The sequence below is a fragment of the Streptomyces sp. PT12 genome (genome assembly GCF_003311645.1).
Taxonomy (GTDB): domain Bacteria; phylum Actinomycetota; class Actinomycetes; order Streptomycetales; family Streptomycetaceae; genus Streptomyces.
The window spans coordinates 57672-113693 of sequence record NZ_QEST01000023.1; the positions used below are offsets into that span (position 1 = coordinate 57672).

The window sequence follows — 56022 nt, forward strand, 5'->3', positions numbered from 1 at the left end:
GCGAGACGTTGGCGATCAGCTCCTTGCGGTGCTGGTCGGCCGCCTGGAGGTCGGCGGCCATGCGGTTGAACGCCAGCGCGAGGTCGCCCAGCTCGTCGCGGCGGGCCACCCTGACCCGGCGGCCGTAGTCGCCCCTGGCCATCGCCCGCGCCGCCGAGGTCATCTCCAGCACGGGCGTGGCGAGGCTGTGCGCGACGAACTGGGTGACGAGCAGCGAGGCGATGATCGCGATGATCGCGATGACCTGGAGCCCGATGTCGGAGCGATAGGCCATCAGGATCAGCAGGGTCGTGATCGCCACCGAGATGATCACGAGCCAGCCGAGCGCGGCCTTGACCGAGCGGTAGGGATCGAGCGGGCGCAGCACGCGCCACATCATGGGCCACATGCCGCGCACGAGGGAATGGCTGGTCTGCTCCTGCACCTCAGACCTCGTTGGGCGCCTGACTCCGCGCTGCCGTCTCGCCGGCGAAGCCGGGCGGTGTCTCCAGGGCGTAGCCGACTCCGTGGACGGTGCGGATGCGCTCCGCGCCGATCTTCCGCCGCAGCGCCTTGACGTGGCTGTCCACGGTCCTGGTGCCCGATGCGTCGGCCCAGTCCCACACCTCGGCGAGCAGCTGCTCGCGCGTGAGCACCGCGCGGGGCGAGCGGGCCAGGCACATGAGCAGGTCGAACTCGGTGGGCGTCAGGTGGATGTCCTTGCCCGCGGCCCTCACCCGCCGCTGGGTGCGGTCGATCTCCAGGTCGCCCAGGCGGACGCTGCCGGGGCGCGGCGTGGTCGCCGCGACCGCGGCGCGCTCGATGCGGCGGAGCAGCACATGGGAGCGGGCGACCAGCTCGCGCATCGAGAACGGCTTGGTCATGTAGTCGTCGGCGCCGACGCCGAGGCCGACCAGCATGTCCGTCTCGTCGTCACGGGCGGTGAGCATCAGCACGGGCACCGGGCGCTGGGCCTGGACGCGGCGGCACACCTCGAGCCCGTCGAAGCCCGGCAGCATCACGTCCAGGATGAGCAGGTCGGGGTGCCAGGCGGCGGCGGTCTCCACGGCGGCCGGGCCGTCGGCGGCGGTCTGCACGAGGAAGCCCTCGGCGCGCAGCCTGGCGGCGATCGCCTCGACGATGGTCGGATCGTCCTCGACGACCAGGACGCGGCGCTGGGCGCCCGGTGTGGTCACCGTGGCGTTGTGGTGTCCGGCCCGTTCCTGCGCTGTGGGGTCGGCGTGGCCATGCGGTGACGGTGCCTTGTCCTGATGGGTCCGATCCATCGGTGCTGTCCTGGTCTCTGCTTGATTCATGTATCCCGCCCCCGGGATTCGTCCTGGTGCCAGTCGGCTGGTCTCTGGCTCTTGTTGTGCTGATCCTGTGCTGATGAGCACTTCCAAGAGCGTAGAGCGACGGATCAACCGTCGGCTACGCGGACCGGCTGGCGAGATGATGGCTGGCGAGAAACAGCACGTCGGGAACGCCCCGGACGACCGGCACTTCTCTGGTGCGAACAGTTGCGAACCCGGCATCCCTCAGTTTTCGGGGGAAAACCTGTGAAGGCCGGGCGGACCAGACGGCCAGCACGCCACCGGGGTTGAGCGCGTCGGCGCACGCGGCGAGCCCGGCGGGCGCGTACAGGCTCTCGTTGTCCGGCGTCACGGTCCAGTCAGGGCCGTTGTCGATGTCGAGGCACAGCGCGTCATAACGCGCCTCGCCGCCTTCGCCGCCGCGCCTCGCCACGTCGCGCAGGTGGTCGACGAGGTCGGCGACGACCAGCTCGGTGCGCGGATCGGCGAGCGCCGCGGTGGTCACGTCCGACAGCGGCCCTTCCCTGTGCCAGTCGACGACGGCGGGCTCGCGCTCCACGACGGTGATCGCGCCCCAGCGCGGCTCGGCCGCGGCCTCGGCCAGCGAGAAGCCGACGCCCAGGCCCCCGATCAGCACGCGCGGCGCGGGGCGTTCGCCGTCAGGAGCCTCAAGAGCCTCAAGTGCCGCGCTCACCAGCAGGCGTTCCGAGCGGCCGTCCGATGTGTCCATCAGGAAGCAGCCGTTGGCGATGATCTGGAACAACTCCCCGTGCCTGCGCAGCACGACCTCGCCGTGCGGGCCCTCCCTGCGGTCCAGGACCACGGGGAGGGCGTCGTCGGCGGGCTGGCCCGTGCGGTGGTGCGCTGCCATGGGCCCATCCTCCTACAGGTCGCCCTACAGGATCGCTACAGCTCGACGACCACGGCGCTGGCGTCGTCGTGGGCCTTGCCGCGGGGGAACGCCGCCCCGTCGGGGTCGGCCGCCTCCGCGGCGCGCACCTCGGCGATCGCGCGTTCGGGACCGCGCGTAAGGAGCGCGGCGAACAGCTCGGGCCAGCCGCCGAGCCTGAACGTCTCCACCCAGCGCCCGAGCCCGTCCGTCACCGCCGCGAGGGCGCGCACCCGCTCGCGGGTCACCGCGCCCGTCACCGCCAGCTCGGCCACGGCCGGGTCGGCCGCCGCGGTGAAGAAGCCGCCCGGCGCGTTCCGCAGCGACTCGACGAACGCGCCCCTGCTCTCCCTCGGCAGCCCGCGGGCCGCCGGGCCCAGGTCGTCCAGGCGCGTGTCGAGCACGGGGCGGACCGTGCCATCGGGCTCGCCGAGCAGCAACACCGAGTCGGAGAGCACCAGATACTCCACCGCGGCCTCGTCCCAGCGCGCGCACACGACGGTGGACTGCGGCGTTCGTGGGTGAGAAAGGTCACATGTCCCCCGGTGGGCGTCCGCCGTGCGGGAGATGGCCGACGCGAGACAGTCGGTGAGGGACAAGTCCCGCCGCGAGCCGGAGAGTTCGAGCAACGCCCCGCCCAGGCGCGCGACGTACCAGGAGACCTCGTGGGAGCAGCCCTGGTCGGGGAAACGGGCCGTCACCCCGTCGAGCAGGACCAGCGCGCCGCCGGATCCCTCGGCGGGGACGGCGGTGGCGGCGTAATCCTCGTTCGGCCGCCCTGGGGTCCCTGGCACGGTCGTGGACTGGGTGCGCATGGTGATCACTCTGCCGTAAGCTGGCATTTGTCAGCGAATGTGGGGCCAGCTCCGGTTGCGGGATCCTGCATCCCCTGCGAGGCCAGGGGAGGGCGTTCCACTCCGGCGCTCCGCGCGGTCTGGCAGGCAAGGAGGAGGGATCTTGCCAGGAGCCGATGGGGAATTCCAGTCGGCTCCCCGGGCCCCGACGTGCCCGGCGAGGTCACCTGCTTGTCCGTCAACTCCCGGTGTTGTTCACTCCTTCGGGTAAGGCCGGAGGGAGTCGGCCCCAGGGTGCCGCCGTCGCTGGCAAGGTCGGTGCCCACGTGACGAGAATGCGAGCACAGGTGCGGAAGACGACACTGCACGACCCCGCCGACCCGTCTCCCTCCGCACCGGCAGGCTCCCGGGCCCGAGCGGCTCGCAGGCGGCGCGTGCGGGTGCGCAGCAGGCTGCTCGTGGGCGTCCTGCTGACGGGTCTTGCCGTGGCCGCGGCGGGCGCGCCCGCCGTGCACGGCGCCTACGCGCGGCTGACCGACTCCCAGCGGCTCGTGGACGACGCCGAGTTGGGCCGCCGCGCGCTCGCCCTCTCGCACCTGCTCGCCGACGAGCGCGAGGTGATCGTGGTGGCCGTGGCCGACGGCGACCCCGGCGTGGCCGGAGGCGCGCTCTCCGGCGAGGCCAGGGAGCGCACCGACCGCGCCATCGATCAACTGCCCGACGACGCGGGGCAGTCGGTCCACGACCGGCTCGCCGCCCTGCCCGCCGTCAGGGACGGCGCCCTGGCGGGCGAGAGCACCGCGGTCGAGACCTACGAGGCGTACACCGCCGCCGTCGACGAGCTCGACGCCGTCTTCAGGGAGGTCAGCCGCACGCGCCCCGACCGGGCCGCCGACCCCACGGGCGACGCGCTGCCCGACCTCGTGCGCGCCGTGCACGCCTCCTCCGCGACCCGCGGGCTCGTGCTCGCCGGGCTGCGCTCGGGCGGCGAGGCACCCGAGCTGGCCGCGCTCGCCCATGTCGAGGCGGCGCGCGAGCGCGCCGCGGTCGCCGACTTCACCACCGTCGCCGGACCCGCGGGGCGCGACGCCTACGAGCGGGCCATGGCGGGCGAAGAGACCGCGGCGGCCGAGGAGTTGCTCGCCTCGCTCACCGACACCGCCTTCCTGTCGGCCGACGACAGGGCCGCCGACGAGGCCGCGGTGCACGAGGCGCTCAGCGGGCGCACCGCGCGCCAGCAGGAGGTGCTGACCTCGCTCGCCGCCGAGCGGGCCGCGGCGCTCCAGGCCCTCAACGACGACGACATGACGTCGCTTCAGCTCGCGGGTGGCGTCGTGCTCGTGGCGCTGCTCGTCGCGCTGGCCGTGAGCGTCCAGACCGCCCGCTCGCTCACCCGCCCGCTGGCCGCCGTCCGGCTCGGCACGCGCCGCGTCGCCCTCGACCCCGCGGGCCAGGAGCCCGTCAAGTACACCGGGAGGAACGACGAGTTCGCCGAGGTCGTCGCGTCGGTCAACGCCCTGCGCGCCCGCACCGTCGCCCTCCAGGAGCAGGCGACGAGCGCCGTGCGGGAGGCCGAGGAGGCCGCGCGGGACAGCGGCGGGCTGCGCATGGAGCGCGACCGGCTGCTCGCCGAGCAGAGCGATCTGACGGCACGCCTCGCGGCGTTGCACGGCGCGGTGCACGGCATGTTCGCCCACCACGCCCAGCGGTTGCTCGCCCTCGCCGGCGAACAGCTCGCGGTCATCGAGGGGTTGGAGGAGCACGAGGCCGACCCCGACCGCCTGGCCGTGCTGTTCAGCGTGGACCACCTCGCGGCCCGCATGCGCCGCCACGGTGAGAACCTTCTGCTGCTCGCCGGTGCTCCGCCCGTCGCCGAGCTTGGCGAGCCCCAGACCCTCATCGACGTGGCGCGCGCCGCCGTCAGCGAGATAGAGCGTTACGAGCTGGTGGAGACCACGCCCCCGCCGCCTCCTGGGCGGGTCGTGGGCGTGGCCGCCCGCGACGTCAGCCACCTGCTGGCCGAGCTGCTTGACAACGCCACGGCGTTCTCGCCGACCGGCGCCCGGGTGCGGCTGACCGCGCGCTGGGTGGAGAGCGACCTGCTGTTCTCCGTCGAGGACGAGGGCGTCGGCCTGTCCCCCGCGCGGCTCGCCGAGCTGAACGCCCGCCTCGTCGACCCCGTGACCCCGCCGCCTGGGGCCGACCAGGCGGGGACAGGCGTGGGCATCGGCATGGGCCTCTACACCGTGGCGCGCCTGGCCGCCAGACACGGCCTGCGCTGCTGGCTCGACACCCGGCCGACCGGGGGAACGATCGCCCAGGTCGTGGTGCCGGGCGCGCTCATCGAGGCGCTGCCTGACGCGTACCAGGCCGACCCCTACACCTCGACCGGCGCGGTCCCCACCGTCGCCCGGCCCGCGCCCCGCCACACGGGCGCCGTCCCGACCGTCGGGCACGCGCCCGTCGACCACCACACGGGCGCGCACCCGACCCTTCCGCACCCGTCGGTCGAGCTGCCGCCCGAGCACGGGCGGGCCACCGACACCATCCCAGGATCACACCCGGTCACCGAGAGCGGCCTGCCGCTGCGCAGCCGGGCCACCGCCACCCCCGCCACCCCGCCCACCGCCGCACGGGAGCGCGCCTCCGTGGACGCCGAGGAGCTGCGCCGCCGCCTTGGCGGCTTCCAGCGCGGCGCCAGGGAAGGCCACCGCGACGCGGCAGGTGCGGCGGGTGGCCCGTACCCCGGCGAGTCCGGAGAGGGGATGCCGTCATGAGTTCACGTACCCGTATGGCCCCCGGCACCAACAGCGGCCGAGGGGGCGCCGACCTGCGCTGGCTGCTGACCCGGCTGGTCGAGGAGGTGCCAGGCGTGCTTTCGGTCGCCGTCGTCTCGGCCGACGGCCTGCCGCTGCTCTCCTCGCAGCCGTCGGACGAGGCTCCGGGGCTCGCGCACCCGGGCGGCGGCCCTTCGGGCGCGGTGGCCGACCTGGCCACGGTCGTCTCGGGCCTCGGCAGCCTCACCGGTGGCGCGGCGACGCTGATGGAGGGCGGCCGCGTCCGCCAGACGCTTGTCGCGATGGACACGGGGAACCTCCTGGTGATGACCATCAGCGACGGCTCGCTCCTTGGCGTCTACACGACGCCGGACGCGGACATGAGCTCGGTGACCTACCAGATGGCCCTGTTCGTGGGCCGCGCGGGCCACCTCCTGACCCCCGAGCTGCGAGCGGAGCTGCGCCAGGCGGCACCGGCGACCCGGTAGGCGCCGGGGGCGCAGCCCTCGCCGCGCGGCGGCGGCCGCGGCGCAGCCGCGGGCGGTCCGGTGGGCGACGCCGCTCGCCGTGCGGCGGCAGCCGCGAACGGTCCGGTGGTGGGCCCCTCGCCGTGCGGCGGCAGCCGCGCCCCGGCCGCGAGCCACCCGGCCGCGCGGCTTCTCGCCCGGGCAGCGCCCGGCAGCTCACGGCCGCGTCGTGGGCGTCGTTTCCCGGCGAGGGCCAAGCTCGGCGGGCGAGAGCCCCGCCAGCAGGGCCGCGGCCTCGTCCAGACGGCGGTGCACCTCGTCGCGCTGCTCGCGCCGTTCCTCGGCGAGCGAGCGTTCCTCGTCGAGCGCGGCGCGGGCCGCCGTGGCCAGCTTGTCGGCGTGCCGCTCCCCGGCCGTCAGGCGCCGCACGGCCTCCGCGGCCCGGGCCTCGGCGCGGGCGACGGCCGTTCCGGCGTGGAGCGAACGCGCCGGGTCCTCGCCGAGGAGCACGAGCAGCGCGGGCGGCAGGCGGAGGCCGCCCCCGGCGCGGTACTCCTCGCGCGCGATGGCCCCCGCGAGCCGCTTCGCCTCCGCGAGCTCGCCGCGGACATCCGCCAGCTCGTCGGTCAACTCCTCGGTCTCTTCCTGCTGTTGACGCAGCCGGGTCTCGGTCTCGCGGTATGCCTCCGCCGCCTCGCCGGTCGCGCGGTACGCGGTCCGCAGCTCGTCGAGCAGCGCGGCGGTGTCGTTCGCGCCGGGCCCGGCGTTTCCCTGCCCGGCGTTCCCCTGCCCGGCGTTTCCCTGCTCGGCGTTCCCCTGCTCCGGCGCGCCAGGCTCGGCGGCCGCGGGGGGCGCGACCGGTGATGCGGTGGCCAGGGCCAGGGCGGCGAGGGCCGCGCTCAGCGTCGTTCGGTACATCGGGGCGCACCTCTCCCATCCGCCGCGGCGCTCGCCGCGGCGGACCGATGGTGCGCACACCCGCGCGCCGGGCGCGCGCCGGGAGGCGCGAACGGGTGGTCAGCCCTTGCGGCGGTGGGCCCGGCTCGGCGTGGCGTCGGGGGCGTAGACATAACGCCAGCCGCGCGGCACCCGCAGCAGGCGGGTGTGGCCCGCGGCCTGGAGGTGGTAGACGTGCACGGTGTCGGGCTCGTCGCCCTCGCCCGGCACCGGCACCTCGTACACGCGCGGTGGCTTGCCGGTCGGCCCCGTCAGCACCGGCAGCACCCGGCCGTCGAGCGGCCCCCCGACGAACGGCGTCTCCTCGCTTCTCACGACTCGAGTGTGGCAGGCGCCATCCTGGAGAGCGTGCGCTCCACCAGGGCGTCGACGCGCCCACCGGGCGCCTCGACGGCCGCCGCGGCGCGCAGCACGCGCGCGGTCTCCTTGTCACGCCCCGCCGTGACGACCAGCTGCGCGACGAACTGGTCGACAAGCCAGTCGCGCAGCTCGCCCAGCGGCATCCGCCGCTCCTCGTCGAGCCAGATCAACGACGCCGCCTCGACCGATGTGATCCAGGTGCGCACCGTCAAGTCGAGCCGTGGCCCCGGCCGTTCGACCCCCAAGTGGTCGAGCACCTGCCGGGCCGCGGCGCGTCGTACACCGTCGACGATGGCCGAAGTGCGCGACGTCTCCACCACGCTGCCGCCCGCGAGCAGCGCCGAGAAGCCCTCCCCGTGCTCCACGGCGAACGTCAGATAGCGGTCGAGCACCGCGGCAAGCCGCTCGCTCAGCGGCCCCGAGGCGGCCACGGTGAAGCACCGCTCCAGATCGGCCGCGGCGCCGCGCAGCACCGCCTCGTACAACTGCTGCTTGCCGCCGGGGAAATAGCGGTACACCAGCGGCCTTGAGACCCCCGCGGCGCGCGCCACCCGGTCGAGCGACACGGCGTCGGGCGCGTACCGCGCGAACAGCCGCCGCGCGGCGGCAAGCAGGTCGTCCTTGCGCTGCTCCACGCTGAGCCTGCGGTATGCCCGAGGGGGTGCTGCGGGACGGCTGGTCATGCCCCGAAGCGTAACCGCCGCCACCGACAGGACGGCCTAACCCGGCCATCCACAGGTTCACCCACAGGTTCACTCCCCCCGTTCACTTGACGGACACGGGCCCCCGGGGCGCAGGTAACCGCGCTCGGCTGTGCTGGGTGACATGAAGCGACGACGGACGGGCCGCCTTCCCTACTGGGGCACCATCCGAGGCCGGGTGGCGATCGTGCTCGCCGTGCCCACGGCCCTGCTCCTCGTCCTCACCGGCATCGGGGTCGCGGATCGCGCGGAGGACTGGTCGGCGGCGAGGGAGAGCGGCGAGCGGGTCCAACTGGCCCTCGACGTCCAGGACTTGGTGCGCGAGTTGCAGCGCGAGCACGGGCTCACCAGCGGGCTGATGGTGGGCGCGGGGCGCTACCGGCCCGAGTTGGCCGACACGCGCCGCCGCGTGGACGCGATCCGCGGCGAGCTGGTCAGGCGCGTCGACGGGGGCGCGGCGCCCGCGTTCGACGACGCGCTCGCCTCGCTGGGCGAGCTCGACGACACGCGCGCCCGCGTGGACGACGAGAACATCGCCCCCGAGGAGGCCCTGGCCTACTTCTCCGACGCCATCGCCCGGCTCAACGAGGCGCAGCTGGCCGAGGATCCGGCCCATGGCGACCAGCGGCTGAGCGACGGCATGGCCGCGCTCCAGGCCCTGTCCGCCGCCACCGAGGCGCTGGCCCAGGAACGCGGCCTGATGAACGGGGTGTTCGTCGCGGGCCGCTTCGAGGACGGCCAGTACCTGGAGTTCGCCGCGACGCGCGCCGCACGCGACGCCGCGCTCGCCAGCTATGGCCGACTGGCCACGGACACCCAACAGGCCGCGCTCGACGGGGCGTTCGACTCGCCGGAGGCCGAGCGGGTCGCCGCGTTCGAGGAGCGGGCGGACGCGGGCGCCGACGGCTCGCCGCTGGAGACCGACGCGGCCCAGTGGTGGGAGTCCGCCACCGCGCTGACCGACGCGCTGCACGAGGTGCAGCAGCGGATCGGGCCCGACGCGACGAGCCGCGCCGACCAGCTGCGCAGGGCGGCCACGGCGCAGCTCGTGGGCTTTGTGGCGCTCGGCGTGCTGATCGTGGCCGTCGCGATCGCCTTGGCCGTGCTGGCCGCGCGCTCGATCACCCGCCCGCTCGACGAGCTGACGCGGCAGGCGGAGAACGTCGCGGGCGAACGGCTCCCCGAGACCGTCCGCACCATCCAGGAGGCCGAGCCCGAGGAGGCCGAACACCTCGAACCACCAGTGCCCGACCCCGAGTTGGGCGGCGGCGCGGAGGAAGTCACGCGCCTGGCGGCCGCGTTGCACGATGTCGAGCGCACCGCCGTCGACCTGGCCGCCCAGCAGACGGTGCTGCGGCGCAACGGCACCGAGTCGCTGGCCAACCTCGGCCACCGCAACCAGGCCCTGGTCCGCCGCCAACTCCGGCTGATCACCGCGCTGGAGAGCAAGGAGCTCGACCCGGACGCGCTGGCGGAGCTGTTCGAGCTCGACCACCTGGCCACCCGCATGCGCCGCAACGCCGACTCGCTGCTCATCCTCACAGGCCAGCAGCTCCCGCCGCGCGTGTGGACCGGCACGGCCGAGGTGGCCGAGGTGGTGCGTTCGGCCGTCTCGGAGGTCGAGGAGTACCGGCGGGTGACGCTCGTGGAGTCCGAGCCCTGCCAGATCCATGGCTCGGTGGTCTACGAACTGTCGCACCTGCTCGCGGAGTTGATCGAGAACGCGCTGACCGCCTCGCCCCCGGCTCGCCCCGTCGAGGTCTATGGCTGGTGGGACGGCGCGGAGTACTGCCTGGCCATCGTGGACCGCGGCACGGGCATGACCGAGGAGGAGCTGAGCCGCGCCAACGCCAGGCTCGCGGGCAAGGACAACTTCCTTGTCGCGCCGACCCGTTTCCTCGGCCACTACGTGGTGGGCACGATCGCGGCCCGCCTCGGCGTGCAGGTGGAGGTCAGGCACACGCAGAGCGCGCCGACCAACGCCTCCGCACGGGGCGCCGGGGTGTCCGCGTATGTCGCCCTGCCGCCACGGCTGTTGAGCCCCGGGCTGCCACAGGAGCGGCACGGCAGCGGCGTTCCTGCCTGAGGTCCCGGGCCGAAGTCCCGTCCCTTCGCGGCCCGTTCAGCCGGGCAGGAACCAACCGGGGCCATCCACGGGGGTGTCGAGCCACAGCCGGTGCCGCCCGTCCGCGGAGACGCCGAGCCCGTACCGTTCGGGGCGCGGCCGCCCGGCGTCCGCCCACGCCGCCAGCACCGGCGCGCGCTCGCCCCACAGGTCGCGGGAGCCGTCGTACTGGATGCGCGCGGTCCCGTCGTCGCGCGGCGCCACCCGCGCCCATGACCCGCTGCCGGGGTGCACCAGCCCGTAGATCCGCCGCCCGTCCGCGTCGATGAGCGACAGCTCGTGCACGTCGGGCTGCACCAACCCCCCGAGGAAACGCGGCACTTCGGCCGACAGCTCCACCGGCAGCGGAACGTCGGCCGCCGTGCCGAGCGGCACGAGCAGCGCCGGGATGTAGCTGCGCACCGAGGGCGCCGCTCCCGCTCCTGGGCGCGCAAGCACCGGCAGGAAGCGACCCGAAGCCGTCGCGTCCACCCCCGCGGTCAGCACCGCGATGCCCGAGCTGAGCGCCACGGCCAACGCACCACCCGGCGCCACCTGCGCCAGCAGCGCCGCGGGCACCCGCCCGTTGACCGGCCGCCCGACCACCGCCCCATAGGGGGCGTACTCCAGGCAGCCGCGAGCCCCGTCACCCGCTGCGAGCGCTGGCGCGTACCCGGCGCCCGCCAGCCGGGCGCGCGCCTTGCCCAGCACCTCGGGGTCGGGGTCGAGGGACACGACGCGTTCGCCGCCGAAGCGCTGGCACAGCAGCGCGGCGCCGTACCCCGTGCCGGTGCCCAGCTCGAGCACCCGCCCGCCGTCCGGCACGTCGAGCGCTTCGAACATGGCCCGCAGCATCCCGTGCGGCTCATCGCCCCCACCCGGCTCGGGAAGGAACGCGTCACGCGGCACGGCGTCGAACACCGCACGCCACGCGGAGCCGCGTGGACTGCCGTCGGCCGGGCGGGTGGCGATGGTCATGGGGGATCCCTCCGAAGCGAGTCACGGCGGTTCACCGTGCACAACGAGCGGACCCCGCCCGACGTATCGCACCGAACGTTTCCGCGCCGCGTGGCCTGGTGGCGGGCGGCTACGGAGGGTCCGGCGGTGTTCGCCGCCCGCCGCGGTGGCTCGTTTCGTGGTGGGTGCGGGTCACCGACGCCCCCCTCCCGTAGGTGCCGGTCTCTGACCCGCACCGCCACAACACCGGACACCGCGGGCGACGGCGACAACCACCGGACCCTCGGCAGCCGCCCCAAGCTCAACACCGCTCAGCCCCCCGCACCCCCACAACCTCGACATCCGTCGCCGGAACCCACGCGTAGTCGTCGCCCCGCACGAGGTACCACCGCGAGTGCCGCTCGCCCTCGGCCGCGCACAGCACGCGCAGCCGTTCCCCCTCGGGGGCCGCCGCCAGGACGGCGGACGCGGCGTGCGGGGCTTCGCGGAGGCGCGTGCCGGAGGCGTTCGCGACCTCGCCCGCCACGGACCCGGCCTCGGCCGCCGCCTCGGGCGGCTGCGCGCCGCCGCCGAGCGCCGCCGCCACGGCCATCGCGCCACCCGACGCGCACAGCGAAAGCCGCAACCGAGGCGACGGCCGCCGCCCGCCGAGCCGGGATCGGGACATGCCGCACGCCTCCTCGCCCTCACGCCCCCCTTCTCACTCTCCGCAACCGTTCCCAGCCTAGGTGCACCCGAATGGGGGTGCAAATCATGGCGAAGAGTAACGAACGGCGCGGATTACATCCCTCCGCTTGAAGTGGTCGCGTCCCGTCTCTTGACAGGGCCGGGGCGGGTGGATGAGATGGGAGTCGCCCATGGGAGCGCTCCCATTCGCTGGCGCTCCCATGCCGGTCTCCTTTCCCCACCCGCTCGGAGTCCTACGGGACGGAACTCCTTGAGGAGAAGACCTTGAACGCCAAGACCCGCATCGGCGGCATCGTAGCCGCCGGTCTGCTCGGTGCCTCGCTCGCGGCACCCCCCGCGCTCGCGGAAGGCCCCGTTGTTCCCGCTGCCACCGGATTGACCGTGCAGGATGGGCGGTTGGTGGAGTCGACGGGGAGTGATCTGGTGCTGCGTGGGGTGAATCTTCCGCATGCGTGGTTTCCGGGGGAGACGTCGGAGTCGTTGGCGGCGATCAAGGCGGAGGGGGCGAACTCCGTGCGGGTGGTGCTCTCCAGTGGTGATCAGTGGGAGGAGACGTCGGCGGCGGAGTTGTCGGGGATCGTGGAGGAGTGCAAGGCGAACCGTTTGATCTGTGTGCTTGAGGTGCATGACACGACGGGGTATCCGGAGGCGTCCGCGGCGGTGTCGCTTGAGCGTGCGGCGGAGTACTGGCTGAGCGTGCGGAGCGCGGTGGTGGGCCAGGAGGACTACGTCGTGGTGAACATCGGCAACGAGCCGTATGGGAACACGGGTTACGAGGAGTGGACGCGGGCGACGATCGATGCGGTGGGGACGTTGCGGGGTGCGGGTTTTGAGCACACGTTGCTGGTGGACGCGCCGAACTGGGGTCAGGACTGGTCGTTCACGATGCGGGACACGGCGCGGGAGGTGTATGACGCGGATCCGACGGGGAATCTGGTGTTCTCGATTCACATGTATGGGGTGTTCACCGGGGAGTCCGTGGTGCGTTCGTATCTGACGGGCTTTGTCGGTGCCGGACTGCCGATTGTGGTGGGGGAGTTCGGGCACGATCATTCCGACGGGAATCCGGATGAGGACGCGATCATGTCGGTGACGCGGGAGTTGGGGCTTGGTTACCTTGGCTGGTCCTGGAGCGGGAACAGCGGTGGTGTGGAGTACCTTGACATGGTCAACGGCTTTGATCCCGCCTCGTTGACGCCCTGGGGCGAGCGGTTCCTCAACGGGCCCGACGGCATAGGCGAAACGTCCGAGGAAGCCACCATCTACTCGGGCGCATAGACCCGTTCGGCCGCTCGCGGTCGTTCGGAACACGGGTCACCCGGGGCGTCGGCGTCGCCCCGGGCGGCCCGTGGCTCTTTCTCCCCGGCTTCGCCCCCGGTCGCGCGCCTTCGCGTGCGCTGCGAGACTGGCCGCATGGCCCGGCCGAACGACGAGGTGGGCGCGCTGCTGCGGGAGTACGCCGACCTCATCGCCATCACCGGTGGAGACGCGTTCAAGCAGCGCGCCTACGAGAAGGCGGCGCGCGCCATTCGCGGCCACCCGCGCGACATCGGGGGGCTCGACGCGGACGGGCTGCGGGACATTCCCGGGGTGGGCGCGTCCATCGCGGACAAGGTCGAGGAGTATCTGCGCACCGGGCGCGTCCAGGCGTTCGAGGCGACGCGCGCGGCCGTGCCGCCCGGCGTGCGGCGGCTGATGTCGATCCCGTCGCTCGGGCCCAAGAAGGCCATGGCGCTGTATCGCGAACGCGGCATCACGGGCGTGGACGAGCTGGTCGAGGCGATCGACGCGGGCAAGCTCGCGGGCCTCTCCGGCTTCGGCCCCAGGACGCGCGAGAACATCCTGCGCGGGGTGGCGGTGGCCAGGGAGACGGGCGGCCGGATGCTGCTCGACGCCGCGCACGACCTCGCGGAGGAGGCCGTGAACGGGCTGGTGGGCGCCGCGGGGTGTGAACGCGCCGCATGGGCAGGGGCGCTGCGCCGGATGCGTGAGACGGTCGGCTCGGTGGACGTGGTGGCCGCCGCGCGCGACCCGGGTCCGGTGCTCGAGGCGTTCACCGCGCTGCCGTTCGCGGCGAGGACGGTGGAGGCGGGCCGGGTGCGGGCGGCCGTGGCCACGGCGGGTGGGCAGCGCGTGACGGTGCGCGTGGTGGCGCCCGAGGCGTGGGGCGCGGGCCTGGCGCACGCGACCGGCGCGCGGGCGCATGTCGCCGCGCTGCGGGAGCGGGCCGCGCGCCGGGGGCTGAGGTTCGCGCCCGACGGGCTGGTGGACGCGGACGCGGGGGAGCGGGTCGCGACCGCGACGGAGGAGGACTTCTACGCCGCGCTCGGCCTCGACTGGGTGCCTCCTACGCTGCGCGAGAACCGGGGCGAGATCGACGCGGCGGCCGAGGGGGCGCTGCCCGCGCTGGTGACCGAGGACGCGCTGCGCGGCGACCTGCACACGCACACGGACCTCACGGACGGCCTCGCGCCGCTGGCCGCGATGGTCGAGGCGGCGGCCGCGCGCGGCTACGCGTATCTGGCGGTGACCGATCACGCGCCCCGGCTGCGGATGCAGCGGATGACGGAGGAGAAGATCCTGGCGCAGCGCGAGGAGCTGCGGGCCCTTGAACGCGGCACGGGCGGGCGCGGCACGGGCGGGCGCGGCACGGGCGGGATGCGGCTGCTGCACGGCGCCGAGCTGAACATCGCCCCCGACGGCAGCGTCGACTGGCCGGACGCGTTCCTGGCGGAGTTCGACCTGTGCGTGGCGTCGATCCACTCGCACTTCGGCCTGGACAGGGCGGCCCAGACGCGCCGCCTGATCCGGGCGTGCGAGAACCCCCACGTCCATGTCATCGGTCACCCGACGACCCGCAAGATCGGCCTGCGCGGCCGGATCGACGCCGACCTCGACGCGGTCTTCGCGGCCTGCGCGCGCACGGGCACGGTGTTGGAGATCAACGGCCACCCCAACCGCCTCGACCTCCACGACGAGCACGTCACGAGGGCCCGCCGCCACGGCGTTCGGTTCGCCCTGGACAGCGACGCGCACAGCACGCGCGAGCTGGCGAACGTCCGCTGGTCGGCGGCCACGGCCCAGCGGGCGTGGCTGCCCGCCGCCGAGGTGGTCAACACATGGCCGCTCGCCCGCCTCCGCCGCTTCCTGCGGGGGAGCGGATGAAGGCGCCCCGTCGTGAGGCGCGCCGCATCCCACGTGCGTGGATCAACGCCGAGCGGCGAGGCGTTCTCCGAACGCCTTTAAGAGGATGGGCGGTAGCGGTTCGCCTCCGGTGAGCCGGGGCCTCGGAAAGGGAAGTGGCGCGCCGATGGATCAGTCGGTCGAAGCGATGGGTGCGATCTGCGCGCGGATGGTGGACGCGTGGAACCGAGGATGCCACGGCCTACGCCTGCGGCTGCTCGCCGTCAGGTGGCGGGACGAGGGCTGGCGGGCCGTGGCGTTGCAGAACGCGCGCGTGGTCTCACTGGAACGCCAACTGGCCCTGGACGCCATCGAGTCGGCGCCCGAGGAGTAGGGCGGTCCCTGGGCCTCCTTATCTCGCCGACGGGCTTGTCCGCAGCCGGTCGATGAACCAGTCGCGGGCCAGCTCGGCGACCTGGGACAGGGCGCCGGGCTCCTCGAAGAGATGGGTGGCGCCCTGGACCGTCGACAGGCGGGTGGGGGCCTGGAGGGTCCGCTGGGCCTCGCGGTTCATCGTCAGGACCTCGGGGTCGTTCTCGCCGACGATCAGCAGGGTCGGGGCCTGCACCTCGGGGAGGCGGTCGCCCGCGAGGTCGGGTCGGCCGCCGCGGGAGACCACCGCGCCGACCCGCGGGTCGCCGTCCGCCGCCGCCCACAGCGCCGCCGCCGCGCCCGTGCTCGCGCCGAAGTAGCCGAGCGGGAGCGAGGAGTCGAGCCAGCGGGTGGCGGCGGCGAGGCGGTCGGCGAGCAGCGGAACGTCGAACACCTTCGACCGGTCGCCCTCCTCCTCGTCGGTGAGCAGGTCGAACAGCAGCGTGCCGAGGCCCGCGGTGTTCAGTGCGTCGGCCACGAACCGGTTGCGCGGGCTGTGCCGCCCGCTGCCGCCGCCGTGCGCGAACACCACCATCGCCGACGCGCCCTCGGGCACCGTCAGCTCGCCCGCGAGCCGCACGGGCCCGGCCTGCACGGTGACCTCGCGCGAGCTGCCGCGGGCGAGGAAGGCCACCACCTGCTCGTTCGTGGTGGGGGCGAAGTCGCGGTAGAACTGGCCGACCGCCATGAAGTCCGACACGGTCTTTGGGCACACGCACGCGTCGGCGTCCCCGCCCACGCGCTCCCGCCAGTCGTCGGGCGCCACCGGCACCGCAAGGATCACCCGGCTGGCGCCGCGCGTGCGCGCCGCCCGGCACGCCGCGCGCGCCGTCGCGGCGGTGGCGATCCCGTCGTCCACGATCACCACCGTGCGGCCGCTCACCGAGACGGGGGGCCGCCCGCCCCGGTACTGGCGGGCGCGACGGGCCAGCTCGGCGCGTTCGTTGCGCTCGACCTCGGCCAGCTGGTCGTCGCTGACACGCGCGGTGTTCATCACCTGCTGGTTGATCACGCGCGCGCCGTCCTCGGCGATGGCGCCCATGGCCAGCTCGGGCTGCATCGGCAGGCCGAGCTTTCTGACCACGCCCACGTCGAGCGGGGCCCGCAGCGCGGAGGCGACCTCGGCGGCCACCGGCACCCCGCCCCTCGGCAGGCCGAGGACCACCACGTCCTGGCCCCGCAGATACGTCAGCTCCCGGGCGAGCCGCCGCCCCGCGTCCACGCGGTCGGCGAAGATCGTGCCGCTGCCTCCCATGCCGCTACCTCCCTGCTCCTCGCCGTGTGCCTGCCCCTCCATCGAACCCCCTCGGCGCCGGGACCGCGCGGCGAGAGCCCTGGCGCCACGGCGCTGGCCGCGCCGGCCTACCGCGCCGAGACCTGGACGGCCAGGTCGTTGTCCAGCGTGTAGTAGGGGCGGATGGTCACCCGGCCCAGCTCCGTCGTGGGGTAGACAAACACCGTCTTCTTGTCCGCCACGTCGTCGAGCAGCCGCGCCACCCTCACCCGTGCGGCCTTGCCGCCCGGCTTGAGGTAGACGTCCCAGTACGCCGGGTCGGGGCCCTGCACGTCATGCGGGATGTCGGCGTAGTCGGCGCGGAAGGTGAACGCGCCCTCCCCCTCGTCGGCAAGGCGCGTCTCGACCTGGGGGCCGCCCTTGCCGCGCCGCTTGAGCAGCGCCCGCGCGCCCCGGCCGATGCGCGCGCCCAGCAGCCGCCCCGTGACGGTCAACGCCCCGTCCCGCACGGTGAGATCGCCCGCCTCGGCGTGGGTGGGCCGCCGCCACGCGCGGATCGAGAAGTATCCGTCCTTGGTGGCGTAGGGGACGCGCGCCTCAAGCGGGAGCACCGGCTCGGGGAAGCCGCCCGAGGCGAGGATCCGCAGGTCGCGGGCCCCCGGCACCACGCGAAGCTCGCCGCCCGTGGTGCTGCCGCCCGGGGCGACCCAGACGTCCCAGCGGCCCTCGTCGAGGACGGGCCCCGTGCCGTTCAGCTCGGCGCGCCAGCGGCCCGGCTCGTCGGGGGAGGGGGCGAGGCCCACCTCGTGCGTGGGCCGGTCCGCGACGGCGACCTGCTCGGTGCCGCGCTTGGGGCGCAGCCGCAGCAGCAGCCGAGGCCGGTCGGCGCCGCGCAGCCCGCCCACCTCGAGCGTGAGGGTGCCGGTGGCGTCCACCGCGCAGTCGGCGCGCGGCAGCTTGTCCTTGGGGAGGTCCGTGGCGTTCACCGACGTGGCGTTCACCGACGCGTCGTTCACCGATGAGGGATTCACCGAAGAGGGATTCACCGAAGAGGAATTCACCGCTTGACCTTTCGTAGGGTCCGCAGGGGGGCGAAGGCGAGGGTGAGGGCCGCGTCCTTGAGGGCGTGGACGCTGGCCCTCCGGCGGAACGCGCCGGTGATCCGGCCGCGCGTGGTCTTGCTCCGCAGCAGGTCGTCGAACAGCTCCTCGGCCTGCTCGACGATCGGCCCCGGGCCGTAGCGGCGGGAGCGGGCGAGCGCCGCGGCGCCCATGCGGTGGCGCAGGGCGTCGTCGCGGATCAGGTCGAGCAGCGCGCCCGCCAGGGTCTCCTCGTCGCCGACGGGCACGAGCCTGCCGTCCACGCCGTCCTCGATGATCTCCGCGGGCCCGTAGGGGCAGTTGGTGGAGACGACGGGCAACCCGCAGCGCATCGCCTCGACGATCGTCATGCCGAACGGCTCGAAGCTGGAGGTCACCGCCGCGATCGAGCCCTTGACCCACTCGGCCTCGATGGGGGAGTAGGCGCCCATGAGGTGGACGTGGTTGTAGAGGCCGAGCTCGTTGATCAGCGCCCGCAGCCTGTCGTGCTCGTCGCCCTTGCCGTAGATCCGCAGCCGCCAGTCGGGCCGCTCGGCCACGACGCGCGCGAACGCCCGGATCAGCAGGTCGTGCCGCTTCGAACGGACCAGGCGGCCCGCCGCGATGACGATGCGGCCCTCGCCGTCGGCCGGGGCGAGGCGCGGCTCGGGAACGCTGTTGGGCAGCGCGGTCACGCGCACGCCCGGCATCCGCATCTTGCGCCGGTAGGCGTCGGCGTCGGCCCGTGTGACCGTGGTGATCGCGTCAAGGCGCGGATAGACGGCGCGCAACGCGTTCCGCAGGGCCGGGGGGTGGCCGTCGAGCGTCAGGTGCTCCTGGCCCACCAGCGCGGCGCGGCGCGGGCCCTGGAGGGCGAGATGAACGTTTAGCCCGGGCCGCGTGCCGATGATCACATCGGACGTGAGCCCGCTCAGGCACTCCTCGATCCGCTGGTCGGTCAGCTCGCTGTACTGGTCGTAGCGGTACTCGGAGGCGGGGAACACCTTGGCGGGGCGCTGCCGCAGCGGGTGGTCCTTCTCCACCCGCTGGTCGGTCAGGGCGCGCAGTCGCACCTTTGTGTCGAGGGTGAAGTTCGGCTCCTCCCGGTGCCGGTGCACGGAGATGATCTCCACCTCGTGCCGCTCGGCGAGCGCGCCCGCCAGGTTGAACGTGGTCTTGATGGTCCCTCCGATCCCGTAGGCATTGTGGAGGAGGAAGGAGATTCGCATGTGGACATAGACCCTTGGAGGCAAGCGCACGGTTGCCCGGCGTTCGGCTTGAGTTCACACATCCGTTCACCTGACGGATGGTCACTTGAAGGTAGCGCAGAGTCAGGCGCGCGCTCGCCAGGTCCAGTCGGCCACTTCGGGCAGGTCGACGCCGTGTTCGGTGATCCACAGGCCGTGCCGGTAGCGGACGTCGGCCATGTGCTGGCGGACGTGGGCGGCGCGCACCGCGAGCCCGGGCACCCGGTCGATGACGTCCATCACGAGCCGGTAGCGGTCCATGTCGTTGCGCACGACCATGTCGAACGGCGTGGTGGTGGTGCCCTCTTCGTGGTAGCCCCGCACATGCAGGTCCGCGTGGTTGGCGCGCTTGTAGGTGAGCCGGTGGATCAGCCAGGGGTAGCCGTGGTAGGCGAAGATCACGGGCCGGTCCGTCGTGAACAGCGCGTCGTAGTCGTGCTCCGACAGCCCGTGCGGGTGGTCGTCCGACGGCAGCAGCCGCGCGATGTCCACCACGTTGACCACGCGCACGGCCAGTTCGGGCAGGTGGCGGCGGAGCAGGTCGGACGCGGCGAGCACCTCCTGGGTGGGAACGTCGCCCGCGCAGGCGAGCACCACGTCGGGCTCGCGGTTGTCCGCCTCGGAGCCCGCCCACTCCCAGATCCCGGCGCCGCGCGCGCAGTGCGCCCTGGCGTCGGGCAGGCTCAGCCAGTCGAAGCACGCCTCCTTGCCCGCCACCACGACGTTGACGTAGTCGCGGCTGCGCAGCACGTGATCGGCGCACGCCAGCAGGGTGTTGGTGTCGGGCGGCAGGTAGACGCGGACGACCTCGGGGCTCTTGTTGAGCACATGGTCGACGAATCCCGGGTCCTGGTGCGAGAAGCCGTTGTGGTCCTGGCGCCACACGTGCGACGTCAGCAGGTAGTTCAACGACGCGACCGGGCGCCGCCAGGGCAGCTCGCGCGACGAGTGCAGCCACTTGATGTGCTGGTTGGCCATTGAGTCGACGATGTGCACGAACGCCTCGTAGCTGGAGAACAGCCCGTGCCGCCCGGTCAGCAGATAGCCCTCGAGCCAGCCCTGGCACAGGTGCTCGGACAGGATCTCCATCACCCTGCCGTCGCGCGCCAGGTGCTCGTCCACCGGCAGCGTCTTAGCCTCCCACGCCTTGCCCGTCGCCTCGTAGACGGCCTGGAGCCGGTTGGACGCGGTCTCGTCGGGGCCGACCAGGCGGAAGTCGCGGCGTTCGCGCGTGGCCTCCATCAGCCGGGCCAGCAGCGTGCCGAGCACGGCCGTCGGCTCGTGCTGGCCCGAGCCAGGCGTGGTCACCGGCACCGCGCACGACTCGAGCGGCGGCACGGGCAGCTCGCGCAGCAGCAGGCCGCCGTTGGCGTGCGGACTGGTGCCAAGGCGCCGCTCTCCGGCCGGGCACGCGGAGCGCACGAGGCCGACGGGCCCACCGCGCTCGTCGAACAGCTCGCGCGGCCGGTAGGAGCGCAACCAGCGCTCCAACTGGCGCAGGTGCTCCGGGTTTTCGCGCGCCGCCGCGAGCGGGATCTGATGGGCGCGCCACGTGCCCTCGACCGGAAGGCCGTCCACCTCGGCCGGGCCCGTCCAGCCCTTGGGCGTGCGCAGCACGATCGCGGGCCAGCGCGGGCGGCGCGTGGCGCCCTCGTCGCGCGCGGCGCGCTGGAACGCCGCGATCCGGTCGAGCGCGGTGTCGAACGCGGCGGCGAGCTCCCTGTGCACCGCCTCGGGGTCATCGCCCGCGACCATCAGCGGGTCATGGCCGTAGCCGCGCAGCAGCTCGGCCAGCTCGGACTCGGGCAGCCTGGCGAGCACGGTGGGGTTGGCGATCTTGTAGCCGTTGAGGTGCAGGATCGGCAGCACCGCGCCGTCGTGCACCGGGTCGAGGAACTTGTTGGCGTGCCACGAGCCCGCGAGCGGGCCCGTCTCCGCCTCGCCGTCGCCGACCACGCACGCCGCGAGCAGCCCGGGGTTGTCGCACGCCGCGCCGTACGCGTGGGCCAGCGAGTAGCCCAGCTCGCCGCCCTCGTGGATCGACCCCGGGGTCTCGGGCGCGGCGTGGCTGGGCACGCCGCCGGGGAACGAGAACTGCTTGAACAGCCGCCCCATCCCCGCCGCGTCCCGCGTCACATCGGGGTAGGTGGCCGTGTAGCTGCCGTCGAGCCACGCGTTGGCGAGCACGGCTGGCGCGCCGTGGCCCGGGCCCCAGACGCAGATCGCGTCCAGGTCACGGGCGTTGATCACCCGGTTGAGGTGCGTGTGGATCAGGTTGAGCCCGGGCGATGTGCCCCAGTGGCCGAGCAGCCGCGGCTTGATGTGCTCGGGGCGCAGCGGCTCGGTCAGCAGGGGGTTGGCGAGCAGGTAGATCTGCCCGGCGGCCAGGTAGTTGGCCGCGCGCCAGTGGGCGTCGAGGGCGGACAGCTCGTCGTGGCTCAGCTGGGTCTCCGGCATCGACGTGGCCCCTTCCGTGCGGGCGTCCCTGGGTCCCGGACCGTCCCTCAAGGACCGTCGCGTGAGGACCGTCCCGTTCCCTGGCGCGTTCCTAGCGCGCCTTCCTGGTGCGCGAGCGGTTGGCCTTGCGGACCGCGTCGAGCAGCTCCGACTTGGCCATCCGGGAGCGGCCCGCGATGTCGAGACGCCTGGCCACCTCGTACAGGTGCTCCTTGCTCGCGCCCTCGTCCACGCCCTCGCCGCTGCGCCCGCCGCGCTGGCGGGGGCGTGCGGATCGGGGGTCGGACGGGCCCTTGCGGCCGCCCTCCTTGCGCTCCCAGTGGTCGCCGACCTTCTCGTAGGAGTGCTTGAGCGCCCCATAGGCGACGCGCTGGGCGCGCTGGCCACGCCCGTACTCCTTGAGCGCGGAGTCATGGGCCTTGATCCAGGTGCGCTGGGCTCCGGCTGGTGAGCGTTCCAGGGGCGAGGGGAGATCCTTGCGTCCCGGCACGGTCATCACCTCCATGCGAGTTCCGTGCGTGTCGTGTCTGACCGCCGCGAGTACCCCGTGCGGGGGCGGCGAAACGGGAGAACGGCGGGTGGAGGCCCGTCCCCGGCGTCGGAGGCCGCCCGCCCCCGCGTTCAACGGGCCCCGCGCCGGTGGTAGGGGGTCCAGCGGGCGGCCCCGAGTTCACTGGAGTGCCCGGAACCGTTCTTCCAGGTCCGTGACGCGCTCGGCTCGGCGGCCCATGAGGTACCCCGTGGTGTGCGTGCGCCGCACTTGGCGCAGGAGAGCGTGCGTCACTGTCTTGGCCACGGCGGCGCGGAGGCGCGCGACAGAACGCACCGGGCCGTCGTCTGGGGCGTCCGCCCAGAGATGCCCCCACGGGCCGCGCCTCAGGTGGGCCGTCAACAGGCCCATCTCACGTGCGGGGAACACGTCGTTGACGGGGTGATCGCCCATGTACAGTCCACAGGCAGGTCCAGCGCCCGCAGCAGCTCCCCGGCCCGGACCGTCTGGTTCCCGGCCACGATCACCCGCACCCCGAGATCGCGCAGCGTCGTCAACGCCGACCGCACGTCCGGGTAGAGGTCGCTCTCCTCCAGACGTTCCCCGCGCCCGGCGGCCTCCCTCGCGGCGTACTCAGCCTCCAGATCGATGCCTCGCCTGAGCAACCGAAGCGCCTCGGCATTGTCCCCGGCCCCGCGCGACCACCGACCCGACCAGCGCCGAGAGCGTATGGCGGGACACCCCCAACCGGTCTGCCCACGCGGCCCAGTACCGGTCGTCGCGGGTGAGAGTCTCGCCGATGTCGAGCGCCACGCATCTGATCACGAAGCAAGCCTAGGGACACGACGAAGCGGCCCCGCCCGCGGCGGGCGCACTTCGCCGGTGTCCCGCCGCGAGGCGACGGCTCACGCCGGGGGGCCGTCCCACACATATGTGCCGACGGCGCCCGCGGGGAGGGCCGTGGACAGGGAGAGGCCCGACTCGGTGATCGAGAAGCGCTGCTCGGAGTCCGTCGCGTTCACGACATAGGCGACCCGCTGGCCGTCCGGGTTCTCGAACACGACGTTCTGCACGCCGCCAGGGCCCTGGCTGGTGGAGCCGATGCGGACCGCGCCGGGGTCGACGAACTTCGACAGGTGGCCGAGCACGTAGTACTCCGCGCCCCGGGTGACCCGCGCGCCGTCGACCTCGACCACGCCGTTGCAGCGGCTGTCGCAGTGGCCCTGGTGGGGGCCGCCGTTCGCGTCGAGGGCGAGGTTCCAGGTGATCACGGTCTCGCCGCCGTTGCGCATGTTGCGGACCACCAGGTTCTCGGCCTGCCAGCGCAGGCTGTCGCTGAACGTCTGGGCCGGGGTCGCGCTGTCCGTGCCCGAGCACTCGGTGAGGAAGACCCGCGCGCCCGTCGCGGCGATCCCGGACTGCGACTCGGGCTCGCCCCCGTAGCAGTGGAACGCCGCCCCGATCACGCGGTCGATGTCCCCGGTGGCGGCCAGGACGTCGAGGGGGTACTGCGGGGTGTCCCAATTGTGGTCGTACGCCAGCAGGTTGGTGGGCAGCCCGGCCGCGTCAAGCGCGCCGTCCAACACCCGCAGGAACTCCGCCTGTTCGGCCGCGGTCATCGACATCGAGGGGTAACTCGTCGCGAACTGCGGCTCGTTCTGCACGGTGAGGTCGGTCAGCTCGATGCCCTCGGCGCCGTACTCCTGGATCGCGCGCACCAGGTAGTCCGCGTAGGTCTGGTGGTGCTCGGGGCGCAGACTGCCGCCGTTGAGCGAGTCGTTGGTCTTCATCCACGCGGGCGGCGACCATGGGCTGCCCATGAACCGCAGGTCGGGGTTGACGCCGGTGGCCTGTTGGAGCAGCGGGATGATCTGCTGCCGGTCGCGGTCGATCGAGAATTGCCCCGGGGTGTCCTCGAAGGTGTAGAACGGGCCCGAGTTGAAGTCCGTGCTGCCCAACGGCTGCCGCAGATAGCTCAGTCCGATGCCGTCGCCCGCGTCGGAGAACAGCGACGCCATGAGCGAGTCCCGTTCGCCCTGGGGGAGTTGGTCGATCAGGCTGGCCGAGGACTCGGTGATCGAGGCGCCCGCGCCGGTGAACGGCTGGTGGCGCACGCGGGAGTCCACGCCGATGTCGATGGCCTCGGGGGCGCCGGTGAACGACGCCTCGCCCCGCTGGGCGAGGCGCGTTCCGCCGTCGGACGTGGTCAGCCAGACGTCGGCGGTGGTGTCGGCGGCGCGCGCGGGCTCGGCGAGTCCCGCCGCGGCGAGCGCGAGACCGGCCGCGAGCACGGCGAGGCGGCGCGCGTGGACGCGGGTGCGCGCGCGGACGCGGACAGGGGTGCGGGTCATGGGGCGGCTCCTTCGGTGTGGGGGGTCCTCAGGGAAGGAAGTGGGGAGGCGAGCGCCCTTGCGGCCGCCCCGGTGGGGCGGGGACGGCCGCCGGTTCGGGAAGGGCTACACCTCCACGTCGGTGACCAGGCGCAGGTCGCGGCTCGAACGCCCGATGTGCAGGCGGTAGCGCCCGCGCGGCGTGCGCCAGGCCGCCGCGTCCGGGTCCCAGACGCGGAACGCCTGGCCCGGCACGGTCACGGTGACCGGCGCCGACTCGCCCGCGGGGACGCGCGCGCCCGCGAACCCGGCGAACGTCAGCACCGGGCGTTCCGGCCCCTCGTCGGGCGACTCGACATAGACCTGCACGACCTCGCGGCCCTCGCGCGGCCCGGTGTTGGCGATCCTGACGGTCAGCCGCAGGTCGTCGCCCGCGGCCGGGTGGCCAGCGGCGGCCGCGACCGAGTCATAGCGCCACGTCGTCCAGCCGAGGCCGTGGCCGAACGGGAACGCCGGGGTCAGCCCGGCGCGGTCCCAGCCGCGGTGGCCGATGTCAAGGCCCTCGGCATAGGTGACAACGCCGTCGACCGGGCGGGCGTGCGGCACCGGGACGTCGTCGGCGCGCGCGGGCAGGGTGCAGGGCAGGCGGCCCGCGGGCTCGGCGCGGCCGAGCAGCACATCGGCGAGCGCGTGGCCCGCCTCCTGTCCCGGCAGCCACGCCCACAGCAGGGTGGGCACCTCGTCCTCGGTCCAGGGCAGCACGACGGGGGCGCCCGCGTTGACCACCACGACCGTGCGGGGGTTGGCCGCGGCGACGCGGGTGACAAGATCCACCTGGTGGCCGGGCAGGTCGAGCGAGGTGCGGTCCCAACCCTCGGACTCCACCTCCTCGTTGGTGCCGATGACCACCACGGCGACATCGGCGCGCGCGGCCTCGGCGACCGCATCGGCGATCTCGTCCGCCACGCTTGGCCCCGGTGGCCTGTGGCGCAGATGGAGCGTGATCAGTCGGCCATAGCCCTCGGCGTCCACGACGGTCAGGTCGAACTCCAGCCGGACGCGCCGCGGTTGGTCGCCGACGGTCACCTCGACACGGGTGCCGGGCGGGTGGTGGTGGGTGGAGTCGAGGACGACCTCGACGCCGCGGTCCTCGTCGCCCGACGCCACGACCTCGCCGTCGACGCGCGCCGTGAAGCGGCCGACCGCGCCGATCTCGATGTCGTGCAGACCCGGCTCGCTCAGCGTCAACTCCCCGCGCAGCACCACACGTTGGGTCTCGGCGGGGTAGTCGTGGAAGCCGCCCCAGTCGCCCGTGCGGCGCGTGACGCCGCCGATCCGCTCGCCGTTCGCGTCGACGAAGTCGGCCGTGATGCCGTCGCCGAGCAGCCCCGGGTCGGCGAACGGCGCGTGCGCGCGGTCGTCGCCGCCGCGCAGCACCGTCAGCGCCACGCCCGCGGGCAGCGCGTTCCGCAGCCCCTCTTCGAAGCCCACGGTGCGCACCGCGGGGACGAAGGCGCTGCCGCCGCCCTGGTAGTAGGGCGCGACCGCGTTGGGCCCGATGAGCGCCACGCGGCGCAACGCGCCCGCGTCCAGCGGGAGAAGCCCTTCGCGGTCGCGCAGCAGCACGGTGGAACGCGTCGCCACCTCGCGAAGCAGCGCGAACTCCTCGTCGGTGGGCCCTGCGGGGGGCGCGGGGCGCTCCAGTGGGGCGCCGGGCTCGGACAGCCGCCCCACGTGGCGCGCCAGGCGCAGCAGCCTCAGCACCTTGTCGTCCACGACGGACTCGGGCACCTCGCCCGCGCGCACCGCGGCGACCAGGGCGTCGCCCCACGGCCCTTCGGGGCCCGGCATCACCAGGTCGAGGCCGCCCATGGCCGAGGCCGCGGTGGTGCGGGTCGCGGCCCAGTCGCTGACGACAGGCCCGCTGAAGTGCCACTCGCCCTTGAGCACCCCGCGCAGCAGGCCCAGGTGCTCGGTCATGGGCGCCGCCTCGGAGCCGTCGTCCACGCCCGAGTAGGCGGCCATCACGGTCCACGCGTCGGCGTCGGCGACCAGCGCCTCGAACGGCGCCAGATACACCTCGCGCAGCGTTCGTTCGTCCAGCTCGACGCGGTAGCGCGTGCGGTCGGTCTCGGAGTCGTTGGCCACATAGTGCTTGGGGCACCCGGCGACGCCGTTGCGCTGGAGCCCGCGGACCAGGCCGCCCGCGATGGCGGCCGTGAGCAGCGGGTCCTCGGCGACATACTCGAAGTGCCGCCCGGCCACGGGGGTGCGCTGGAGGTTGACCGCGGGGGCGAGCAGCACGTCGACGCGCTTGCGGCGGGCCTCGGTGGCGAACAACGCGCCGAGCCGTTCGGCCAGTTCGACGTCCCACGCGGCGCCGACCGCGCTGGGGGCGGGGGCGAGCAGCCCGGTGGCGCCGGGGATCTCGCCCGTGCCGCGCACCCCCTGGGGTCCGTCGGACATCACCACGGGGTGCAGGCCGATGCGCGGCTCGGCGGGCAGGGCCCACAGCGTCGCCCCGGTCAGCAGCCGCACCTTGGCCGCGACGTCGAGGCCGCGCACCCGGCGCGCCAGCTCGGCGTCGTCAGGGGCGGCCGCCGAGGCGGCGGCCGGGGTGGAGAGCGAGGTCATGGGCGGTCCCGTCCTTGTGCGATGGGGTGGTCGGCTGGGTCGTAGATGGGTTGCTCCAATACTCGATGAAAGCAGACCTACCAAGTGCTTAGTAAGGTGCGTCCGGTTCCGGAACCGATCCGGCACGCCGAAGGACACACCGATGGGGGTGTGTCCGCAGAGCAGGGAAAGCGGGACTCGTATGCCTCCTTCGCGCCCACCGATGAGCTCGGCCGACGACGGCGACGACAGCGACGACAGCAAGGACAGCGACGACAGCAACGGCGGCAACGGCGGTGCCCGGGGCGCGCCGAGGGCGCGGGGCGACCGGCAGCGCCGCCGCGACGAGATTCTTCGCATCGCCATGGAGACCTTCGCGACCCGCGGCTACCACAACGCCTCGCTCGCCGAGATCGCCGACCGCGCGGGCCTGACGCAGGCGGGCGTGCTGCACCACTTCCGCTCGAAGGCCGGGCTGCTGACGGGCGTTCTCGATCTGCGGGACCAGTCGGACATCGGGACCCTGGGCGAGGAGCGGCCACGAGGTCTGGCGTTCCTGCGGCACCTGGTGGAAACTGCCGCGCGCAACGAGGAGCGCGAGGGGATCGTGCGGCTCTACGCCGTCCTCTCCGCGGAGAGCGTGACGGAGGGCCACCCGGCGCAGGACTACTTCAGGTCACGCTACGCGGGCCTGCGCGGGCTGCTCGTCGACGCGCTCACCGAGGCCGGTGAGCTGGGCGAGGTCGACGAAGGGCTCGATCCCGTGGCGGCGGCGAGCGCCGTGATCGCGGTGATGGACGGCCTCCAGGTGCAGTGGCTGCTCGCGCCCGACGCCGTGGACATGGCGGCGGTGACCGAGGTGGCGATCAGCGCGCTGCTCGGTCGGCCGCTGCCCGACGCCGACTGAGAACGCCGAAGGGAAGGCCGACGGGACCCCGGAGGAACGCCAAGGAACGCTGCTTTTCGGACAGTTCGGCCGCTCACTTTGTCCGCGTGGTGGATGAAGTTCGCGCTTCTCGTTTCAAAGGGGTTTCCACTGAGGGAGAAAGTCGTTACCGTCCATGTTGTGTACCGGTCACCACCCGACCGCGTGGTCCGACCCCTCCTCTGACGGCCGCGCGGTTCCTTCGGCGCGGCGGCGCGCGCCCAGCGAGAGAGCTCGACCCCCACCCCGTGCGCTCAACGGAGGATGCGCGTGCACCGGAAACTTCACCAGGCCACAGCCGCGCTCGCGGGTTCGCCGCTCGCGGCGACCGGCGTGCTGGCCTTCGACACCGCGACCACGTCGGCCCAAGAGCCGCCGCCCGACGTGGCCCAGACGCAGTTCCAGCAGGTGACGCTCGTCAAGGGCGAAGCCGAGATGGGCGAGCCCATGACGCTCGCCGTGCTCCCCGACCGCTCCGTGCCGCACATCTCGCGCGACGGCACGCTGCGGCGCACCGACGCGAACGGCAGCACCAGCGTCGCGGGCCAGCTCCCCGTCTACGGCCACGACGAGGAGGGCCTGCGAGGCATCGGCGTCGACCCCGGCTTCGAGAGCAATCGTTTCATCTGCCTCTACTACGCGCCCCCGCTCGACACCCCAGGCGGCGACGCGCCCGCCGATGGCTCGGCCGCCGACTTCGCGCCGTTCGACGGCGTCAACCGGCTCTCCCGCTTCACGCTGAGCGACGACAACACCCTGGACCTCGACAGCGAGACGGAGATCCTGGATGTCGCCGCCAGCAGGGGCCAGTGCCGCCACGTCGGCGGCGACATCGACTTCGACGCCGAGGGCAACCTCTACCTGTCCACCGGCGACGACCCCAACCCGTTCGCCTCCGACGGCTTCACCCCGATCGACGAACGCCCCGACCGCAACTCCGCGTTCGACGGCGGGCCCGCGCTCGGCGCGGTCGACGTGCCCGCCACCGGCGGCTGGGACCAGTACGTGGACGTGAGCACCACACTTTCCGGGCAGCCGGATGGTACGACCACCCTCTACCTCACCTTCAGCGGCAGGGCGGGCGGCCTCCTGGACATCGACGACTTCACCTTCTCCACAGGGGAGTAGCGCATGACCGACCGGACGAAACGCACACGGCGGCTCGCCTCCTGGGCCGCACTCGGACTGCTCGGCACGGCCGTCCTGCCCTCGGCGTCGGCCTCGGCCGACCCCACGGCCGCGCCCCAGGAACCCGCCTACGACGTGCTCGTCTTCTCCAAGACGGCGGGCTTCCGGCACGACTCCATCGAGGAGGGCATCGCGGCGATCACCCAGCTCGGTGCCGAGAACGACTTCACGGTCACCGCCACCGAGGACGCGACGGCGTTCGACGAGGCGAGCCTGGAGCAGTTCGAGGCCGTCGTCTTCCTCTCCACCACGGGCGACATCCTCGACGACGCCCAACAGGCCGCGTTCCAGGGCTACATCCAGGGCGGCGGCGGCTACGTCGGCATCCACGCCGCGGCGGACACCGAGTACGACTGGGAGTGGTACAACGGCCTCGCCGGTGCCCTCTTCCACTCGCACCCGCACATCCAGCCCGCCGACGTGGTCGTCGAGAACCGGGCGCACGACGCGACCGCCCACCTCGGCGAGACGTGGCAGCGCACCGACGAGTGGTACAACTACCGCACCAACCCCCGGGCCGACTCCCACGTCCTGGCCTCGCTCGACGAGTCAAGCTACGAGGGCGGGAACATGAACGGCGACCACCCGATCGCCTGGTGCAAGGAGTACGACGGGGGCCGCGCGTTCTACACGGGCGGCGGCCACACCGAAGAGTCCTACAGCGAGCCGGAGTTCGTGCGCCACCTGCTCGGTGGCATCCGCTGGGCCGCGGGGGCCGCCCAGGCCGACTGCCGCCCCGAGAGCGGCTACACGCCGCTCTTCGACGGCTCGGGCGCCGAGGGCTGGGCACAGGCCGGGCCAGGCTCGTTCTCCCTCGACGAGGACGGCAGCCTCACCAGCGTCGGCGGCATGGGCCTGCTGTGGTACGAGACGGCCGAGTTCGCCTCGTACTCGCTCAAGCTCGACTGGCGCGTGGAGGGCGACGACAACTCGGGGATCTTCGTGGGCTTCCCGCCATCCGACGACCCCTGGTCGGCCGTCGACAACGGCTACGAGATCCAGATCGACGCCACCGACGCCGACGACCGCACCACGGGATCCGTCTACGGCTTCCAGTCCGCCGACATCGAGGCGCGCGACGCCAGCCTCAACCCGCCGGGGGAGTGGAACACTTATGAAATACGCGTCGAGGGGGAGCGGCTCCAGATCTTCCTCAACGGGACCCTGATCAACGACTTCACCAACACCGACCCGGCGCGTAGCCTCCAAGGCCACATAGGCATTCAGAACCACGGTGACGGCGACACCGTGTCCTTCCGTGACATCCGCATCCAGGGGGACATCCGCATCCAGGGGGACATCGGCATCCAAGAGCTGACCCCCTAGCACGTACCCAGCACATCCCCCATGCCCGTCGACGCCGCGAGGGGCGGCGGCGACGGCCCGGCCCGTACAGCCGGGAAACGGCGGCGCGGGTGGTGACGCCGAACCCACCCCGCCGTCGGCACTCCGGTGCCCGGCCGCGTACCCGTACGCGGCCGGGCACCCCTCCGCACCACCCGCCTTCCGCACCACCCGAGAAAAGGGAGGGCCCCCCGTGTCCACCGCATCCACCGAACGCACCGGCCTCTGGCTCATCGGGGCCAGGGGCTCCGTGGCCACCACCACCATCGCGGGCCGGGCGGCCCTCGCAGCCGGGCTCTGGCCGCCGACCGGTCTCGTCACGGCGCTCCCGCCGTTCGCCGCCTCGGGGCTGCCCGACCTCGACCACCTGGTCATCGGGGGCCACGACATCGCCGACACGCCCCTCGCCAAGCGCGCCGATGAGCTGGTCGCGGGCGGCGTCCTCCCCCATGGCCTCCCCTCCGCCATCGCCTCCGAACTCGCCGCCGCCGACACCGAGATCCGCTACCCGCACGGCGATCCCGCCCTGGACATCGCCGACTTCACCCGCCGCCACGGCCTCGCCCGCACGGTCGTCGTCAACGTCGCCACCGTGGAGACCGACCCCTCCGTCTCCACCGGCTACGCCAACGCCGCGATCGACGCGGGCTGTTCATATGTGAACTTCACCCCCGCCACCGGCATGCGCGGCGAGGGCCTGGCCGAACGCGCCACCGCCGCGGGCCTGCCGTTCGCCGGGCGCGACGGCAAGACCGGGCAGACGCTGCTGCGCGCCGCGCTGGCCCCGATGTTCGCCCAGCGCGCCCTCCACGTCCGCTCCTGGTCGGGCACCAACCTGCTGGGCGGCGGCGACGGCGCGGCCCTGGCCGACCCCGCGGCGGCCGCGGCCAAGAACGCGGGCAAGGAGCGGGTCCTCGACGACAACCTCGGCGCCCTGCCCGAGGGCACCGTCCACATCGACAACGTCCCGGCACTCGGCGACTGGAAGACCGCCTGGGACCATGTCGCGTTCGACGGCTTCCTCGGCACCCGCATGGTGCTCCAGACCATCTGGGAGGGCTGCGACTCCTCGCTCGCCGCGCCCCTCGTGCTCGACCTGGCCCGGCTCGTCTCCCGCGCCCACGCGGTGGGCCTCGCGGGCCCCGTGCCAGGGCTCGGCTTCTTCTTCAAGGACCCCGACTCGGGATCCGCCGCCCTCGGCGACCAGTGGCGCGAGCTTGTCGCGCTGGCCGAGACGCTGCGGACCGGATCGTGAGCCCCACCGCCAGGGCCTGGGCCGAACTGCTCCGCGGGCCGGCGGCGTTGACGGTGCCGGGCGACATCATCGCGGGCGCCGTCACGGCGGGCGGTGCGCCCCCTCGGCGCATCGCCATGGCCGCGGGGGCCTCGGTGTGCCTGTACTGGTCGGGGATGGCGCTCAACGACTGGGCCGACCGGGAGCTCGACGCCGTCGAACGCCCCGAGCGCCCGCTGCCGTCGGGGCGCATCGCGCCGCGCGCGGCGTTCGGCGCGGCGGCGGCGCTGACGGCGGCGGGCCTCGGCCTGGCCGCCGCGTGCGGCAGGACGGCCGCGACGACGGCCACGGCGGTCGCGGCCACGGCGTGGGCCTACAACCTCGGCCTGAAGAACACCCCCGCTGGCCCCGCCGCGATGGCCACCGCCCGCTCGCTCAACGTCCTGCTGGGCGCGGCCACTTCGGGCGGCACCCCGCCCACGGCCCTGCGGCGTTCCGCCCTCGCCGCCGCCCACACGTTCACGCTGACGGCGGTCTCACGCCACGAGGTCGGCGGCGCCCCCCGCGCGGTCCCGCTCGCCGCGGCGGCGGCGACAACGGCGATCACGGCGGCCCTGATGCCCCGCCGCGAGGCGGCGGTCAACCCGCGGAAGGGGGGCTGGCCTCCCCGAGCCCCGCGCCTCGGCGGCGCGACCGCCGAGTCACGAACGCTGCCGCGCGCGTGGCCCGCGCTTGCCCCCGGCGGCAGCCGGAGCGCCGTCGCGGCGCCCGGCCGCGCAGCGGCCGTCGCCTCCGCCCGTCGGGTCTCCCGCCCGGAGGGCATGTCGCTCACCTGGCCGGAGGCCGTGTGCGCTGCCGCCTATGCCGCCACCGCGCTGCCGCCGCTCGTGCGGGCCGTGCGGGAGCCGACCGGGGGGCGCATGCGGCAGGGGGTGGTGGGCGGGCTCAACGCCATGCTGCCGCTCCAGGCCGCCCTCGTGGCCCGCGCCGGAGGCGGCCTCGCCGCGCCCGCCCTGCTCGCCGCCCTGCTCGCCGCCAAGCGGCTGTCCAGGAAGGTCACCCCGACATGACCGAACTCCGCTTCGCCTACGGCACCAACGGCCTCGCCGACCTGCGCCTGACCGACGCCGTCGCCCTGCTCGCCGACCTTGGCTACCGTGGCGTCGCGCTCACGCTCGACCACATGCACCTCGACCCGTGCGCCCCCGACCTGGCACGGCGCACCGCCGACGTCGCCCGCGACCTGGAGCGGCACGGGCTCGCCGTCGCGATCGAGACCGGCGCCCGCTACGTCCTCAGCCCCACCGCCAAACACGGCCCCAGCCTCCTCGACCCCGACCCCGAGGCCCGCGCCCGCCGCACCGCGCTGCTCGTGGACGCCGTGCGGGTCGGCGCCGACCTCGGGGCCACCGCCGTGCACTGCTTCAGCGGCCACCTCCCGCCCGGCACCACGGAGGACGCCGCCTGGCCGCGCCTCGCCGACGCCCTCACCCCCGTCGTCGAGGCCGCGACCGCCACGGGGACGCCGCTCGCCGTCGAGCCCGAGCCCGGCATGCTGCTCGACACGCTGGCCGCGTTCCACCGGCTGCGGGCCGAGCTCGGCGACCCCGAGGCGCTGCGCCTGACCCTGGACATCGGGCACTGCCACTGCCTCGAACCCGACCCCGTCCCCGAGTGCGTCACCGCCGCCGCGCCCTGGCTCGCGCACGTCCAGATCGAGGACATGCGGCGCGGCGTGCACGAGCATCTGCCGTTCGGCGACGGCGAGATGGACTTTCCGCCCGCGCTGGCCGCGCTCGCCGCCACCGGCTACGACGGGCTCGTATCCGTCGAGCTGCCCCGCCACTCCCACGCGGGACCCGACCTCGCCCGCCGCTCGATCGCGTTCCTCACCCGGGCACTCGGGACACTCGGGACACTCGGGACCCGCGCACCCGGGACCCGCGCACCCGATCAACTCCCCACCGCCAGCCGGGAGGCACCCGCACCATGCTGACCGACCCCGACCTCACCCCTGAGGGCCGCGCCTGGCTCGACGGCGTCCTGGGCACCGAAGGCTGGGAGACCGCCTTCACCGCCGCGGGACGCCACGTCGGCCGCGGCCACGCCACAGCCGCCCGCGTCGAGCTGCTGCGCGTCGCCCGCCCCGACGCCGCGATCCTGACCCGCATCTACCAGCGCGGCGACGCGGCCGAGCGCCTCGCCGTGCTGCTCGCGCTCCCCGAACTCCCCCTGGGGCCCGAGGCGTTGCCCCTGGTCGAGGACGCCCTGCGGGCCAACGACGCCCGCCTGATCGCCGCCGCGCTCGGCCCGTACGCCGCCCGCCACCTCGACCAGCACCTGTGGCGGCACGCCGTCCTCAAGTGCGTCTTCATCGGCGTCCCCGTCCACCAGGTGGCCGGGCTCGCCGACCGCGCGGACGCCGAACTCGCCCGCATGGCCCGCGACGTCGCCGCCGAACGCGCCGCCGCTGGCCGCCCCGTGCCCGACGACGTGCCGCACATCCTCAGCCTCGTCCCCGACGCCCCCGGCACCCTCGACGTTCCCTCGTCAACCTCCCCTTCGTCCCCTGGCAACCCGCCCGTGCAGGAGGCGTGATGCGCATCTTCGATCCCCATATCCATATGACCTCCCGCACCACCGACGACTACGAGCGGATGCGTGCGTCCGGCGTGACCGCGCTGGTCGAGCCGTCGTTCTGGCTCGGCCAACCCCGCACGTCCGCCGCCTCGTTCGTCGACTACTTCGACGCCCTTCTCGGCTGGGAGCCCTACCGCGCCGCCCAGTACGGCATCTCCCACCACTGCGCGCTCGCCCTCAACCCCAAGGAGGCCAACGACCCGCGCTGCACGCCGATCCTGAAGGAGCTGCCGCGCTACCTGGAGAAGGACAGCGTGGTCGCCGTGGGCGAGATCGGCTACGACTCGATCACTCCCGCCGAGGACGAGGCCCTTGCCGCCCAGCTCGAACTCGCCGCCCGCCATGGCCTGCCCGCCCTGGTCCACACCCCGCACCGCGACAAGCTCGCCGGTCTGACACGCACCATCGCCGTCGTGGCCGAGTCCGAACTTCCGCCCGAACGCGTGGTGTTGGACCACCTCAACGAGACCACCGTGGACCGCGCGGCCGAGTCGGGCTGCTGGATGGCGTTCTCCGTCTACCCCGACACCAAGATGGACGAGGCCCGCACCGTCGCCGTGCTGCGCCGCCTCGGCCTCGACCGGATGCTGGTCAACTCGGCGGCGGACTGGGGCAAGAGCGACCCGCTCAAGACCCGTAAGGTCGGCGACGCCATGCTGGCGGCCGGGTTCAGCGAGGACGACGTGGACCGCGTGCTGTGGCGCAACCCCGTGGAGTTCTATGGCCAGAGCGGCCGACTCGACCTAGGCGAGCGCGAGCGGCCCGACCTGTTCGAGGGCAACTCCATCGCGCGCGGCGCCCCATCGGGGCGGTGACCCGATGCGCTTCCTGCACCCCGACGGGTCCACCGTCCACCTGGCCTACTGCACCAATGTCCACCCGGCCGAGACCCTTGACGGGGTGCGGGCCCAGCTCCGCGACCACTGCGAGCCGGTGCGCCGCGCCCTGGGCCGCGAACGGCTCGGCATCGGCCTGTGGCTGGCCCGCGACGCCGCCGCCGCGCTCGTCGCGGACGCCGATGCCCGCCGCACGCTGCGCGGCGCGCTCGACGCCCGCGGCCTCGAGGTCGTGACCCTCAATGGCTTCCCCTACCGGGGGTTCGGCGGCGAACGTGTCAAGTACGCCGTCTACACGCCCGACTGGACCAGCGGGGAACGCCTCGACCACACCGCCGACCTGGCCGCGATCCTCGCCGAGCTGCTGCCCGACGACGTCGCCCACGGCACCATATCCACCCTGCCGCTGGCCTGGCGGCACCCGTTCACGCCCGCCGACCGCGCCCGCGCGCTCGGCCATCTCACCGAGCTGGCCGGGCGGTTGGACGCCCTCGCCGAGCGCACGGGCCGCGAGATCCGCATCGCGCTCGAACCCGAGCCTGGCTGCACCGTCGAGACCACGGGCCAGGCCGCCGACATCCTCACGGGCCCCGACGCCCCGCCGGGGCACCGCGTCGGCGTGTGTCTCGACACATGCCACCTGGCCACCCAGTTCGAGGACCCCGACCAGGCCGTCGACGGGCTGACCGCCCGGGGCGTCGCCATCGTCAAGTCCCAGCTCTCGGCCGCCCTGCACGCCGAGCACCCGGGCCGCCCCGAAGTCCGCACCGCCTTGGCCGACTTCGCCGAGCCCCGCTTTCTTCACCAGACCAGGGAACGCGTCCACGCGGGCGTCAACGGGCGCGACGACCTCGACACCGCGCTCTTCGGCCCCGACCCGCTCCCTGGCCGCGGCCCCTGGCGGGTCCACCTGCACGTTCCGCTGCACGCCACGCCGACCCCGCCGCTCACCTCCACGCTGCCGCAGCTCCAGCGCGCCCTGGCCCGCCTGGTCGGCGGCGAGCACCCGCTCACCACCCACCTCGAGGTCGAGACCTACACGTGGCAGGTGCTGCCGCCCGCGCTGCGCCCGCGCGCCCCCGAGCAGCTCGCCGAGGGCATAGCCGCCGAACTCACCCTCGCCCGCGACCTGTTGACCGGCCTCGGCCTCAAGGAGCTGCCATGACCCGCAAGGAGCTGCCATGACCCGCCCCCTGGTCGTCATCGACGTGGTGGGCCTGACCCCGGCCCTCCTCCCGCACATGCCGCGCCTTGCCGCCCTGGCGGGCAAGGGGTCGAGCGCGCCGCTCGGCACCGTGCTGCCCGCCGTGACCTGCTCGGCGCAGGCCACGTTCCTCACGGGCGCGCCGCCGTCCGAGCACGGCATCGTCGGCAACGGCTGGTACTTCCGCGGCCTGGGCGACGTGCTGCTGTGGCGGCAGCACAACGCCCTGGTCGGCGGAGAGAAGGTGTGGGATGCGGCCCGCCGCGAGCGGCCCGGCTACACCGTCGCGAACGTCTGCTGGTGGTACGCGATGGGCGCGGACACCGACTACACCGTCACCCCCCGTCCCATCTACTACGCCGACGGCCGCAAGGACCCCGACTGCTACACGAGGCCCGTCGAGCTGCGCGACGAACTGGTCGGGGAGTTCGGGGAGTTCCCGCTCTTCCAGTACTGGGGGCCGACCGCCAGCATCGTCTCGTCCCGCTGGATCGCGGGCGCCGCCCGCCACCTGCTCACCAGCCGCCGCCCCGACCTCACGCTCGTCTATCTGCCCCATCTGGACTACGACCTCCAGAGGTTCGGCCCCGATGGCCCGCAGGCTCGCGCGGCGGCGGCCCAACTCAACGACGAGCTCGGCCCGTTGCTCGACGCCGCCGAGACCGTGGGGGCGCGGGTCCTGGTGCTTTCCGAGTACGGCATCACCGGCGTCTCGCGCCCGGTCGACATCAACCGCGAGCTGCGCCGCGCCGGGCTCCTGGAGGTCTACACCCAGGCCGGGATGGAGTATCTGGACCCCTGGGTCTCCCGGGCGTTCGCCGTCGCCGACCACCAGCTTGCGCACGTCTACGTCCGCCGCCCCGAGGACCTGGCCCGCACGCGCGAGGTGCTGGCCGGGCTGCCCGGCGTGGACGAGGTGCTCGACGAGACGGGCAAGAAGAGCGCCGGGCTCGACCACGAGCGCGCGGGCGAGCTGGTCGCGGTGGCCGAGCCGGACGCGTGGTTCACGTACTACTACTGGCTCGACGACGCCCGCGCCCCCGACAACGCGGCCACCGTGGACATCCACAAGAAGCCGGGCTACGACCCGGCCGAGCTGTTCTTCGACCCGACCGACCGCATGGCCAAGCCGCGCGCGGGCCTGGCGCTCGCGCGCAAGAAGCTCGGCCTGCGCTACCGCATGAACGTCGTCCCGCTCGACGGCTCATGGGTGAAGGGCAGCCATGGCCGCCTCCCCTCGACCCCCGACGAGGGCCCCGTCCTCATCTGCTCGGACCCCGACGCCCTCACCGGCGAGCCGATCGCCGCCACGGAGGTGAAGGACCTCATCCTGAAGCTCTCCCTCTGACGGACGCCCCGCCGCCGCGGGCAGGGGCGCGCGTCAGCCGTCCAGGTAGCGCAGCGCCGCGAGACCCCTTCTGCTGTAGCCGCCCCCGCCCCCGGCAGCCCCAACGTGTCGAAGATCGCGTTCACCTGCTTCTCCACCGCGCTCGTCGACACGCCAGCCCGGCCGCCATCAGCGCCCACCGGCGCGCCACCTGCCCCATGCCCGCCGCCAAGCTAACGCGGCGGGCCGGGGAAGCGGAGTGCGGTTTTCCGCACAACCGCCGCTGGGGCGGCCCGCATGGCAGCGCCCCACGGGGACTTTGTACCGTTCACTGTGTGATCTCTTCCTCCGCACCCCTTCCCCTGGCCTCACCCGAGGACCCCGGCGGTATCGCCGGGTGGGCCACCGACCTCATGGAGGCCCTCGGCGCACCGGGCGCCGGCGCGGCCATCGCCCTGGAGAACCTGTTCCCGCCGCTGCCGAGCGAGGTGATCCTGCCGCTGGCCGGGTTCACCGCGAGCCAGGGCGACATGAGCCTGTGGGCCGCGCTCGTGTGGACCACCATCGGCTCCGTGGTCGGTGCGGTGGCGCTGTACTACCTCGGCGTGTGGCTCGGCAGGGAGCGGCTGATCGCGATCGCCGACAAGCTGCCGCTGGTCAAGGTCGAGGACATCGAGAAGACGGAGGCGTGGTTCGCCAAGCACGGCAGCAAGGCCGTCTTCTTCGGCCGCATGATCCCGATCTTCCGAAGTCTCATCTCGATCCCCGCGGGGGTCGAGAGGATGCCGCTGCCCACGTTCCTCGCGCTGACCACGCTGGGCAGCGCCATCTGGAACAGCCTCTTCGTCCTCGCCGGATACCGCCTCGGCGAGGACTGGGAGCGCGTCACCGACCTGGTGTCGGTCTACTCCAAGGTCGTCCTGGTCGTGGTGGCGCTCGCGCTCGTCGCGTTCGTCCTCTACCGCGTGTTCAGGCCGGGGAAGGGCAAGCGCCGCGCCTCGTCGCCGCCCCCCCCGCCGCAGGACCGGGAGCCCGACCACTCCTGATCGTTTCCGGTCCCGCCCGTTCAGTCCCGGAAGTGTTCCTTGCTGATCGTCGCGTGGACCCCGACCGTGCGGTCGACCACCTGGGAGACGTGGAAGTCGGCGGCGGCCGACAGGTACGCGTAGGCGACCGCTCGGTCCATGCCCTGGTCGTGCTCGAGGAAGTCCAGGGCGTTGACCACGGCCCGGCGCATCGCCACATCGAGATCGCTGAGCTGCCCGCCGACGCCGCCGTCCGGGGCGGACAGGCCGACGGGCAGCCACGCGTCCTCCGTCTCGCCGAACGGGTAGCGGAACGCCACCGATGGCGCGTCCCCCGACCCCGGCTTGCACACGGTCAGCCGGAACGTCGCCCGCAACGACCCCTCGACCGCCGTGAGCGCCACCTCGCCGTCGGCCATGGCGAAGTGCGGGTCGCCCGCGTAGAAGAGGGCGCCTTCGGCGAACACCGGCAGGGAGAGCGCCGAGCCGCGGCGGACCTGCTCGGGCAGGGACGGAACGTAGTGGTCGCCGTCGATGCGGCCCTGCCGGGCTGGAGCACGTCGCGGGGGTGGTCGTCGCGGCCGCGCCCGTGGGCTTGTGCGTGGGCCTGCGCCCTTGTTTGTGCGTGGGCGGGTGTGCTGGCGCCGATCACCCCGGCCGTGGCGCCGCCTCCGACGGCGGTCACGGCGGACGCGGCGCGCAGGAACCCTCGCCGCCCCAGTCCTTCGACGAGCAGGTCACGGGCGTGGCTGGGGTCGTGGTTCATGGCTTTTCTCCTGTTCCGCGCGGTGGCACGACGGCACCAGAACAGAACGCCCGCCCTTCCCGCCACCCCCGGGGCCAGGACGTTGCACCCCTCTAACGGGTCCGAAACCCCCGCGCACCGCCCGCCACTTCTCGGCCGCGGCGTGACATACGCCGGAAACGCAGCGATATGCATGTCGCGTAGCATGCATGTGCCGTTCAACCTGGAGTGTTCGACCTGGAGCGTTCGACCGGGGGTGAGGACGCGTGGCAGACGCCCGGGCCGCGGACATCGCCGCCATCGAGGCGGCGGTCGTCAGCCTGCGCCGCATCCACAGGCGCCGCGCCCTAGCCGCCCGGCTCGCCGCGCGGCGCGGTGAGTGGCCCGTTCGGCACGGGCAGCTGCCGGACGCGGTCGTCGAGTTGCTGGCCGCGATCGAGTCAGCGGCGGCGCGCGGCGAGACGTTGACCGTGAGCGAGGCCGCCGCCGTCCTCGGCGTGGACCAGCCGCGTTCGAGCCGCCTCACGGCGCAGGCCCTCGCGGCGGGACTCCTGCGCCGCGAGGCGGACCAGCACGACGGCCGCCGCTCGCTGCTGGCGCTGACTCCCGAGGGCCACGATGTGCTGCTCCGCATCCGCGACGTCCGCCGCAGGGTGGTCGCCGAGGCGATCGCGGACTGGTCTGAATCGGACCGCGCGACGCTTGCGCGTCTTCTGACGCGGTTCCTGGGGGATGTGAATCCGGGGTAGGCGGCGGCTACGGAGGGTCCGGTGGCGCGGGCCGCCTGCCGCGGTGGCCTGTTTCGTGGTGGGTGCGGGGCAGAGATCGGCACCTACGGGAGGGGGCGTCGGGTGACCGAGACGGCCGCACACCCAACACCCCTCCCCCCGTGGGTGCCCTCCCTGACCCGCACCGCCCTCCACCCGACACCCGGCCGACGGCGAACGGGAGGACGTCAGGACCGTAGCCGCCCCGCCAGGCCAGCGCAGCGCCCCCTCACCCCGACCCCCGCACCGTCGGCTGGTGCGGCACGTGCCAGGCCAGGGCGCGCTGTTCGCGGGTGTCCTCGTCCGCCGTGCGCTCCACGCGGCTCATCGCGAACCGCAGCAGCGGCGGCGCCATCACCGAGGTCAGCACCGCGACCAGCACCACGACCGAGAACATCTCGGTCGACAGCAGCCCGAGCCGCACCCCAGCCATCGCGATGATGACCTCGATCACGCCCCGCGCGTTCATGCCCGCGCCCAGCGCCAGCGCCTCCCAGCGCGACATGCGCGCCCCCAGCGCGCCCACGAACGCCCCGATGAACTTCCCCGCGATCGCCGTCGCCACCACCGCGCCCGCCCACAGCGCGATCACCGGGTCGGCCAGCGCCGTCAGGTCCATCCGCAGCCCCGCCGTGGCGAAGAACAGCGGGGCGAGCACGACCAGCACCGTGGTGTTGAGCGGTTCGAGCCGACGCGGGCCCACCTCCTCGGTCGTGCGGCCGATCAGGATCCCGCACAGGAACGCCCCGAACACCGCCTCAAGTCCCAGCGCGTGCGTCCCCGCCGCGGCCAGCGTGATCAGCACGACGGACGCCGCTATCGGCATGCCCCGCACCTCGGAACGCGCCGCCAGCCGCATCGCGGCCCCGACCACCACGCGCCCGACCGTTGCCGCGCACAGCAGCACCAGGCCCAACTGCCCGAACGTCCACACCAGTTCGCCGCCGTCCAGGCCCGTGGTCGCCATCGCGGCCACCACCGAGAGCAGCAGCCAGCCGATCGCGTCGTCGACCGTTCCGACGACGAGTATCAGCTGGCCCAGCGTCCGGTGCAGCAGGCCCATGTCGATCAGCGTGCGGGCGATCACCGGGATCGCGCTCACCGACATCGCCACGCCCACGAACAGCGCGAACGTCAGCGTCTCCGCCTCGGGCCCCCGCATGGCGTTCGGCAGCAGCAGCCCCAGGCCGAGCCCCATGGCCAACGGCACGAGCAGGCCCGCCGCGCTGACCCCCGCCGCCTTCGCGCCATGCCTGCGCACCAGCGACATGTCCAGGTGCACCCCGGTGAACCCGACCAGCAGCAGCACCCCCAACTGGCCCACGGCGTCCAGCAGATGCATCTGCCCCGGCTCCTGAGGGAACAGCCACTCGGCCACCCCGGGCGCCACCGCCGTCAGCAGCGACGGCCCCATCAACACCCCCGCGCACAGCTCCCCGACGATCGCGGGCATCCGCAACCGCACGGCGAGGCGCCCGAGAAGGAGCGCCATCAGGAGCAACAGGCCGATCTGGAGGAGGAGCAGCAGCAACTCGTGCTCCGGGATAGGCGCCACCGGAACGGAGTCGGCGCTCAAGGACATCACGAACCCCTTGTCGGACAAGGCGGGTTGACCCGGGTTTCCACCGTCCCGCCGATCTTAGGAGAGTTCGGGGCGCCGCGGGTCACCAAGCGTCAGAGAATCGTTACTGCGCGCACATCGGTTCGCCGCCCTGGTCAGGGTCATATCCAGGTGTCAACTCCGGGTTGACGCACCTCGTACTGTCAACCTACGGTTGACGCATGACGACGCAGATTCGGCTCGACGATCTGATCGAGGCCATCAAGAAGGTCCACGACAACGCCTTGGACCAGCTCGCCGACGCGGTGATCGCGGCCGATCACCTCGGTGAGCTGGCCGATCACCTGATCGGCCACTTCGTCGATCAGGCCCGCCGCTCGGGCGCCTCGTGGACGGAGATCGGCCGCAGCATGGGGGTCACGCGGCAGGCGGCGCAGAAGCGCTTCGTCCCCAAGGACGTCAGCGCCGACCTCGACCCCGCCGAGGGCTTCAACCGCTTCACGCCCCGCGCGCGCAAGGCGCTGATGGCGGGGCACGAGGCCGCCAAGGCCGCGGGGAACGACCAGGTGGTCCCCGCCCACATCGTGCTCGGCCTGCTGGACGACCCCGACGCGCTCGCCGGGGTGACGATCACCGAGCTCGGCGTCTCGCTCGACGCCGTGCGCGAGGCCGCGGAGGCCGCGCTCCCCGAGGCCGTCGCCGAGGTTCCCGCGCTCGTCCCCTACGACGCGGCGGCGAAGAAGGCGCTCGAGCTGACGTTCCGCGAGGCCCTGCGCCTGGGGCACAACTACATCGGCACCGAGCACATGCTGCTCGCCCTCCTCGAACAGGAGGATGGACAGGGGGTGTTGGCCGGTGTCGGCCTGGCCAAGGCGGCCGTCGAGGCGCGGATCGCCGAGACGCTGAAGGCGATCACGGCCTTCCCGAAGAAGGACTGAGCCCACGGACCGAGGCCACGGCCGACGTCCGAACGCCCGCGGGGGGCCGATGAGCCGAGGCCCCCCGCGGAGTCCTCACGGGGGCACTCGTCAACGAGGAGGCCCCCGTGAACACCGTCGCAGGAACGCTGACCGTCGCCCCCGAGGACCGCGACGCCTACCTGGCCGTCTGCCGCGAGGTCGTCGAGCGGGCCCCAAGAGCCCCGGGCTGCCTCGACTTCGCGCTCGGCCCCGACCCGCTCGACCCCGGGCGGATCAACGTCCACGAGCGCTGGGACTCCGACCTGGCCGTGGAGTTCTTCCGCGCCTCGGGCCCGCCCCCGCCCCGACACCCCCGGTCCTCGCGGCCGACATCCACCGCTACCGCATCTTCGCCATCGAGGCGCCCTGAGCCAGCGCTCAGCCCGGTCTCCCGCTCAGCCCGGTCTCCCGCTCAGCTCGGGCTCCTGCTCAGCCCCAGGCTTCTGGAGAAGCGCAGCGCCGGGCGGCCCGCGAGTACCGTCTCGCCCTCCTTTGTGAAGCCGTTCCGCGCCAGGACCGCGCGGGAGCCCGCGTTCTCCAGCGTCGTGGCCGCGCGCAGCATCGCCAGCCCGTACTCCGCGGCCGCCACCCCGCACATCTGCCGCACCGCCGTGGTGGCGAGTCCGCGCCCCGCCGCGCACTTGGCGATCCGGAAGCCCAACTCGGCCGCGCCGCCCGCCACATCGACGAGGTTGACCCGCCCGACGATCGCCCCCGCGATGTCCACCAGCACATGGAAGTGGCAGGTCCCGGCGGCCTGTTCGGCCAGCAGCGACTCGTGCCTGGCCTCGAAGTCCGCGAAGTACGCGTCCCCGCGGTCGGGCACTGACGCGGCGAAGTAGTCCCGGTTCTCCTGCTCGAAGGCGAGCAGGGCCGGAGCGTGATCGCGGTGGAGCCGCACGAGTTCGGTCATGGGAGAACGCTAGGCGAAGCCCTCGCTCCGGGCGAGACCGTCGACCCCGGCCATCGACCCCGGCCATCGGTCCCGGCCCGCGGCCGGGTCCGCGGCGCATGATGGCCGCATGTCCCACGCGTCCCCGCCACCGCGCCGACCGCCCCTGCTGTGGGAGCAGCACTGCTGCCTGCCGCTCGAACACCGGGCGGACATCGGCGAGTTGGCGCGTTGCCGCAGGCCGGGAGGCAGCTTTGTCTCGGTGAACGCGGGCTATGCCCCGCACCGCGCCGACGACGTCACCGGCCTGCTCATGAGCTGGCGGGCCCGGATCGCCGCGGACGGCCGCCTGCGGCTTGCCGCGAGCGTCGAGGACATCGACGCCGCCGCGCGGGCGGGTCAGGTGGCGGTGGCGTTCGACCTTGAGGACTCGGGGCCGCTCGAGGGCGTCTCGACCGGGTGCGCCACTTCCACGACCTCGGCGTCCGCACGATGCTGCCGAGCTACAACACCCGCAGCGCGGCGGGCGGCGGCTGCCTCGACGACGTCGACGAAGGGCTCACCGCCTGTGGTCGGGCGCTGATACGGGAGATGAACGCCGTCGGCATGGTCGCGGACGGCTCCCACTGCGGCGCCCGCACCGGGCTCGACATGTGCGAGGTCTCCCAACAGCCCGCGATCTACAGCCACTCGTGCATGCGCGCGGTGTGGGACCACCCCCGCGACATCACCGACGAGCAGGCGAAGGCGTGCGCCGCCACCGGCGGGGGCGTCGGCATCACGGGCGTCGGGATCTTCCTCGGCCCCAACGTCGTGGACATCGACGCGCTGGTCCGGCACATCGACCGCGCCGTCGACCTCGTGGGCCCCGACCGTGTGGGGCTGTTGACCGACCGACTACCCGTTCGACCAGGGGACTTCAAGGCGCTGCTCGAAGAGAGCCCCGAGCTGTTCCCCGAGTGCTACACCCGCCGGGGGGCCGATCGCGTTCCTGCCGCCGGAGGACCTGCTGACCGTCGAACGCGCGCTGTTCGCCCGGGGATACCCCGACGACGCCGTCGCCGCCATCCTGGGCGGCACCTTCCGCCGCGTCGCCGCGCGGGTGTGGCCCTAGCGCGAACGACGCCAACCACGTCACGCCCCCGCAGACGGAAGGACGAGTCACGCTACGCCCGTTTCCGCCACCCCGCCGAGCCGTGACGACCGGGTCGCCCTCGCCCAGGTGACCCATCCGACCCTTCCCGCCCGGCAGTTGACCGGGGACACCCGGCGAGGGCCCGATCCGGGCCCCCGGGGGGAAGGCCGAGGATCCTTCGGCGAGCCTGCCGGACCACGCCCGAGGTCCCGCTACGATCAACCTTCCGTCCACCCGATCGAGCGCCCGAGGGGTCGCGGCATGGAGCAGGTCATGCGCTGGCTGAACGACTGGCACGCCACCCACGAGGGCGAACTCGCCGCCCACCGGGTGCGTTTCCGGGGCGCGCCGCCCTCGCTCGCGCTGGAGGCCGGTTCCCACCTGGTCACGCTCGACATTCGCCCCGCCGACGCTCCCCGCGACGCACCGGCCCACCGCGTCCGCGCGGTGTTCCTCGACCAGGCGGCCGAGGAGACCTGGGAGGAAGAGGAGTTGGTGGCAAGCGAGGACGACCTGCGCGAACTCCTCGACCCCCTCCTGAAGTTCATGGTGGCCAACGCCGAATCCTGAAAGCGCGCGGCCCGTTCCCCGGCCCGGCCAGGGTCAGAGGGCGGGCGGGGTGATGGTGAAGCGGGCGTTGATCCGCGCGTACACCGTCTGGCGGCGGGGCTCCAGGTCGAGCGCGGGCGGCGGGGCCCCGGCCCCCGCGGGCGCCGAGCCGCGCATGCCGCCGTAGCCGCCCGCCACGGCCCCGTACTCGGGCTGCGCGTCGGCCCCCAGGTCGGCGATGTCGACCAGCCCGGCCAGCTCGGAGCCCACCGCCTCCGCGTACTCCCGCGCCCGCTCGACCGCCTGCCGCACGGCCTGCTGCCGCGCCTCGCGGTGCACGGGCGACCCGGGGCGCAGCGCCCACCAGGGCCCCGAAACGCTGGTCAGCTCCAAGTCCGCGAGCCGCGTGGTGAGTTCGCCGAGCGCGGTGAAGTCCACGACGGTGGCCTGGACATACACCTTCCCGTGGTACGCCCGCACGCGCTCCCCGCGGCCCGACCGCAGCTCGGGGCTGATCGCGAACGCCCCCGTCTCGATCTTCTCCACCGCCTCGCCATAGGACTTGAGCAGGTCGAGAACGGCGTTGTTGCGCCGCGTGAGATCGGTGAGCGCCGCCCGCCGGTCACCGCCCCGCGCGCCCACGGTGACCCCGAGCCTGGCCGTCTCGGGCTCCACCTCGAGCCGCGCCTCCCCGCGCACCGCGACCCGCGGCGGGCCGGGCGCGGGGGCGGGATCGGCGGCGTTGGCGGGCGACGTCATGGGCTCCTCCTCGGAACGGCGGCTCGGCGGCTGACGGGCTCGGTGGCTCCGCGGCTCGGTGCTCAGGCTACAAGCGCCGTGCCCCTCCCCATTGATGGGGCGGCGGGCTGCTCGACCCGCTTCCTCATCGCCGCCGAGGACGACTGGCCGCGCCACTGGTACGCGCGCGGGGGCTTCGCCGCGATCGGCAGCACCCACACGTTCCAACGCGCGTGACCTGATTGCGAGACTGGGGCCCATGAACGAGATGGCACGCTTCCGCAGGGCGCTCGTCGCCGGAGCCGCGGGCGGCGCGGCGGCGGCGACAGCGGCGGCGACGGCGCGCGACCTGGCTGCCGACATCGGCCTGCGCACGGTCGTGCTCGTCGAAGGGGGCAGCGACCAGGTCGCGGTGGAGGCGCTGGCGGCGCGCCGCGGCCGTGATCTCGACGCCGACGGCGTCGCGGTCGTGCCGCTGGGCGGCGTCACCAACATCGGCACGTTCCTTGCCCTGTGCGGCCCCTCGGGCCTCGATGTCAGGCTGGCCGGGCTGTGCGACGCGGGTGAGGAGCGCTTCTTCCAGCGCGGCCTCGAACGCGTGGGACTCGGCACCGACTTGACGCGCGCCACGCTCGAACCGCTGGGCTTCTATGTGTGCGTCGCGGACTTGGAGGACGAGCTGATCCGCGCCCTCGGCGCCGACGCCGTGCAGGAAGTCATCGACGCGCAGGGCGAGTTGCGGCCGTTCCACACGTTTCAGAACCAGCCCGCGCAGCGCGGGCGCACCGTCGAGCAGCAGCTCCGCCGCTTCATGGGCACCCACAGCGGCCGCAAGTCCCTCTACGCCCGCGCCCTGATCGACCACCTCCCCCCACCCCGCACCCCCCGCCCCCTTGACCGCCTGCTCGCCCACATCTGACGCGCTCGGCGGCCGGGCCGAGGACGCGCTGGGCTCGGCGGGGTCGGCCGCGTGGACGGCGATCCGGATCGCGGTGTTCGGCGTGCTGCCCGCGGCCCTCCATTCATCGGGGGTGTCGCGGGCGTGGCGGCGGCGACGTTCGCGGGCGTCGCACGGGGGAAGCGGCGCAGGGCGGAAATCCGTCGCGCCTCGCGGCGGTGAGCCGTTAGCCTCCGCACGAGCGGGGGCCGGGGACGCCACCGCGAAAGGGGGAACGGGACATGGCGACCATCGCGGGCTTGCGCACCGACCGACTCGGCCTGCTGCTCGACCAGTTCGACAAGGCCAGGGACATGGCCCAGGTGCGGCTGGCGGGGCTCGGCGACGAGGAGTACCTGTGGGAGCCGGTGCCCGGCTGCTGGTCGATCCGGCGCAGGGGCGAGGCGGCGACGCCGAGGGCGTTCGGGCCAGGCGACTGGCTGCTCGACCGGGGCGCCCCCGACATCCCGGCGGGCGAGTACGCCGAGATCGCCCGGCAGGCGGCGGGCGGCATGCCGGTCGCCAAGATCGCCGACGACTGGAGCGTGAGCGTCGAGCGCGTCGAGGAGGTCCTGGCCCACACAGGGCCGGTGGAGCCCGACGAGACCCCGGTCACGACGATCGCGTGGCGGCTCGGCCACCTGCACTTCTGTTTCGCGGGCACCTGGGAGTGGACGTTCGGCGAACGGAGCCAGGACCCCACGCGGCTGGTCGACTTCACGCCCGACGCGGCCGTGGCGGTCGAACGCTTCTGGGCGCTCATGGACCGCTGGCGCGACAGCGTCGCCGCCGTGACCGAGGAGCAGCTCGACACGATCGGCTTCTCGCAGTACCCGTACGGCTCCGACCCGGACGAGCCGTTTGTGTCCGCGCTGTGGGGCGGCAATCTCGAATTCATCCACCACATGGCCGAGATCGCCCTCCTCCGCGACCTCTGGCGCGCCCGCGCGACGGCGCGCGCCTAGCGGGTCGCTGGCTGGAGCGGCTGGCGCGGCTGGCGCGTGGGCGCGCCTGGGCGTGACGGGTCGGGGTCGGCGTTGGTCCAGGCCGGGCACTTGGCCGCCCACGCCTTGGCGTTCTCGGGGGTGTGTGCGGCGGCGATGAGCTGATGCACCAGGACGGCCGGGTTGATGAACGTACGGGAAATGGGTTCGTAGCAGGGTGACTTCTCGTACACGGGGAAAGGGGATGTGTCGTGTTCCGGATGCGACCCGCTGTCTCTGGTGATCGCGCGGCTATGGTCTCCGTTCCTCAGTTGGGCGCCGGACGTTCGCCCGGTTTCGGACAGGGACCTCTCGACGAACGCGCAACGTGGCCCTGTTCTCCCGAAGCCGCCGCGACGTGACAAGTAACTCAGCGTGCCGTTAGGGCCTTGGCTTCTGGGCGAGGTTCAGGAACCTCGCTGCCGGTGAGGGCGGCGAAGTCGGCGCGGGCCTGTTCGACGGCTTCCGGGTACGCCGCTCGTTTCTCGTGCTCGGCGAGTGCCCGGTAGATGCTGGCGACGGAGGGGTTCTGGCCCTTGCGCTTGCCGGTGGGGATGATCAGGTCGGGCTGGATCTGCTCGACGGACTCGCCGAGCTCCCGACGCCGCAGCACGGTGTGCAGCGTGTCGTCGGTGATGACCGGCGGTCGGCCGCCGTGCTTGCCCTTGCGGGCCGCGGTGTCGAGCCCCTCCAGCGTCGACTCCCGGATGTTCTCCCGCTCGGTCTCCGCCGTCGCCGCCAAGAACGCGAAGAGGAGCTTCCCAGGCACGGTGGGGGCGTAGATGCCGGGTAGGGGCCCGGCGAGCATCTCCAGGACCAGGCAGTGGGCGGTGAGGTGGTTGGCGAGCGCGGTGAGCTCGGCGGCGTCGCGGCCGAGCCGCTTCATCTCGTACACCGTGAAGATGACCCGGCAGTGCGGGGCGTGTGCCTTGACCTCCCGCGCCATACCCTTCGGACAGGCGTGATGTTCGATGTCTTCGGCGTCCGACCGGTCGGTTGGGGAAGGCCGCTGAGCCCGGATTTTCGCACCATGCAAGTCTCAGAAGGGGGTTGTCCCGCTTTTGAGGGAGAACGGGTTATGAGAACGAATCCGGGCTCGGTGGGGGTCCGGCGGCCCGTTCTTGATCTTGATCGCGCAAAGGACCGTTCATGAGAGCACCCGAGAACTCCTCTGTGCACCTCGCTCGTGGCACTTCCTGTACCGCGACTGTGCACACGTATTCGCCGGGGGTGCGCACGTCGATGACGGTCAGCTCGTGCGGGCGGGCGTTGTCCTGATCGGCGCGGAGGGCGGTGGTGGTGGGGCGACGGGGATTTTCCTTTGCCCGGTTGGGGTTGCCCCTTCGGTAGGGTACCTAAGGGGGTATCTCGAAGGAGTGTGGGTTGTGGAACTGGCGATGGCGGCTGAGGAACTGAAGACGGTGGTCAACCGGCTGCGCCGGGCACAGGGCCAAATCGCCGGCGTGATCAAGATGATCGAGGAGGGGCGGGACTGCGAGGACGTCGTCACCCAGCTCGCCGCGGCGTCCAGGGCTCTGGACAAGGCCGGTTTCGCGATCATCGCCACGGGGCTGCAGCACTGCCTGACCGATGCGGACATGGCTGCTTCCGGTGACCGGGAGCAGATGCGTACTCGGCTGGAGAAGCTGTTCCTTTCTCTGGCCTGAGTTGTGGTGCCGCGGTGTCGGATCAACCGCCCGGTTGAGGGCGGTTGGTCACAGGGCCTGGCATGCGAAGGGGGAGGGATCCGGAGCCGGGTCCCTCCCCTTTGTGGTGCGGTTCAGCGGTTACGCAGTGCGGCCAGCGTGTTGTCGAGGTCGGCGGCGCGGGGGCGGTTGTGGGGGAGCTTGGCGAGCATGGCAGCCATGCCGCAGGTGTTGGTCAGGGCGGAGAAGATCAGACCGCCCGCGATGCCGGCGGAGACGAGCTGGAAGGCGGGGTGGACGACGAGTCCGAGCAGCAGGCCGAGCAGCACGATCGTTCCTGCGGTGAGCCGTACCTGCCGCTCCATGCCCCAGGTGGCACGGGAGGCGCCCTGGGGGCGGTGGAGCTCGTGGCCGTCGGCCGCCCAGGCGCTGGTGCCTCCCGACAGGGTGACGGCGGTGATGCCGTTCTCCGCGAGGATCTTGCAGGCGTTCTCGGAGCGGGCGCCCGAGGCGCAGACGACCAGGACGTCACCGCGGTCGGTGGCGTGCCGGATGTCGGGCAGCGCGCGCTGGATCTGGTCGAGGGGGATGTTGAGCGCGCCGGGGAGATGGCCGCCGGCGTATTCGCCCGGGGTACGCACGTCGATGACGGTCAGTTCGTGCAGGCGGGTGCGCGCCTCGTCGGTGGTGAGGGCCGTGGGTGTGGTCATGGCAGATGTCATCCTTGTGTGTCGGAGTGTGGTGGAGCTTGATCTGACGGGAGCCGGGCTGAAGGCGGTGCTGGGATGCGCGGCCGGCTGGAGAAGCTCTCCCGGTCCCTGTCCTGAGCCGGTGGCGGCCCTCGTTTTCAGACGATCACGTCAACGAGCATGAAGGCCGCCACTGCCAGCAGGACACCGGCGAAGATCTTCTGAAGAGTGGTGCCGGGGATCTTCGTCATGAGCCGTTTGCCGTCCCAGGCGCCGAGGATCGCGGCTCCGGTGAAGGGGCCGATGATCTCCCAGTGGAGCCCGCCACCGGTGCCGGTGCGAGCGGCGAGCGCGGCGAGTGAGTTCACTGTGATGACGAGCAGGCTGGTGCCCACTGCCCGCCGCATGGCCAGTCCCAGGACGCTCACCAGGGCGGGCACGGCGAGGAATCCCCCACCGACCCCCAGAAAGCCCGTCACGGCGCCAAGTCCGGCACCGGCACCGGCCGCCTTGCCGGGATGGATCCGGTCCGGCGGCTCGGACGCGGACGGCCGCAGCATACGCAGGGCCGCCAGCGCGGCGATGACCGCGAACGCCGCCGTCAGCACCGCTTCGGGCAGGAGCCCGGCGACAGCGCCGGCGAGGAAGGCGGGGACGACGCCCGCCGCGGCGAACAGCGCCCCTGTCTTCCATGCCACGTTCCCGTCGCGGGTGTGGGCGTACAGGGCGGTGGCGGAGGTGGCGGTGACGATGATCAGGCTGGCGGTGGTGGCGGCGGCCGGGGTGAAGCCGAGCAGGTAGATCAGCGCCGGTACGGCAAGGACGCTGCCACCGCCGCCGAGGGCTCCGAGGGCGAGACCGATGACGGCCCCGGCGATGAGGGCGAGAACGAGTACGGTCACGCTATCCGGCCGCTGTTCCCGCGTTCGTCGACGACCGGGTGCCCGGCGGCGGCCCACGCGTTCATGCCGCCCTCAACGTCCACCGCCTGCGCTCCGCGCTCGGTGAGGAGCTTCGCGGCCTGCTGGGAGCGGTGTCCGCTGCGGCAGATCACCACCAGCGGACGGCCCTGCGTCTCGGCGGGCAGGGCGGCGCCGGCGACCAGTTTCGTCAGCGGTAGGTGGACGGCGCCCGGGGCGTGGCCCGCCGTCCATTCGGGCTTCTCACGGACGTCCAGCAGGACAGCGTCAGGCTGATCGCCACTGGTACGGCTGCGTGCCTCGTCGACCGTGACATGGGGCCCGTTTCGGCGAAAGAGGGACATCACATGCTTCCTTCCTTGCGGGGAGAACGGTCGAAATCAGCCGGAGGCCAGGGACAGCCCGGCATCCGCCGCCGCGTCGAAGCCGTCGTCGATGGCGACCACGGCGCGGCCGGCGGCATCCAGCAGGGAGGCGGCGATCGCCGCGCGCATCCCACCGGCGCAGTGCACCCACACCGTCCCGTCCGGCACCTCGCCGATACGGCCGTGCAGCTCGTGGATCGGGATGTGGACCGAGCCGTCGATGAAGCCGCCCGCGCGCTCCGAGTCCCGGCGCACGTCCAGGACGACCACCTTGTCGCCGCGCTCACGGACATCGGCGAGATCGGCGAAGCGGGCACGCGGGAAGGAAGCGAGCTGCTCGCCCTCGCGGATCCAGCCGACCGGGTCGCCGGTGGTGGCGGCGGCCGGGCGGTCGATGCCCACCCGCGCCAGCTCCCGCTGCGCGTGGCTGATCTGCTCCGGGGTGTCGGCGAGCAGGGTAACGGGCTTGCCCCACGGGATCAGCCAGGCCAGGTAGGTGGCGAGCTTGCCCTCGCCCTCGAAGTTGAACGACCCGGCCACGTGCCCCTCGGCGAAGGCCACGCGGCTGCGCAGGTCCACCACCCACTCACCCGCGGCCAGCCGCGAGGCGATCTCCTCGGCGTCCGCACGCCCCGGCGGGATGAGGTCGACCGGTGCGGGGCCCGCGGCGTTGGCCGGGCCCATGTGCGCGTAGTAGGCGGGCACGTCCTCCAGCCCGGCAAGCATCTGGGCGACGAAGGTGTCCACGTCCAAGGTCAGCGCGTCGTTGGTCTCGCGCTCCTTGCCGATCGTCGTCGCGTCCCCCTCGGCCTGGGAGGAGGAACAGAAGCTGCCGAACCCGTGGGTGGGCAGCACCGGCACCTCGTCATCCAGCTCGTCGGCCAGGCGGTGGGCGGAGGCGTGCTGGGCGCGGGCCAGCTGCTCGGTCAGCCTTGGTTCGACCAGGTCCGGCCGGCCCACGGAGCCGATCAGCAGGGACCCGCCGGTGAACGCCGCCACACGCCGCCCGTCCTCTTCCAGCACGTAGGAGGTGTGGTGCGGGGTGTGCCCCGGGGTGGCGATCGCGCGCAGCACCAGGCCCTCGTCCACCGTCACCGTGTCGCCGTCGGTGACGGCGGTGCGGGCGAAGGCCACGTGCGCCGCGGCCGGCACCAGGTACTGGGCGCCAGTGACGCGGGCCAGCTCCAGGCCGCCGGTGACGTAGTCGTTGTGCACATGGGTCTCGGCCACGAAAGCGATGCGCACACCGCGGTGGGCCGCTGCGGCGATGACGTGGTCGATGTCGCGCGGCGGGTCGATGACCACCGCGGCATTGGTTCCGCCAGCCAGGTAGCTGCGGTTGCCCAGGCCCTCGAACTCCAGGGTGTCAACGAAGAACACGACTCACAACTCCCTCTCGAACGGTGTACCCTGGGGGGTATCGGACACTCACTCTAACAGCTATACCCAGGGGGGTATTCCGTGGATGGAAGGCACCCCGCTCAAGGCGTCACCTGACGTCCTTCGGGTACCCGATGGGGTCCAGAGGGATCAGCCGTTCCGCATGATCCGGGAGTGTCCGGATCCCGCGCTGCGGCATCTGCGGCCGGGGACGCTGATGGCCTGGTGGGCGGTGGACCCGGGCGGCGCGCGAGGGGCGGGCGAGGGGCGGGCGTGGGTGCGGCGGGACTGCCTGTGGCCGGATCTGGTGCGGTACTACGAGGAGCAGGGGTTCACGCTGTTCCACGAGGTGGAACGGGACGCGTATCGGTTGTTCATGCTGGGCCGCCGTGCGGAGCGGGTCGAGACGCTGCCGGAGTCGTTCAGGGCAGGGGCACCAGGCCCCGGTGGGCGGCCCAGGCTTCCGTCGCCGTGAGCATGGCTTGGCGCGCGGCCATCTCAGGTTTGCGCTCGACCATCTCGTGCCGCATGCGGAGGTACGCGGCGGCGAAGGCGTCGATGGCCTCGGGGTCCGCATCGCGCCAGGCCGCGCAGCCGTTCACCCAGCTCTCGGCGCCAGCGGGCGTGTGTCCTGAGGCGATGAGCTGAACGACGAGCATGGCCGGGTCGATGAACCCGGCGCCCCGGGTCGGCCACCCCCAGTCGAGCGCCCTGATCCCGTTTGCCTCGATCAGCAGGTTGTACGGGTTGAGATCCGCGTGGAGCAACGTGTCACCGCGGAACAGTTCGCGTGCGGACTCCCGCGTCACGAATCGGTCCCATCGGGTCTCCGTCCAGGTCAGGGCGGGCTCGGGGAGGGGCACCTGGCCGATTTTGTCGACGAGTTCGACGACGGCCGACAGGTCGGGGGAGTCCGGGCCGAAGTCGGGCGTTCTGCCGTCCACGACTTCGAGGCCGAGCGCGATCCACGCGTCGTCGCCCGCGTCCCAGTGCAGCGTGGGTGCGAGGGAGGCGAGGAACGGGGTGATCAGCCGCTCGCGATTGATGGAGGCGCACCGCCACCCCTCGTTGCGCATGGCCTTGACGAAGAACGGCCCCTTCTCACACGTGACCACCCCCGCGAAATCCGTCCAGCCAACGGTCTCGGCGGGACGGACCCCGGCAATGTCCCCGGTGTACGGGCGAATGAGCTCTCGAAACGGCAACGTCGTCGGGTCGTCGGTCATGGCACTCACCACGCCCATGGTCTCGCACACCCCGCCCCCTCGACGCGCTCAGGCCGTAGTTCCGGGGTCGGCTTCGTGTTCCCAGGCTCTGGCTGCCGCGAGGTTGGGGGCCGTTCCGGTGGGTGTGTAGGTGAAGCCGCGGAGGACGTCCATCGGTGGACGCCGCCGCTTTTCGAATGGCGCCAGCGGGGCGTTGGGATCGGCGTGTGGAACGGCCCGCGATGGCTGGTTCGGCGGCCCGGGTCGGCGATGCTTGCCCATGGGTCCCGATGGTCTCCGTTCCTCAGCTGGGCGCCGGACGTTCGCCGGTTTCGGACAGGGACCTCTCGACGAACGCGCGCAACGTGACCGCCTTCGGATGGTGGAACTCCGCGAGCAACGGCAGCGCCTCCCGCCAGGCGGCGCGCGCCTTCTCGTTCTCGCCGAGCGCGTTCAACACGGACGCCAGATGATGAAGCCCAACAGCGGTCTGCCATTCATCGCCGATGGCACGGAACGTGGCAATAGCCTGCCGGTGGAAATGAACGGCCTCGTCCTCACGCCCCAACTCCGCGTACACCGTCCCCGCCGCATCCAACGCCTCGGCCTCGCGCCCACGGTCCCCGATGCGTCGATGGATGACCGCCGACCTCTGGAACGACACCAGCGCCTCGTCGAGTTGACCGCTGGCCTGCTGAACTCGCCCATGGCGGATCAGAACCCAAGCCTCCAACACCGCATAGCCTATGCTCCGAGCGATCTCTAACGCGGTGGAGGACGCGCGTTGCGCCTCCTCCAATCGTCCCGACTCCAGGTAGGCCAGGGAAAGGTCCGCGAGATCGTTTCCGTGGCTGTAGGTGTTTCCCGCTTGGCGGGCCTCCTCCGCCGCCCCACGCAGCAACGCGATCGCCTCATCCGCGAGCCCCAGCCCGAGGAGAGCTGTGCCCAGATTGGACCGAGCGATACGAGCGCCTTCGGCGTAGCCGATCTCTTCGCACAGGCTCACGCTGTCCTGGAAACCGAGCCTGGCCTCATCGAACCTGTGGCTGTCCAGGTGAACGAGCCCAAGGAGATTGAGAACGAATGCCTCGGCCTCGCGGTCCCCCAGGCGACGGAGCAGCGGCAGGGCACCCCGATGATGCGCGATCGCCTCGTCACGCCTGTGGGATTGGCGACACCCCATGCCCAGGAGGACAAGGAGCAGCGCCTCGCCCCGTAGCTCATTGCTCCGGCGGGCGGCTTCAAGACCGAGGCACCCCGCCTCGAACAAGTCCTCCAGCTGGCTCAGCGTCGTATAGGCGGGCATCAGCACCGCGGGAAGTTGCCAGGCGATGAGGGCACGTCCCGACTCGGACGCGACGCGTACCGAAGCGAGCAGATTCTTCCGCTCCGCCGCGAACCACTCCGTTCCCTCGCTGAGTTCGGCGAAATGGAGAGGCCGCGCCGACGCGTTCCGTTCCTCGGGCGGTATGCGCCAGATCCACTGGCGTCCGAGCACTTCAGCGAGCGCGTCCGCCGTGTGGAGGTACCAGTCGAGAACGCGGCCCAGCGCCGCGCGGCGGGCCTCCTCCGTGTCCAATTGCGTGGTCTGGTCGATCGCGTACGCCCGCAGCAGGTCGTGGAACTGGTAGCGGTCGGACGCCGTTTGCGCGAGCAGGTGCGCGCCCACCAGCACATCGAGTTGGCGTCGTGTGGGCCCGGGCGGCAGACCAGCTATCGCCGCTGCCGCGTGCAGCGAGAACTCCGGCGTCGGGTGCAGGCCAAGCAACCGGAAGAGGCGGGCGGCCTCGGCCGGGAGCGCCCGGTACGACCAGGCGAACACCGTCCGCACCGCGTCC

The 56022-nt window shown here is 73.0% G+C and carries 52 protein-coding genes and 7 pseudogenes (2 of these 59 running past the window's edge); 29 read left to right on the forward strand and 30 right to left on the reverse strand.

Annotation, left to right across the window (positions count from 1 at the left end; translation table 11 throughout):
- The 4 genes from DEH69_RS02810 to DEH69_RS02825 all read right to left on the reverse strand — a co-directional run.
- On the reverse strand, positions 1-388 hold the 5' portion of the coding sequence (locus DEH69_RS02810; protein ID WP_113685356.1) for a HAMP domain-containing sensor histidine kinase. It extends 671 nt beyond the left edge of the window; the window shows 388 of its 1059 coding nt (coding positions 1-388); its start codon is at positions 386-388; its stop codon lies beyond the left edge, outside the window.
- A gap of 37 nt (positions 389-425) precedes the next feature.
- Positions 426-1175, reverse strand: coding sequence for a response regulator transcription factor (locus DEH69_RS02815; protein WP_113685259.1), 750 nt, complete (start codon positions 1173-1175; stop codon positions 426-428).
- Between the two features lie 235 nt (positions 1176-1410).
- On the reverse strand, positions 1411-2163 hold the full coding sequence (locus tag DEH69_RS02820; protein WP_113685260.1) for a spermidine synthase: 753 nt from the start codon (positions 2161-2163) through the stop codon (positions 1411-1413).
- A gap of 35 nt (positions 2164-2198) precedes the next feature.
- Positions 2199-2996 (reverse strand): protein phosphatase 2C domain-containing protein, encoded by a 798-nt coding sequence (locus DEH69_RS02825; RefSeq protein WP_113685261.1) that lies wholly within the window; start codon positions 2994-2996, stop codon positions 2199-2201.
- 413 nt (positions 2997-3409) lie between these two features.
- Between DEH69_RS02825 and DEH69_RS02830 the strand changes: the two genes are divergently transcribed.
- Together DEH69_RS02830 and DEH69_RS02835 are read left to right on the forward strand one after the other, a co-directional pair.
- A complete protein-coding gene (locus DEH69_RS02830) occupies positions 3410-5752 on the forward strand; it encodes a sensor histidine kinase (RefSeq protein ID WP_181727223.1) in 2343 nt (780 codons plus the stop codon).
- Positions 5749-6240, forward strand: a complete 492-nt coding sequence (locus tag DEH69_RS02835) for a roadblock/LC7 domain-containing protein (protein ID WP_258534386.1) — start codon at positions 5749-5751, stop codon at positions 6238-6240. Before DEH69_RS02830 ends, DEH69_RS02835 begins: the two co-directional genes overlap by 4 nt.
- 195 nt (positions 6241-6435) lie before the next feature.
- On the opposite strand, the gene DEH69_RS02840 is transcribed toward DEH69_RS02835, so the two are convergent.
- The 3 genes from DEH69_RS02840 to DEH69_RS02850 form a co-directional block, all read right to left on the reverse strand.
- Positions 6436-7137, reverse strand: a complete 702-nt coding sequence (locus DEH69_RS02840; RefSeq protein ID WP_113685264.1) for a hypothetical protein — start codon at positions 7135-7137, stop codon at positions 6436-6438.
- A gap of 99 nt (positions 7138-7236) precedes the next feature.
- Positions 7237-7491 carry a hypothetical protein gene (locus tag DEH69_RS02845; RefSeq protein ID WP_113685265.1) on the reverse strand — a complete coding sequence of 85 codons (255 nt, stop codon included), beginning with the start codon at positions 7489-7491 and terminating at the stop codon, positions 7237-7239.
- The gene (locus DEH69_RS02850) at positions 7488-8219 is read right to left on the reverse strand and encodes a TetR/AcrR family transcriptional regulator (protein WP_113685266.1); all 732 of its coding nucleotides are present in this window, start codon (positions 8217-8219) and stop codon (positions 7488-7490) included. Before DEH69_RS02850 ends, DEH69_RS02845 begins: the two co-directional genes overlap by 4 nt.
- A gap of 142 nt (positions 8220-8361) precedes the next feature.
- On the opposite strand from DEH69_RS02850, the gene DEH69_RS02855 reads away from it, so the two are divergent.
- A complete protein-coding gene (locus tag DEH69_RS02855; RefSeq protein ID WP_113685267.1) occupies positions 8362-10323 on the forward strand; it encodes an ATP-binding protein in 1962 nt (653 codons plus the stop codon).
- A gap of 36 nt (positions 10324-10359) precedes the next feature.
- Here DEH69_RS02855 and DEH69_RS02860 read toward each other — a convergent pair whose 3' ends face one another.
- Together DEH69_RS02860 and DEH69_RS02865 are read right to left on the reverse strand one after the other, a co-directional pair.
- Positions 10360-11319, reverse strand: a complete 960-nt coding sequence (locus DEH69_RS02860) for a methyltransferase domain-containing protein (RefSeq protein ID WP_113685268.1) — start codon at positions 11317-11319, stop codon at positions 10360-10362.
- Positions 11320-11599: 280 nt separating this feature from the next.
- Positions 11600-11965: an SH3 domain-containing protein gene (locus tag DEH69_RS02865; protein ID WP_113685269.1), complete on the reverse strand. Its 366-nt coding sequence runs from the start codon at positions 11963-11965 to the stop codon at positions 11600-11602.
- A 284-nt stretch (positions 11966-12249) separates the two neighbouring features.
- On the opposite strand from DEH69_RS02865, the gene DEH69_RS02870 reads away from it, so the two are divergent.
- The 3 genes from DEH69_RS02870 to DEH69_RS02880 all read left to right on the forward strand — a co-directional run bounded on the left by DEH69_RS02870 (position 12250) and on the right by DEH69_RS02880 (position 15502).
- Positions 12250-13263, forward strand: a complete 1014-nt coding sequence (locus tag DEH69_RS02870) for a glycoside hydrolase family 5 protein (RefSeq protein ID WP_113685270.1) — start codon at positions 12250-12252, stop codon at positions 13261-13263.
- Positions 13264-13398: 135 nt separating this feature from the next.
- Positions 13399-15150 carry a helix-hairpin-helix domain-containing protein gene (locus DEH69_RS02875; RefSeq protein ID WP_113685271.1) on the forward strand — a complete coding sequence of 584 codons (1752 nt, stop codon included), beginning with the start codon at positions 13399-13401 and terminating at the stop codon, positions 15148-15150.
- Positions 15151-15295: 145 nt separating this feature from the next.
- Positions 15296-15502 carry a hypothetical protein gene (locus DEH69_RS02880; protein ID WP_113685272.1) on the forward strand — a complete coding sequence of 69 codons (207 nt, stop codon included), beginning with the start codon at positions 15296-15298 and terminating at the stop codon, positions 15500-15502.
- An 18-nt stretch (positions 15503-15520) separates the two neighbouring features.
- Here DEH69_RS02880 and DEH69_RS02885 read toward each other — a convergent pair whose 3' ends face one another.
- The 8 genes and pseudogenes from DEH69_RS02885 to DEH69_RS02920 all read right to left on the reverse strand — a co-directional run bounded on the left by DEH69_RS02885 (position 15521) and on the right by DEH69_RS02920 (position 27011).
- Complete coding sequence (locus DEH69_RS02885) at positions 15521-16795, reverse strand: alpha/beta family hydrolase (RefSeq protein ID WP_113685273.1); 1275 nt, start codon at positions 16793-16795, stop codon at positions 15521-15523.
- A 107-nt stretch (positions 16796-16902) separates the two neighbouring features.
- Positions 16903-17760 (reverse strand): hypothetical protein, encoded by an 858-nt coding sequence (locus tag DEH69_RS02890; protein ID WP_258534387.1) that lies wholly within the window; start codon positions 17758-17760, stop codon positions 16903-16905.
- Positions 17761-17831: 71 nt separating this feature from the next.
- On the reverse strand, positions 17832-19082 hold the full coding sequence (locus DEH69_RS02895) for a glycosyltransferase family 4 protein (RefSeq protein WP_113685274.1): 1251 nt from the start codon (positions 19080-19082) through the stop codon (positions 17832-17834).
- A gap of 102 nt (positions 19083-19184) precedes the next feature.
- Complete coding sequence (locus DEH69_RS02900) at positions 19185-21557, reverse strand: phosphoketolase (RefSeq protein WP_113685275.1); 2373 nt, start codon at positions 21555-21557, stop codon at positions 19185-19187.
- A gap of 91 nt (positions 21558-21648) precedes the next feature.
- On the reverse strand, positions 21649-22047 hold the full coding sequence (locus DEH69_RS02905; protein ID WP_113685358.1) for a ChaB family protein: 399 nt from the start codon (positions 22045-22047) through the stop codon (positions 21649-21651).
- A gap of 180 nt (positions 22048-22227) precedes the next feature.
- Positions 22228-22872, reverse strand: a pseudogene (locus tag DEH69_RS02910) (HAD family hydrolase).
- A gap of 92 nt (positions 22873-22964) precedes the next feature.
- Positions 22965-24398 (reverse strand): annotated as a pseudogene (locus DEH69_RS02915) (glycoside hydrolase family 30 beta sandwich domain-containing protein); the annotation flags it as partial.
- 105 nt (positions 24399-24503) lie between these two features.
- Positions 24504-27011, reverse strand: coding sequence for a beta-glucosidase (locus tag DEH69_RS02920; RefSeq protein WP_113685277.1), 2508 nt, complete (start codon positions 27009-27011; stop codon positions 24504-24506).
- 202 nt (positions 27012-27213) lie between these two features.
- Between DEH69_RS02920 and DEH69_RS02925 the strand changes: the two genes are divergently transcribed.
- The 12 genes and pseudogenes from DEH69_RS02925 (at position 27214) to DEH69_RS02975 (ending at position 38734) form a co-directional block, all read left to right on the forward strand.
- A complete protein-coding gene (locus DEH69_RS02925; protein ID WP_309302751.1) occupies positions 27214-27897 on the forward strand; it encodes a helix-turn-helix domain-containing protein in 684 nt (227 codons plus the stop codon).
- Positions 27898-28179: 282 nt separating this feature from the next.
- A pseudogene (locus DEH69_RS02930) lies at positions 28180-28863 on the forward strand (sorbosone dehydrogenase family protein); the annotation flags it as partial.
- A 9-nt stretch (positions 28864-28872) separates the two neighbouring features.
- Positions 28873-29043 (forward strand): annotated as a pseudogene (locus DEH69_RS32300) (carbohydrate-binding protein); the annotation flags it as partial.
- Between the two features lie 3 nt (positions 29044-29046).
- Positions 29047-30378: pseudogene (locus tag DEH69_RS02935) on the forward strand (ThuA domain-containing protein); the annotation flags it as partial.
- 262 nt (positions 30379-30640) lie between these two features.
- Positions 30641-31702 carry an inositol-3-phosphate synthase gene (locus tag DEH69_RS02940; protein WP_113685281.1) on the forward strand — a complete coding sequence of 354 codons (1062 nt, stop codon included), beginning with the start codon at positions 30641-30643 and terminating at the stop codon, positions 31700-31702.
- Positions 31699-32751, forward strand: coding sequence for an SCO3242 family prenyltransferase (locus DEH69_RS02945; RefSeq protein WP_258534388.1), 1053 nt, complete (start codon positions 31699-31701; stop codon positions 32749-32751). The genes DEH69_RS02940 and DEH69_RS02945 overlap by 4 nt, the downstream gene beginning before the upstream one ends.
- Complete coding sequence (locus tag DEH69_RS02950; protein ID WP_113685282.1) at positions 32748-33677, forward strand: sugar phosphate isomerase/epimerase; 930 nt, start codon at positions 32748-32750, stop codon at positions 33675-33677. Before DEH69_RS02945 ends, DEH69_RS02950 begins: the two co-directional genes overlap by 4 nt.
- Positions 33671-34279: an EboA domain-containing protein gene (locus tag DEH69_RS02955; protein WP_113685283.1), complete on the forward strand. Its 609-nt coding sequence runs from the start codon at positions 33671-33673 to the stop codon at positions 34277-34279. Before DEH69_RS02950 ends, DEH69_RS02955 begins: the two co-directional genes overlap by 7 nt.
- Entirely contained in the window at positions 34279-35136 is an 858-nt protein-coding gene (locus DEH69_RS02960) for a TatD family hydrolase (RefSeq protein ID WP_113685284.1), read from the forward strand. The genes DEH69_RS02955 and DEH69_RS02960 overlap by 1 nt, the downstream gene beginning before the upstream one ends.
- Before the next feature lie 4 nt (positions 35137-35140).
- Positions 35141-36322: a metabolite traffic protein EboE gene (eboE, locus tag DEH69_RS02965; protein ID WP_113685285.1), complete on the forward strand. Its 1182-nt coding sequence runs from the start codon at positions 35141-35143 to the stop codon at positions 36320-36322.
- Positions 36323-36338: 16 nt separating this feature from the next.
- Positions 36339-37709 (forward strand): alkaline phosphatase family protein, encoded by a 1371-nt coding sequence (locus DEH69_RS02970; protein ID WP_113685286.1) that lies wholly within the window; start codon positions 36339-36341, stop codon positions 37707-37709.
- 392 nt (positions 37710-38101) lie between these two features.
- The gene (locus DEH69_RS02975) at positions 38102-38734 is read left to right on the forward strand and encodes a DedA family protein (RefSeq protein ID WP_113685287.1); all 633 of its coding nucleotides are present in this window, start codon (positions 38102-38104) and stop codon (positions 38732-38734) included.
- Positions 38735-38754: 20 nt separating this feature from the next.
- On the opposite strand, the gene DEH69_RS02980 is transcribed toward DEH69_RS02975, so the two are convergent.
- Positions 38755-39249: an acetamidase/formamidase family protein gene (locus DEH69_RS02980; RefSeq protein ID WP_309302752.1), complete on the reverse strand. Its 495-nt coding sequence runs from the start codon at positions 39247-39249 to the stop codon at positions 38755-38757.
- A gap of 475 nt (positions 39250-39724) precedes the next feature.
- Between DEH69_RS02980 and DEH69_RS02985 the strand changes: the two genes are divergently transcribed.
- Positions 39725-40207 carry a MarR family winged helix-turn-helix transcriptional regulator gene (locus DEH69_RS02985; protein WP_113685288.1) on the forward strand — a complete coding sequence of 161 codons (483 nt, stop codon included), beginning with the start codon at positions 39725-39727 and terminating at the stop codon, positions 40205-40207.
- Between the two features lie 247 nt (positions 40208-40454).
- Here the strand turns inward: DEH69_RS02985 and DEH69_RS02990 are convergent, their stop codons facing one another.
- Positions 40455-41807, reverse strand: coding sequence for a cation:proton antiporter (locus DEH69_RS02990; RefSeq protein WP_113685360.1), 1353 nt, complete (start codon positions 41805-41807; stop codon positions 40455-40457).
- 200 nt (positions 41808-42007) lie between these two features.
- Here DEH69_RS02990 and DEH69_RS02995 point away from each other — a divergent pair, with 200 nt between their 5' ends.
- Positions 42008-42724 (forward strand): Clp protease N-terminal domain-containing protein, encoded by a 717-nt coding sequence (locus DEH69_RS02995; RefSeq protein ID WP_113685289.1) that lies wholly within the window; start codon positions 42008-42010, stop codon positions 42722-42724.
- A 107-nt stretch (positions 42725-42831) separates the two neighbouring features.
- Positions 42832-42975 (forward strand): annotated as a pseudogene (locus DEH69_RS32305) (putative quinol monooxygenase); the annotation flags it as partial.
- Between the two features lie 182 nt (positions 42976-43157).
- Here the strand turns inward: DEH69_RS32305 and DEH69_RS03005 are convergent.
- Positions 43158-43658, reverse strand: a complete 501-nt coding sequence (locus DEH69_RS03005; RefSeq protein WP_113685290.1) for a GNAT family N-acetyltransferase — start codon at positions 43656-43658, stop codon at positions 43158-43160.
- Between the two features lie 109 nt (positions 43659-43767).
- Here DEH69_RS03005 and DEH69_RS32310 point away from each other — a divergent pair, with 109 nt between their 5' ends.
- The 3 genes from DEH69_RS32310 (at position 43768) to DEH69_RS03015 (ending at position 45342) form a co-directional block, all read left to right on the forward strand.
- On the forward strand, positions 43768-44220 hold the full coding sequence (locus tag DEH69_RS32310) for a hypothetical protein (RefSeq protein ID WP_258534389.1): 453 nt from the start codon (positions 43768-43770) through the stop codon (positions 44218-44220).
- Complete coding sequence (locus DEH69_RS03010) at positions 44130-44837, forward strand: membrane dipeptidase (RefSeq protein ID WP_258534390.1); 708 nt, start codon at positions 44130-44132, stop codon at positions 44835-44837. The genes DEH69_RS32310 and DEH69_RS03010 overlap by 91 nt, the downstream gene beginning before the upstream one ends.
- Positions 44838-45033: 196 nt before the next feature.
- Positions 45034-45342 carry a hypothetical protein gene (locus DEH69_RS03015; protein WP_113685291.1) on the forward strand — a complete coding sequence of 103 codons (309 nt, stop codon included), beginning with the start codon at positions 45034-45036 and terminating at the stop codon, positions 45340-45342.
- A gap of 33 nt (positions 45343-45375) precedes the next feature.
- Here the strand turns inward: DEH69_RS03015 and DEH69_RS03020 are convergent, their stop codons facing one another.
- The gene (locus DEH69_RS03020) at positions 45376-46080 is read right to left on the reverse strand and encodes an SIMPL domain-containing protein (protein WP_113685292.1); all 705 of its coding nucleotides are present in this window, start codon (positions 46078-46080) and stop codon (positions 45376-45378) included.
- Between the two features lie 78 nt (positions 46081-46158).
- On the opposite strand from DEH69_RS03020, the gene DEH69_RS03025 reads away from it, so the two are divergent.
- The 3 genes from DEH69_RS03025 to DEH69_RS03035 all read left to right on the forward strand — a co-directional run bounded on the left by DEH69_RS03025 (position 46159) and on the right by DEH69_RS03035 (position 47961).
- Entirely contained in the window at positions 46159-46296 is a 138-nt protein-coding gene (locus DEH69_RS03025; protein WP_181727224.1) for a hypothetical protein, read from the forward strand.
- Positions 46297-46318: 22 nt separating this feature from the next.
- Entirely contained in the window at positions 46319-46978 is a 660-nt protein-coding gene (locus DEH69_RS03030) for an ATP-dependent endonuclease (protein WP_113685293.1), read from the forward strand.
- A gap of 260 nt (positions 46979-47238) precedes the next feature.
- Positions 47239-47961 (forward strand): DinB family protein, encoded by a 723-nt coding sequence (locus DEH69_RS03035; RefSeq protein ID WP_113685294.1) that lies wholly within the window; start codon positions 47239-47241, stop codon positions 47959-47961.
- Here the strand turns inward: DEH69_RS03035 and DEH69_RS03040 are convergent.
- From DEH69_RS03040 to DEH69_RS32315, 3 genes and pseudogenes are all read right to left on the reverse strand, one after another.
- Positions 47958-48173: a hypothetical protein gene (locus tag DEH69_RS03040; protein ID WP_113685295.1), complete on the reverse strand. Its 216-nt coding sequence runs from the start codon at positions 48171-48173 to the stop codon at positions 47958-47960. The two genes, DEH69_RS03035 and DEH69_RS03040, sit on opposite strands and share 4 nt — an antisense overlap.
- A gap of 176 nt (positions 48174-48349) precedes the next feature.
- Positions 48350-48925, reverse strand: a complete 576-nt coding sequence (locus DEH69_RS03045) for a recombinase family protein (RefSeq protein ID WP_220131164.1) — start codon at positions 48923-48925, stop codon at positions 48350-48352.
- A 271-nt stretch (positions 48926-49196) separates the two neighbouring features.
- Positions 49197-49277 (reverse strand): annotated as a pseudogene (locus DEH69_RS32315) (transporter); the annotation flags it as partial.
- A gap of 87 nt (positions 49278-49364) precedes the next feature.
- Between DEH69_RS32315 and DEH69_RS03055 the strand changes: the two are divergent.
- The gene (locus DEH69_RS03055; protein ID WP_010358257.1) at positions 49365-49646 is read left to right on the forward strand and encodes a metal-sensitive transcriptional regulator; all 282 of its coding nucleotides are present in this window, start codon (positions 49365-49367) and stop codon (positions 49644-49646) included.
- Between the two features lie 113 nt (positions 49647-49759).
- Here the strand turns inward: DEH69_RS03055 and DEH69_RS03060 are convergent, their stop codons facing one another.
- From DEH69_RS03060 to DEH69_RS03075, 4 genes are all read right to left on the reverse strand, one after another.
- Positions 49760-50335, reverse strand: a complete 576-nt coding sequence (locus DEH69_RS03060) for a rhodanese-like domain-containing protein (RefSeq protein ID WP_113685296.1) — start codon at positions 50333-50335, stop codon at positions 49760-49762.
- A 137-nt stretch (positions 50336-50472) separates the two neighbouring features.
- Complete coding sequence (locus DEH69_RS03065) at positions 50473-51216, reverse strand: sulfite exporter TauE/SafE family protein (protein WP_113685297.1); 744 nt, start codon at positions 51214-51216, stop codon at positions 50473-50475.
- The gene (locus tag DEH69_RS03070) at positions 51213-51578 is read right to left on the reverse strand and encodes a rhodanese-like domain-containing protein (RefSeq protein WP_181727225.1); all 366 of its coding nucleotides are present in this window, start codon (positions 51576-51578) and stop codon (positions 51213-51215) included. Before DEH69_RS03070 ends, DEH69_RS03065 begins: the two co-directional genes overlap by 4 nt.
- A 36-nt stretch (positions 51579-51614) precedes the next feature.
- A complete protein-coding gene (locus tag DEH69_RS03075) occupies positions 51615-52979 on the reverse strand; it encodes an MBL fold metallo-hydrolase (RefSeq protein WP_113685299.1) in 1365 nt (454 codons plus the stop codon).
- Between the two features lie 163 nt (positions 52980-53142).
- On the opposite strand from DEH69_RS03075, the gene DEH69_RS03080 reads away from it, so the two are divergent.
- A complete protein-coding gene (locus DEH69_RS03080; RefSeq protein WP_113685300.1) occupies positions 53143-53454 on the forward strand; it encodes a hypothetical protein in 312 nt (103 codons plus the stop codon).
- Here the strand turns inward: DEH69_RS03080 and DEH69_RS03085 are convergent.
- Positions 53402-54205, reverse strand: a complete 804-nt coding sequence (locus DEH69_RS03085) for a phosphotransferase (protein WP_258534401.1) — start codon at positions 54203-54205, stop codon at positions 53402-53404. The genes DEH69_RS03080 and DEH69_RS03085 overlap by 53 nt on opposite strands.
- Before the next feature lie 283 nt (positions 54206-54488).
- Positions 54489-56022 carry the 3' portion of a tetratricopeptide repeat protein gene (locus DEH69_RS03095; RefSeq protein ID WP_258534391.1) on the reverse strand. The gene runs 707 nt beyond the window's last position, so only the last 1534 of its 2241 coding nucleotides appear in the window; its start codon lies off the right edge, out of view — the gene reads right to left on this strand; it ends in the stop codon at positions 54489-54491.

Coding starts and splice junctions, on each gene's coding strand:
- DEH69_RS02820 (WP_113685260.1), bottom strand. CDS start 2,163: ATGGCAGCGCACCACCGCACGGGCCAGCCCGCCGACGACGCCCTCCCC.
- DEH69_RS02825 (WP_113685261.1), bottom strand. CDS start 2,996: ATGCGCACCCAGTCCACGACCGTGCCAGGGACCCCAGGGCGGCCGAAC.
- DEH69_RS02835 (WP_258534386.1), top strand. CDS start 5,749: ATGAGTTCACGTACCCGTATGGCCCCCGGCACCAACAGCGGCCGAGGG.
- DEH69_RS02840 (WP_113685264.1), bottom strand. CDS start 7,137: ATGTACCGAACGACGCTGAGCGCGGCCCTCGCCGCCCTGGCCCTGGCC.
- DEH69_RS02850 (WP_113685266.1), bottom strand. CDS start 8,219: ATGACCAGCCGTCCCGCAGCACCCCCTCGGGCATACCGCAGGCTCAGC.
- DEH69_RS02855 (WP_113685267.1), top strand. CDS start 8,362: ATGAAGCGACGACGGACGGGCCGCCTTCCCTACTGGGGCACCATCCGA.
- DEH69_RS02860 (WP_113685268.1), bottom strand. CDS start 11,319: ATGACCATCGCCACCCGCCCGGCCGACGGCAGTCCACGCGGCTCCGCG.
- DEH69_RS02865 (WP_113685269.1), bottom strand. CDS start 11,965: ATGTCCCGATCCCGGCTCGGCGGGCGGCGGCCGTCGCCTCGGTTGCGG.
- DEH69_RS02875 (WP_113685271.1), top strand. CDS start 13,399: ATGGCCCGGCCGAACGACGAGGTGGGCGCGCTGCTGCGGGAGTACGCC.
- DEH69_RS02880 (WP_113685272.1), top strand. CDS start 15,296: ATGGATCAGTCGGTCGAAGCGATGGGTGCGATCTGCGCGCGGATGGTG.
- DEH69_RS02885 (WP_113685273.1), bottom strand. CDS start 16,795: ATGGGAGGCAGCGGCACGATCTTCGCCGACCGCGTGGACGCGGGGCGG.
- DEH69_RS02895 (WP_113685274.1), bottom strand. CDS start 19,082: ATGCGAATCTCCTTCCTCCTCCACAATGCCTACGGGATCGGAGGGACC.
- DEH69_RS02900 (WP_113685275.1), bottom strand. CDS start 21,557: ATGCCGGAGACCCAGCTGAGCCACGACGAGCTGTCCGCCCTCGACGCC.
- DEH69_RS02920 (WP_113685277.1), bottom strand. CDS start 27,011: ATGACCTCGCTCTCCACCCCGGCCGCCGCCTCGGCGGCCGCCCCTGAC.
- DEH69_RS02925 (WP_309302751.1), top strand. CDS start 27,214: ATGAGCTCGGCCGACGACGGCGACGACAGCGACGACAGCAAGGACAGC.
- DEH69_RS02950 (WP_113685282.1), top strand. CDS start 32,748: ATGACCGAACTCCGCTTCGCCTACGGCACCAACGGCCTCGCCGACCTG.
- DEH69_RS02955 (WP_113685283.1), top strand. CDS start 33,671: ATGCTGACCGACCCCGACCTCACCCCTGAGGGCCGCGCCTGGCTCGAC.
- DEH69_RS02960 (WP_113685284.1), top strand. CDS start 34,279: ATGCGCATCTTCGATCCCCATATCCATATGACCTCCCGCACCACCGAC.
- eboE (WP_113685285.1), top strand. CDS start 35,141: ATGCGCTTCCTGCACCCCGACGGGTCCACCGTCCACCTGGCCTACTGC.
- DEH69_RS02970 (WP_113685286.1), top strand. CDS start 36,339: ATGACCCGCCCCCTGGTCGTCATCGACGTGGTGGGCCTGACCCCGGCC.
- DEH69_RS02975 (WP_113685287.1), top strand. CDS start 38,102: ATGGAGGCCCTCGGCGCACCGGGCGCCGGCGCGGCCATCGCCCTGGAG.
- DEH69_RS02990 (WP_113685360.1), bottom strand. CDS start 41,807: ATGTCCTTGAGCGCCGACTCCGTTCCGGTGGCGCCTATCCCGGAGCAC.
- DEH69_RS02995 (WP_113685289.1), top strand. CDS start 42,008: ATGACGACGCAGATTCGGCTCGACGATCTGATCGAGGCCATCAAGAAG.
- DEH69_RS03005 (WP_113685290.1), bottom strand. CDS start 43,658: ATGACCGAACTCGTGCGGCTCCACCGCGATCACGCTCCGGCCCTGCTC.
- DEH69_RS32310 (WP_258534389.1), top strand. CDS start 43,768: ATGTCCCACGCGTCCCCGCCACCGCGCCGACCGCCCCTGCTGTGGGAG.
- DEH69_RS03010 (WP_258534390.1), top strand. CDS start 44,130: ATGCTGCCGAGCTACAACACCCGCAGCGCGGCGGGCGGCGGCTGCCTC.
- DEH69_RS03015 (WP_113685291.1), top strand. CDS start 45,034: ATGGAGCAGGTCATGCGCTGGCTGAACGACTGGCACGCCACCCACGAG.
- DEH69_RS03020 (WP_113685292.1), bottom strand. CDS start 46,080: ATGACGTCGCCCGCCAACGCCGCCGATCCCGCCCCCGCGCCCGGCCCG.
- DEH69_RS03030 (WP_113685293.1), top strand. CDS start 46,319: ATGAACGAGATGGCACGCTTCCGCAGGGCGCTCGTCGCCGGAGCCGCG.
- DEH69_RS03035 (WP_113685294.1), top strand. CDS start 47,239: ATGGCGACCATCGCGGGCTTGCGCACCGACCGACTCGGCCTGCTGCTC.
- DEH69_RS03045 (WP_220131164.1), bottom strand. CDS start 48,925: ATGGCGCGGGAGGTCAAGGCACACGCCCCGCACTGCCGGGTCATCTTC.
- DEH69_RS03060 (WP_113685296.1), bottom strand. CDS start 50,335: ATGACCACACCCACGGCCCTCACCACCGACGAGGCGCGCACCCGCCTG.
- DEH69_RS03070 (WP_181727225.1), bottom strand. CDS start 51,578: ATGTCCCTCTTTCGCCGAAACGGGCCCCATGTCACGGTCGACGAGGCA.
- DEH69_RS03080 (WP_113685300.1), top strand. CDS start 53,143: ATGATCCGGGAGTGTCCGGATCCCGCGCTGCGGCATCTGCGGCCGGGG.
- DEH69_RS03085 (WP_258534401.1), bottom strand. CDS start 54,205: ATGACCGACGACCCGACGACGTTGCCGTTTCGAGAGCTCATTCGCCCG.